The organism is Nocardia sp. NPDC003999, from assembly GCF_053604885.1.
The window spans coordinates 1-57,205 of record NZ_JBSGIB010000009.1 but is presented as its reverse complement, the minus strand read 5'-3'; the positions used below and the strand labels follow the sequence as shown (position 1 = coordinate 57,205).

At 68.0% G+C, this 57,205-nt stretch carries 54 protein-coding genes and 1 tRNA gene (1 of these 55 cut by a window edge); 17 read left to right on the top strand and 38 right to left on the bottom strand.

The annotated features are described in order from the left end of the window. Positions 1–714, bottom strand: partial view of an alpha/beta fold hydrolase gene (locus tag ACWESM_RS19230; protein WP_452492920.1) — the 5' portion only. 183 nt of this gene lie to the left of the window's left edge; 714 of the gene's 897 nt are visible here — the first part of the coding sequence; it begins with the start codon at positions 712–714; its stop codon lies beyond the left edge, outside the window. 212 nt (positions 715–926) lie between these two features. Here ACWESM_RS19230 and ACWESM_RS19225 point away from each other — a divergent pair, with 212 nt between their 5' ends. Next, the gene (locus tag ACWESM_RS19225) at positions 927–1,667 is read left to right on the top strand and encodes a glucose 1-dehydrogenase (protein ID WP_364427488.1); all 741 of its coding nucleotides are present in this window, start codon (positions 927–929) and stop codon (positions 1,665–1,667) included. Between the two features lies 1 nt (position 1,668). Here ACWESM_RS19225 and ACWESM_RS19220 read toward each other — a convergent pair whose 3' ends face one another. After that, positions 1,669–2,670: a YdcF family protein gene (locus tag ACWESM_RS19220; protein WP_452492918.1), complete on the bottom strand. Its 1,002-nt coding sequence runs from the start codon at positions 2,668–2,670 to the stop codon at positions 1,669–1,671. A gap of 198 nt (positions 2,671–2,868) precedes the next feature. Between ACWESM_RS19220 and ACWESM_RS19215 the strand changes: the two genes are divergently transcribed. Beyond that, the gene (locus ACWESM_RS19215) at positions 2,869–4,059 is read left to right on the top strand and encodes a lipase family protein (protein WP_355072558.1); all 1,191 of its coding nucleotides are present in this window, start codon (positions 2,869–2,871) and stop codon (positions 4,057–4,059) included. Positions 4,060–4,136: 77 nt separating this feature from the next. Here the strand turns inward: ACWESM_RS19215 and mbp1 are convergent, their stop codons facing one another. The 5 genes from mbp1 to ACWESM_RS19190 form a co-directional block, all read right to left on the bottom strand. Next, positions 4,137–4,388: a microaggregate-binding protein 1 gene (mbp1, locus tag ACWESM_RS19210; RefSeq protein WP_039804891.1), complete on the bottom strand. Its 252-nt coding sequence runs from the start codon at positions 4,386–4,388 to the stop codon at positions 4,137–4,139. A 181-nt stretch (positions 4,389–4,569) separates the two neighbouring features. Further along, positions 4,570–5,871, bottom strand: coding sequence for a hypothetical protein (locus ACWESM_RS19205; RefSeq protein WP_452492916.1), 1,302 nt, complete (start codon positions 5,869–5,871; stop codon positions 4,570–4,572). A 29-nt stretch (positions 5,872–5,900) separates the two neighbouring features. Next, complete coding sequence (locus ACWESM_RS19200) at positions 5,901–7,850, bottom strand: vWA domain-containing protein (RefSeq protein ID WP_452492914.1); 1,950 nt, start codon at positions 7,848–7,850, stop codon at positions 5,901–5,903. Next, on the bottom strand, positions 7,847–9,100 hold the full coding sequence (locus ACWESM_RS19195) for a KH domain-containing protein (RefSeq protein ID WP_452492912.1): 1,254 nt from the start codon (positions 9,098–9,100) through the stop codon (positions 7,847–7,849). The genes ACWESM_RS19200 and ACWESM_RS19195 overlap by 4 nt, the downstream gene beginning before the upstream one ends. Further along, positions 9,097–10,674 carry a hypothetical protein gene (locus tag ACWESM_RS19190; RefSeq protein WP_452492910.1) on the bottom strand — a complete coding sequence of 526 codons (1,578 nt, stop codon included), beginning with the start codon at positions 10,672–10,674 and terminating at the stop codon, positions 9,097–9,099. Before ACWESM_RS19190 ends, ACWESM_RS19195 begins: the two co-directional genes overlap by 4 nt. Before the next feature lie 916 nt (positions 10,675–11,590). Between ACWESM_RS19190 and ACWESM_RS19185 the strand changes: the two genes are divergently transcribed. Both ACWESM_RS19185 and ACWESM_RS19180 read left to right on the top strand, forming a co-directional pair. Beyond that, positions 11,591–12,499, top strand: a complete 909-nt coding sequence (locus ACWESM_RS19185; RefSeq protein WP_364427477.1) for an SGNH/GDSL hydrolase family protein — start codon at positions 11,591–11,593, stop codon at positions 12,497–12,499. Between the two features lie 20 nt (positions 12,500–12,519). Then, a complete protein-coding gene (locus tag ACWESM_RS19180; protein WP_452492908.1) occupies positions 12,520–13,773 on the top strand; it encodes an acyltransferase family protein in 1,254 nt (417 codons plus the stop codon). Here ACWESM_RS19180 and ACWESM_RS19175 read toward each other — a convergent pair. The 8 genes from ACWESM_RS19175 to ACWESM_RS19140 all read right to left on the bottom strand — a co-directional run bounded on the left by ACWESM_RS19175 (position 13,740) and on the right by ACWESM_RS19140 (position 21,979). Further along, the gene (locus tag ACWESM_RS19175) at positions 13,740–14,930 is read right to left on the bottom strand and encodes a serine hydrolase domain-containing protein (protein ID WP_452492906.1); all 1,191 of its coding nucleotides are present in this window, start codon (positions 14,928–14,930) and stop codon (positions 13,740–13,742) included. The two genes, ACWESM_RS19180 and ACWESM_RS19175, sit on opposite strands and share 34 nt — an antisense overlap. Positions 14,931–14,980: 50 nt before the next feature. Then, positions 14,981–17,026: a YVTN family beta-propeller repeat protein gene (locus ACWESM_RS19170; protein ID WP_397277451.1), complete on the bottom strand. Its 2,046-nt coding sequence runs from the start codon at positions 17,024–17,026 to the stop codon at positions 14,981–14,983. 11 nt (positions 17,027–17,037) lie between these two features. Next, complete coding sequence (locus ACWESM_RS19165) at positions 17,038–18,036, bottom strand: protein phosphatase 2C domain-containing protein (protein WP_356965220.1); 999 nt, start codon at positions 18,034–18,036, stop codon at positions 17,038–17,040. Continuing rightward, positions 18,036–18,707, bottom strand: coding sequence for a vWA domain-containing protein (locus ACWESM_RS19160; RefSeq protein WP_355072540.1), 672 nt, complete (start codon positions 18,705–18,707; stop codon positions 18,036–18,038). The genes ACWESM_RS19165 and ACWESM_RS19160 overlap by 1 nt, the downstream gene beginning before the upstream one ends. 208 nt (positions 18,708–18,915) lie before the next feature. Beyond that, positions 18,916–19,200 (bottom strand): helix-turn-helix transcriptional regulator, encoded by a 285-nt coding sequence (locus ACWESM_RS19155; RefSeq protein WP_364427463.1) that lies wholly within the window; start codon positions 19,198–19,200, stop codon positions 18,916–18,918. Between the two features lie 35 nt (positions 19,201–19,235). After that, a complete protein-coding gene (locus ACWESM_RS19150; protein WP_355072537.1) occupies positions 19,236–19,562 on the bottom strand; it encodes a hypothetical protein in 327 nt (108 codons plus the stop codon). 2 nt (positions 19,563–19,564) lie between these two features. After that, entirely contained in the window at positions 19,565–20,398 is an 834-nt protein-coding gene (locus tag ACWESM_RS19145) for a toll/interleukin-1 receptor domain-containing protein (protein WP_397277449.1), read from the bottom strand. A gap of 333 nt (positions 20,399–20,731) precedes the next feature. Next, the gene (locus tag ACWESM_RS19140) at positions 20,732–21,979 is read right to left on the bottom strand and encodes a helix-turn-helix transcriptional regulator (RefSeq protein ID WP_355072533.1); all 1,248 of its coding nucleotides are present in this window, start codon (positions 21,977–21,979) and stop codon (positions 20,732–20,734) included. Positions 21,980–22,235: 256 nt separating this feature from the next. Between ACWESM_RS19140 and ACWESM_RS19135 the strand changes: the two genes are divergently transcribed. Then, positions 22,236–22,667 (top strand): hypothetical protein, encoded by a 432-nt coding sequence (locus tag ACWESM_RS19135; protein ID WP_355072531.1) that lies wholly within the window; start codon positions 22,236–22,238, stop codon positions 22,665–22,667. Positions 22,668–22,767: 100 nt separating this feature from the next. On the opposite strand, the gene ACWESM_RS19130 is transcribed toward ACWESM_RS19135, so the two are convergent. The 3 genes from ACWESM_RS19130 to ACWESM_RS19120 all read right to left on the bottom strand — a co-directional run bounded on the left by ACWESM_RS19130 (position 22,768) and on the right by ACWESM_RS19120 (position 25,747). Then, positions 22,768–24,249: an MDR family MFS transporter gene (locus ACWESM_RS19130; protein ID WP_452492902.1), complete on the bottom strand. Its 1,482-nt coding sequence runs from the start codon at positions 24,247–24,249 to the stop codon at positions 22,768–22,770. A gap of 387 nt (positions 24,250–24,636) precedes the next feature. Beyond that, entirely contained in the window at positions 24,637–25,059 is a 423-nt protein-coding gene (locus tag ACWESM_RS19125) for a YybH family protein (protein ID WP_397277445.1), read from the bottom strand. 109 nt (positions 25,060–25,168) lie between these two features. Continuing rightward, entirely contained in the window at positions 25,169–25,747 is a 579-nt protein-coding gene (locus ACWESM_RS19120; RefSeq protein WP_364427448.1) for an NADPH-dependent FMN reductase, read from the bottom strand. A gap of 138 nt (positions 25,748–25,885) precedes the next feature. Here ACWESM_RS19120 and sigJ point away from each other — a divergent pair, with 138 nt between their 5' ends. Continuing rightward, the gene (gene sigJ, locus ACWESM_RS19115; protein ID WP_364427445.1) at positions 25,886–26,776 is read left to right on the top strand and encodes an RNA polymerase sigma factor SigJ; all 891 of its coding nucleotides are present in this window, start codon (positions 25,886–25,888) and stop codon (positions 26,774–26,776) included. A 244-nt stretch (positions 26,777–27,020) separates the two neighbouring features. Here the strand turns inward: sigJ and ACWESM_RS19110 are convergent, their stop codons facing one another. The 3 genes from ACWESM_RS19110 to ACWESM_RS19100 all read right to left on the bottom strand — a co-directional run bounded on the left by ACWESM_RS19110 (position 27,021) and on the right by ACWESM_RS19100 (position 28,633). Further along, complete coding sequence (locus tag ACWESM_RS19110; protein WP_452492899.1) at positions 27,021–27,368, bottom strand: hypothetical protein; 348 nt, start codon at positions 27,366–27,368, stop codon at positions 27,021–27,023. A 510-nt stretch (positions 27,369–27,878) separates the two neighbouring features. After that, positions 27,879–28,196: a DUF222 domain-containing protein gene (locus tag ACWESM_RS19105; RefSeq protein ID WP_364427436.1), complete on the bottom strand. Its 318-nt coding sequence runs from the start codon at positions 28,194–28,196 to the stop codon at positions 27,879–27,881. A gap of 364 nt (positions 28,197–28,560) precedes the next feature. Next, positions 28,561–28,633: transfer RNA gene (locus ACWESM_RS19100), tRNA-Asn, on the bottom strand. A gap of 203 nt (positions 28,634–28,836) precedes the next feature. On the opposite strand from ACWESM_RS19100, the gene ACWESM_RS19095 reads away from it, so the two are divergent. After that, a complete protein-coding gene (locus ACWESM_RS19095) occupies positions 28,837–29,082 on the top strand; it encodes a hypothetical protein (protein WP_039796811.1) in 246 nt (81 codons plus the stop codon). Positions 29,083–29,152: 70 nt separating this feature from the next. On the opposite strand, the gene dnaG is transcribed toward ACWESM_RS19095, so the two are convergent. The 4 genes from dnaG to ACWESM_RS19075 form a co-directional block, all read right to left on the bottom strand. Next, complete coding sequence (dnaG, locus tag ACWESM_RS19090) at positions 29,153–31,072, bottom strand: DNA primase (RefSeq protein ID WP_356964918.1); 1,920 nt, start codon at positions 31,070–31,072, stop codon at positions 29,153–29,155. Between the two features lie 87 nt (positions 31,073–31,159). Further along, positions 31,160–31,909, bottom strand: coding sequence for a Mut7-C RNAse domain-containing protein (locus ACWESM_RS19085; protein ID WP_364427429.1), 750 nt, complete (start codon positions 31,907–31,909; stop codon positions 31,160–31,162). Further along, positions 31,906–33,060, bottom strand: a complete 1,155-nt coding sequence (locus ACWESM_RS19080; protein WP_355072512.1) for an FIST signal transduction protein — start codon at positions 33,058–33,060, stop codon at positions 31,906–31,908. The genes ACWESM_RS19085 and ACWESM_RS19080 overlap by 4 nt, the downstream gene beginning before the upstream one ends. Positions 33,061–33,548: 488 nt before the next feature. Continuing rightward, positions 33,549–33,719: a hypothetical protein gene (locus ACWESM_RS19075; RefSeq protein WP_355072511.1), complete on the bottom strand. Its 171-nt coding sequence runs from the start codon at positions 33,717–33,719 to the stop codon at positions 33,549–33,551. Between the two features lie 2,680 nt (positions 33,720–36,399). Here ACWESM_RS19075 and ACWESM_RS19070 point away from each other — a divergent pair. After that, positions 36,400–36,972 carry a hypothetical protein gene (locus ACWESM_RS19070; RefSeq protein WP_355072509.1) on the top strand — a complete coding sequence of 191 codons (573 nt, stop codon included), beginning with the start codon at positions 36,400–36,402 and terminating at the stop codon, positions 36,970–36,972. Between the two features lie 150 nt (positions 36,973–37,122). On the opposite strand, the gene ACWESM_RS19065 is transcribed toward ACWESM_RS19070, so the two are convergent. The 3 genes from ACWESM_RS19065 to ACWESM_RS19055 form a co-directional block, all read right to left on the bottom strand. Beyond that, a complete protein-coding gene (locus ACWESM_RS19065) occupies positions 37,123–38,382 on the bottom strand; it encodes a deoxyguanosinetriphosphate triphosphohydrolase (protein ID WP_355072507.1) in 1,260 nt (419 codons plus the stop codon). Positions 38,383–38,388: 6 nt separating this feature from the next. After that, positions 38,389–39,069, bottom strand: a complete 681-nt coding sequence (locus ACWESM_RS19060; RefSeq protein WP_355072969.1) for a YdcF family protein — start codon at positions 39,067–39,069, stop codon at positions 38,389–38,391. Between the two features lie 70 nt (positions 39,070–39,139). Next, complete coding sequence (locus ACWESM_RS19055) at positions 39,140–39,817, bottom strand: MBL fold metallo-hydrolase (RefSeq protein ID WP_364427421.1); 678 nt, start codon at positions 39,815–39,817, stop codon at positions 39,140–39,142. A gap of 30 nt (positions 39,818–39,847) precedes the next feature. Here ACWESM_RS19055 and ACWESM_RS19050 point away from each other — a divergent pair, with 30 nt between their 5' ends. Beyond that, complete coding sequence (locus tag ACWESM_RS19050) at positions 39,848–41,821, top strand: TPM domain-containing protein (protein ID WP_452492895.1); 1,974 nt, start codon at positions 39,848–39,850, stop codon at positions 41,819–41,821. Between the two features lie 79 nt (positions 41,822–41,900). Here the strand turns inward: ACWESM_RS19050 and ACWESM_RS19045 are convergent, their stop codons facing one another. Continuing rightward, the gene (locus ACWESM_RS19045; protein WP_452492893.1) at positions 41,901–43,163 is read right to left on the bottom strand and encodes a phthiocerol/phthiodiolone dimycocerosyl transferase family protein; all 1,263 of its coding nucleotides are present in this window, start codon (positions 43,161–43,163) and stop codon (positions 41,901–41,903) included. A 66-nt stretch (positions 43,164–43,229) separates the two neighbouring features. On the opposite strand from ACWESM_RS19045, the gene ACWESM_RS19040 reads away from it, so the two are divergent. The 3 genes from ACWESM_RS19040 (at position 43,230) to ACWESM_RS19030 (ending at position 45,092) form a co-directional block, all read left to right on the top strand. Beyond that, positions 43,230–43,844 (top strand): TenA family protein, encoded by a 615-nt coding sequence (locus ACWESM_RS19040; protein WP_364427412.1) that lies wholly within the window; start codon positions 43,230–43,232, stop codon positions 43,842–43,844. 92 nt (positions 43,845–43,936) lie between these two features. After that, on the top strand, positions 43,937–44,662 hold the full coding sequence (locus ACWESM_RS19035; protein WP_364427409.1) for a DUF899 domain-containing protein: 726 nt from the start codon (positions 43,937–43,939) through the stop codon (positions 44,660–44,662). 43 nt (positions 44,663–44,705) lie between these two features. Next, positions 44,706–45,092 carry a DUF1707 domain-containing protein gene (locus tag ACWESM_RS19030; protein ID WP_355072496.1) on the top strand — a complete coding sequence of 129 codons (387 nt, stop codon included), beginning with the start codon at positions 44,706–44,708 and terminating at the stop codon, positions 45,090–45,092. 48 nt (positions 45,093–45,140) lie between these two features. Here the strand turns inward: ACWESM_RS19030 and ACWESM_RS19025 are convergent, their stop codons facing one another. Further along, positions 45,141–46,532, bottom strand: a complete 1,392-nt coding sequence (locus ACWESM_RS19025) for a glycine--tRNA ligase (protein WP_355072494.1) — start codon at positions 46,530–46,532, stop codon at positions 45,141–45,143. Positions 46,533–46,726: 194 nt separating this feature from the next. Here ACWESM_RS19025 and ACWESM_RS19020 point away from each other — a divergent pair, with 194 nt between their 5' ends. The 3 genes from ACWESM_RS19020 (at position 46,727) to ACWESM_RS19010 (ending at position 48,608) form a co-directional block, all read left to right on the top strand. Next, positions 46,727–47,077, top strand: coding sequence for an ArsR/SmtB family transcription factor (locus ACWESM_RS19020; RefSeq protein WP_039796803.1), 351 nt, complete (start codon positions 46,727–46,729; stop codon positions 47,075–47,077). A 3-nt stretch (positions 47,078–47,080) separates the two neighbouring features. Then, positions 47,081–47,515: a Fur family transcriptional regulator gene (locus ACWESM_RS19015; protein ID WP_355072492.1), complete on the top strand. Its 435-nt coding sequence runs from the start codon at positions 47,081–47,083 to the stop codon at positions 47,513–47,515. A 127-nt stretch (positions 47,516–47,642) separates the two neighbouring features. Then, positions 47,643–48,608: a hypothetical protein gene (locus ACWESM_RS19010; protein WP_452492890.1), complete on the top strand. Its 966-nt coding sequence runs from the start codon at positions 47,643–47,645 to the stop codon at positions 48,606–48,608. A 113-nt stretch (positions 48,609–48,721) separates the two neighbouring features. On the opposite strand, the gene ACWESM_RS19005 is transcribed toward ACWESM_RS19010, so the two are convergent. Then, on the bottom strand, positions 48,722–49,693 hold the full coding sequence (locus ACWESM_RS19005; protein WP_452492888.1) for a hypothetical protein: 972 nt from the start codon (positions 49,691–49,693) through the stop codon (positions 48,722–48,724). Between the two features lie 102 nt (positions 49,694–49,795). Here ACWESM_RS19005 and ACWESM_RS19000 point away from each other — a divergent pair, with 102 nt between their 5' ends. Then, on the top strand, positions 49,796–50,413 hold the full coding sequence (locus ACWESM_RS19000) for a TetR/AcrR family transcriptional regulator (RefSeq protein ID WP_355072488.1): 618 nt from the start codon (positions 49,796–49,798) through the stop codon (positions 50,411–50,413). 8 nt (positions 50,414–50,421) lie between these two features. Here ACWESM_RS19000 and ACWESM_RS18995 read toward each other — a convergent pair whose 3' ends face one another. The 6 genes from ACWESM_RS18995 to ACWESM_RS18970 form a co-directional block, all read right to left on the bottom strand. Further along, on the bottom strand, positions 50,422–51,027 hold the full coding sequence (locus tag ACWESM_RS18995) for a response regulator transcription factor (RefSeq protein WP_355072486.1): 606 nt from the start codon (positions 51,025–51,027) through the stop codon (positions 50,422–50,424). Between the two features lie 12 nt (positions 51,028–51,039). After that, positions 51,040–52,224 (bottom strand): sensor histidine kinase, encoded by a 1,185-nt coding sequence (locus ACWESM_RS18990; RefSeq protein ID WP_452492886.1) that lies wholly within the window; start codon positions 52,222–52,224, stop codon positions 51,040–51,042. A 231-nt stretch (positions 52,225–52,455) separates the two neighbouring features. Then, positions 52,456–53,229, bottom strand: coding sequence for an ABC transporter permease (locus ACWESM_RS18985; RefSeq protein WP_355072482.1), 774 nt, complete (start codon positions 53,227–53,229; stop codon positions 52,456–52,458). A gap of 1 nt (position 53,230) precedes the next feature. After that, the gene (locus tag ACWESM_RS18980; RefSeq protein ID WP_452492884.1) at positions 53,231–54,172 is read right to left on the bottom strand and encodes an ABC transporter ATP-binding protein; all 942 of its coding nucleotides are present in this window, start codon (positions 54,170–54,172) and stop codon (positions 53,231–53,233) included. A 76-nt stretch (positions 54,173–54,248) separates the two neighbouring features. Further along, on the bottom strand, positions 54,249–54,659 hold the full coding sequence (locus ACWESM_RS18975; protein WP_355072967.1) for a YbjN domain-containing protein: 411 nt from the start codon (positions 54,657–54,659) through the stop codon (positions 54,249–54,251). A 14-nt stretch (positions 54,660–54,673) separates the two neighbouring features. Beyond that, positions 54,674–55,483: an isoprenyl transferase gene (locus tag ACWESM_RS18970; protein ID WP_356964902.1), complete on the bottom strand. Its 810-nt coding sequence runs from the start codon at positions 55,481–55,483 to the stop codon at positions 54,674–54,676. Positions 55,484–55,614: 131 nt separating this feature from the next. On the opposite strand from ACWESM_RS18970, the gene ACWESM_RS18965 reads away from it, so the two are divergent. Continuing rightward, on the top strand, positions 55,615–55,995 hold the full coding sequence (locus ACWESM_RS18965) for an Aca2/YdiL-like domain-containing protein (RefSeq protein WP_355072476.1): 381 nt from the start codon (positions 55,615–55,617) through the stop codon (positions 55,993–55,995). Between the two features lie 285 nt (positions 55,996–56,280). On the opposite strand, the gene recO is transcribed toward ACWESM_RS18965, so the two are convergent. Next, positions 56,281–57,054 (bottom strand): DNA repair protein RecO, encoded by a 774-nt coding sequence (gene recO / locus ACWESM_RS18960; RefSeq protein ID WP_452492883.1) that lies wholly within the window; start codon positions 57,052–57,054, stop codon positions 56,281–56,283. Between the last annotated feature and the right edge of the window lie 151 nt (positions 57,055–57,205).

Sequence of the window (57,205 nt, the reverse complement as noted above, 5' to 3'; positions counted from 1 at the left end):
CGTCGGCATCGTCAGCTCCGGCAACCACGCGGTCGCGTCGAAGCGCCCCACCGCGGCGAGCACCTGGGTGAGCGCCCACCCGCTGGTGCTGCGGAACTCGCCGAGCGCCCAGCGATCCAAGCGTCCCGGCGCCCACGTGATCTCGGGAAGCTCGGGCAGACGGCCCGCGAGCTTCTCGGCACGGCGGTAGGAGTATTGCTCCACAGCGGCGGCGACAGCGCCGAACGTCCGGTGAAAAGCGTGCTCGCGCCATTTCTCGCGGAACCGATAGGGCGTCGCGCACAGCACCAGGCCGCTCACTCGGTCCGGATGGCGATGTCCCGCCAGCAGGCTGACGATTCCGCCCAGCGAAAACCCGGCGCAGATGGCTCGGTCGATCTCCAACGCGTCGAGCACGGCCGCCACGTCGTCGGCGCAATCCTCCAGGGTGAACCGCTCGGAGCGGATGCCGCGCCCGTGCCACCGTTGGTCGAACAGGATGACCCGGTACCGCCGGGCCAGCTCCGCCAGCGACGGGAACCAGGTGAGGTACGCGGTGCAGGCGGTGGCGTGCAGCAGCACCAGCGCGGGCGCGTGCTCGGGCCCCGGGATGTCGGCCACGTAGGTCCGGCCTCGACCCGCCAGCTCGACCAGGCGGCCACCGGGCACCTCGGCGATATCCGGCACCCGCAAACGTCCGCCGAACCGCGTCACGCTTCGGCCGGGGTTCGTCATAGCGCACCTCCCGAGTGGTCACACCTCCGCAATTCTAGAACACGTTCCATATCTGCGGCGCACAGGAATGGCATCGACGGCCCGCTCACCGGGACGCGCGGTCGATCACGCTGTCACCGGCGACCGCCTGGGCTACTGTCGCGAGACGTGTCGACACCAGGCGCATTTTCTGTAACGTGTTACAGGCAGATCGAGAGACGGAGGTACCCCGGATGGGGCGGTTGACCGGCAAGGTGGCGTTGATCAGCGGCGGAGCGCGTGGCATGGGCGCGGCGCACGCCAAGGCCCTGGTCGCCGAGGACGCGCGCGTGGTGCTGGGCGACGTGCTCGACGACGAGGGCGCCGCGGTCGCCGCGGAACTCGGCGACAACGCCGCCTACGTCCACCTCGACGTGCGCGAGCCGGAAGACTGGCGCAAAGCCGTCGGCGCGGCGGTGGAGCGCTTCGGTTCGCTGAGTGTCCTGGTGAACAACGCGGGCATCGTGAACGGCAACCTGCTCGTCGCGTTCGAATTGGCCGAGTGGCAACGGATCATCGACATCAACCTCACCGGCACATTCCTCGGGATGCAGGCCGCTACGCCCGCGATGATCGATGCAGGCGGCGGCTCGATCATCAACATCTCCTCCGTCGAAGGCATGCGCGGCAGCCCGGGCCTGCACGGCTACACGGCCACCAAGTTCGCCGTGCGCGGGCTCACCAAATCCACCGCGCTCGAGCTGGCGCAGTACAAGATCCGAGTGAATTCCGTGCACCCCGGCTTGATCCGTACACCGATGACCGAGAACATCCCGGAGGACTTCCTCCAGATCCCGCTCGGCCGCGGCGCCGACCCGTCCGAGGTCTCCGCGCTGGTGACGTTCCTGGCCAGCGACGAATCGTCGTACTCGACCGGCGCCGAGTTCGTGGTGGACGGCGGTCTCACCGTAGGCGTTCCGCACAAGAGCTTCTGAGTCACCCGCGGGTGGCCAGCAGGGCGAGCGGCGGAAGCGACACCAGCGCCGCGGCCACGATCGCGTTGCTCCACTTGTAGGCCACCAGCAGCGCGGCGAACTCGCGCAGGAAGGCGCTCGGCAAGTAGTAGAAGGCGGTCTTGGCGCCCGTCACCTCGGCGTCGAGGTCGAGGCGGCGGGCCAGGATCGCCGTGCGCAACATGTGAAAGTTGCTCGTCACCAGCACCATGCGCGTAGTGGGACCGCGCTCGCCGAGCAGCCGTTTGGTGAAGAGCAGATTCTCCTCGGTCGTTCCCGACCGGTCTTCCAGCACGACGCGGTCTTCCGGCACGCCCCGGTCGATCAAGTAATCACCCATGGCCGACGCCTCGGAGACCTCCTCGTCGTCTCCTCTACCGCCACTGGCGATCAGCAGTGGGGCGCGCCCAGCACCGGCTTCGTCACGGTAGACCTCGATCGCCCGATCCAGGCGCGCGGCCAGCAGCGGCGGCACCTCACCGTCGACCAGTCCGGCGCCGTGCACGACGATCGCGTCCATCCCGGGACGGTAGGGCAACAGTCCGTAGCACAGGGAATACAACAGGAACGCCGCGAACAGAAATCCGACGTAGCTGATCGTCATCGTGAGCGACGCCAGAAGCACTACCAGCCAGATGTTCTCGGTCAGCAGTGCCAGGACGAGCACCACGTACGGCGTCAACAGGGCGATACCGAGTCCGAGCGGCAACAGATTCGGAAGACGCCAACCCTCACGGCGCACCAACTGCGCGCCGTTGGCGATCGACAACCCGGCCAGCACCAGCACCAGCAGCGGTGACAGCAGCACCACCAGCGGCGCGAGCACCACCGTGCGATCGCCCTCGATGATCCGGCCGACCACCCACGCGCCGACGAACCCCAGCCCGAGGAGCAGGAACACCCCGTGGCCCAGACGCCTGCGGTCCCTGCCGAATCGCACCGCGAACACACCGAGCAGGACCACGCCGACGACCAGCAAAAGCACCGGGTCACGGTAGCCGACGGGCGCGCGGCGCGCCCCTCCGTCGACGGGCGGCGCGGCGACCTCGGCTTTTCCCGATCGTCCCCTACAGTGTGCAGGTCCGGGCATCGGTCGCGAGCGACCGGTGTCCGGCTGCATTCGGCTTCAGCACACCAGCGTTACTGAACAGCACGTTGTGATGAAGGGGAGTCGACGAAAACCATGCTTCGATTATTCATCGCCACCGCAGCGGCCGCCCTCTGTGTGATCACACCGCAGGCCGCGGCGCAACCGATCTACCCCGCACCGGATCCGGATCCGTTCTACGCCGCTTCGGCGGGATTGGACCACGCCGGGCCGGGCGACGTCCTCGCCGTCCGCCCGATGCCCGCGCTACCGATGTTTCCCGGCTCGACGGTCACGATGATCAAATTCCGCTCCACCAACTCCGCGGGCGAGCCGATCGCGGCCACCACCACCGTGCTGACGCCGCAGAATCCCACCCCCGGCAGGCCACTGCTGTCCTATCAGCACATCATCAACGCACTCGGCACCCAGTGCACGGTGTCGCGCGTGCTCTACACCAGCGACCCCAACCTGTCGATCCGCGAAGCGCCCGCGCTCAATGCCCTCCTGCTGCGCGGCTGGTCGGTCGCTCTCCCCGACCACCTCGGACCCACCAGTGCCTACGGCGCCGCCAAACTCGGCGGCATGATCACGCTGGACGGCATCCGCGCCGCACGGCGGGTCGCCGAACTCGGATTGGCGGACAGCCCGGTCGGCCTGCTCGGCTATTCCGGCGGAGGCATGGCGAGCGCGTGGGCGGCCGCGCTGGCGCCGACCTACGCGCCGGAACTGTCGCTCGTCGGGGTCGCCTCGGGCGGGGTACCCATGAATCTGGTCAAGATGATCGAGGGCCTCGGCTACGCGCCGCACGCGGTGTTCGGTCTCGCTTTCGCCGCCGCCCTCGGGCTGGAGCGTGAGTACCCGACGCGGCTGCCGGTGAGCGACCAACTGAATTCGCTCGGCTTGTCGGTCCGCAATCGGATCGCCAACAGTTGCACCAACGACATCCTGCTGGTCGGCGCAGGCCGCGGCATCGTGGACGTCGCGGCCTCGAACTCACTGGCCGACGACAAGCGCGCACGCGAGGTGCTCGAGGAGAACAGCCTCGAACTCTACGAGGACATCCCGGCCACGCCGAGCTACCAATGGCGGGCGGAGCAGGACACTCTCATCCCGGTTGAGTCGGTCGACGCTACGGTTCGGCGGTACTGCGCCGCGGGTGCGCGAGTGCAATACGAGAAATTCCCGAGCCCGGACCATCTGTCCGCCGCGGTGCTCGGCGTACCGTCCGCGCTCAGTTGGCTGGAAGCGCGCTTCAAAGGTGTTCCCGCGCCGAGTAATTGCTGAGAACGGCCCGGCGGTGGTTCACCGCCGGGCCGGTGACGGGCCGTTCCGCCAAACGGCCACATCGAATCTCGCGGGAGCTAGGCGTCCTTGCCGCTCTCGTACGCGCTCTGACGGGCCTCGTCGAGATCTGCTTCCGCACGGGCCTTTTCGGCCTCGGCTTCCTTCTGCGCCGCCTCGCGCTGCGATTCGGCCTTGTCCTGCTGTGCGCGACCCTCTTTCTTCAGGTCCTCGTCACCGGTGACGACGCCGGCGGCTTCCTTCGCCTTCCCCTTGGCGTCCTCGACGACACCTTCGACAGCTTCCAGGGGTCCGCTCCGATGCTCGGGCATCACATACCTCCCAATTCCTTGTCGGCTGACATGGGTCGCATACCCGGGTCCGGCAGAGCCAATCACCTTGTGAGCGCTGCCACGGGTCGTCTTCACTCGTTCCCGCGCGACCGCGACGCGAACAGCCGTACGAACCGCTGCCCGGAGCCCGCCAATTCCCGTAGGGGTCCGGCCGCTCGGGTCACCGATCACGCAGAAAGGAAGCGACCGCGAGGGCAAGTGACAACACGAGGGCCGCGACGATACTCCACGCGAAGGCGGACACACTCGGATCGGCGAGCACAGCAGCGCCGCTGAAGGTGACGGCGAACGGCAACAGCACGAATGAGATCATGGCGATGGTGGTCTGATTACGGCGATCGCGATCCTCGGACACGCGATGGCGCTCCTCGGCGCGGCGCTGTCGTGCCTGCGCGTCGGCGAGCGCCTCGTCCTCCAGCCGCGCGCGGCGCGCTTGCAGATAACGGGAGATATCGTCGAGGTCGGCGACGACCTGGGCGTAGAGATCGGCCATCTGGTGCTGATTCTGGAAGGCGCGCAGCACCTCCGCAACCTGCACTCCACGCTCGGATACGTTGTTCCACCACAACCGCGCGCGGATATCGAGGATCTCCGCCTCCAGCGACTCGACCGCCCCCGCGCCGGTGCGGTCGACCCGGATGCCCGCGATCCGATCCGCGATGCGGTGCAAGGCGTTCAATTGCAGTAAGCCGAGCAGAACGGCGTCCAGATGAATCGACCGCACGTAGGCGCGCGCGACGGCGTGGAAATCGGTGGCCTCGGTGGAGGTCAGCGCGGTGTAGGTCACGCCGTCCCGCAGAATCGCCGCGCGCCAATCACTCGAGAGGTGAACGGTGCCTGCGAAGATCCGCGGATCGGCGGGGTCGGGCAAACCGTCCGCCGCCGACGTGCCGGAGGCCAGAAACCACTGCCATCGCTGCATCGTGGACCACGAAGCCAGGGCGGCCGGATCGGGAACCGGCTCCGGTATCCGATCACCCGCCCAGCAGAAGTGAGTGACGACGCGCGGTCGCACCGGCTCGAAAGTCACGTCGTCGACGAGCGCGGACAGCCATCGGCGGCCCTCTCCGCGCACCTTGGTGAGTTCGGACAGCACCTCTACAGCCTGCTGAGGCAGCCGCACGTGCGCGACGGCGTAGCCGCCTTCTTCGTCCAACAGCAATTCCCAGTCGTGGACTACCGCACCTCTCCATTCCGGCGGCTCGCCGCTCGACCGTCTGTGCCAACGGCCGGTGGCCCCGCTGTCCTGCGCGCTGTACAGCGCGTCGTGCACGCGGGCGGAGAAGTACCCGGTCCGAGCGCTGCGGTCGGCAACCACCGATTCACCTGCACGACCCGCCGCCGCTTCGACGGCCGGGATCGGCACCGGGAGGGGACCCGGCGACCAGCCACGAGACGACGGTGTTCGCTCGGCCTTCCAGCGCGCCCGGAATATCAGGCACGCGAATACGTCAGCGGCCACGGCTTCTCCTGCGTCCGGTGATCACAGGACTAATAGCCCTCGACGGAGAACACCTCGGCATACTGCTCCGCCCTCGCCGACAGCGGGGCGTTCTCCAGCACGGTCTTGACGTTGCGCAGCACCTCGATGACGCCTGCCAGCAAGCCGACCTGCAACCTCGTCCACGACTCGGCGTCGTCGTCCGCGAGGACCTTCCGGCCCGTCAACTTGAGGCAGACGGCGCCGAGCAATTCGGCGTCCCGTCCCTCGACGAACGCGTGCCCGTCGGCGTTCCTGAACCGCCGCACCGCGTCCATCCGCCAATCCCGGATCTTGTCGTAGACGCCGTCGATTCCGTACCGGTCCTTCGGTTCCTTGGGTTGCTGGCCTTTGAGCCGCCGGTCCAACGTCTCGCCGAACGCGTGATGGCAATCCATGATCCAGGACGTGAAATCACGCGCACCGTGTAGCGGACGCCCGAGGTGCAGCAGTTTGTTGTGGTGCACATGCCCGAAGAGATCGCTCTCACCGCATCGGCGCGAGAGATCGTTCAACTGGGTCCGCAGATCCAGCGATTCCTCCGAGAGGCTCGCGAGCTTTCCGCTCATTTCGCCGTCGATCCGGCGACCCGCGGGATGGAGTGTGTCGATCGTCGACTGCAGCCTGGCGCCGCCGGGGTCGGACGGTTTGCCGACATGATGCGCGACACCGGTGCCCAGATCCGCGAAGTAGCCGTGGAGTACGTCCACCCCGCCGGTGCGGCTCGGGTCGCCACCACCCACCTGCACCAGTTCCCGCAGCAGCGTGTGGTTCGGAATCACACTGATGTGCGGATCCTGGTGTCCGGCCGGCCGGTTCGTCTGCCACCAGCGCATGAACGTGTCGCGATCGCCGATTCCGACGGCATGAAGGTTGATGTTGAGGAACTCGTGCAATTCCTCCATCAACGAGACCGGATCGGCGATCGCGACCACGGCCTCTCCGGCGGTTTCCTCGCCCTGCTGCTTCCAATCGGCTCCGTCGCTGACCAGAACGATCAACCGGTCGTTGCCCGGCACGCCGTGGCGGTGCAGCAGATCGGACGCGAAGTGCAAGGCCTGCCCGATGTCGGTCGCCGCGTTCTCCGGTCGCAGCAAACCAATGGCGCCCTGGAATTCTCGTAACGTCCGCTCGTCGTCGGGGCCCTGGATCTCCGCCATGGAGCCCGATCTCGGGAAGACGCACATCGACGTAGTGGTGAATTTCACCAGGGCGATGCGGGCCACCCGCCCGGTCACGTGCCGACGGATCTCGACCATGTCCATGAGCGAACGTTTCAGGGCATCCATCCGCGAGATGTAGTTGGATCTCCTGCGCAGCCCGAGCCGGACGACGTCGGCGCGGTCCTCGATATCGTCCCAGCTCATCGAACCGCTGCAATCGGCGAGAATCACGATGTCGACCCCGTTGCGATTGCCGGCGAGGAATACCTCCAGTTCGGTCTCGTGGTCGATATAGCAGAGGTCCGTTCGCTCCCGCCCGGAGCGGTCGAAGACCTGCCGCACCCGGAACGACTCGCCGTCGGCGAAGACCCACGGGTCACCGCTGCCGAGATGGATCTGCTGGCCGACGATGTCCTTCGCGTTGCGCAACTGCCTGCTCACGTCGTCGAGACGGTTCTCGGTGAGCGGTTCGAGGACGATCCGAGCGGCGGGCTCGCAGGCCGTCGCGCTCAGGCGCCATCCGTGCTCGTCGAGCACTTCCAGTCGCAGCTCGTCGACCAATTCCGTGCTGACGACGACACAACCCTCGTCGACGGAAGCCGAGGCGACGATCCGCACCGCAGCCTGCCGTGACGCGTCGGCGCCCACCTCGAGCAAGCCCACCCGAGCGTTTTCTCCCCGGCCGCCCACACCGTCCCGATCCCCGGCGCCGACGGCGACGATGTTGCCGGTGATGAGGCCGTCTCCCCGGGCGACCTGCAATGTGTGCCGCCGACTGTCCCACACGGTCGATGTCATTTCCGCTCCACTTCGACCCTGACACCCAGGTCGTTCGACACCGCTCGCTTCTCCGCGCCGCCGCGACCGATGAACCGGCCCATGTATTCCGGCTCGACATTGACGAACAGCAAGTTGGACCGCGGCCGGTAGTCCGCGAAACTGATGTGGTTCGCCACCTCGGCGCGGCCACGTGCCCGCAACCATGCGGTGAGCTTGTCGAACAGCTCGCGACCGCGTGCCCCATCTCGCTCGGCAGCCCCCAGATCCTCTTTGCGTATCTTCTCGTGCTCCTGCAACAGACGCCGCATGACGCCGTCGGTGCGGTTGTCGTGCTGGAGTTCGCCGAACATTCGATCGATGGAATGGATTTCCAGTTTGCGGGAACGAGAATTGATGAAGATATGCCGGACGATCGTCAACCGCGGTAGCCGCAGGTATGTGCGCCGGTTATCGGTGCGCGGGCCCCGCCGCCGGTTCGCGGTTCCCGCCACGATCTGGAAGACGATCTGACGGTCTTCCAGCGACTTCAACCGCAGCGCGTGATCCGGGCACAGCCCGAGCCCCCGCTTGTGCGGCCCGAATATCTGCCAGCGATACGCGTGCCTGGCGCATGCCGCGTTTCCGCAAGTCGCGCGTCTGCCGTCGATGACGAACTCACAGGCGATGCTTCCGGTCGAATTGCATCCCCGCGCCGCACAATCCGGAAATTTCTGCCGGAAGCAATCCCGGCAATACGACATGTCCACGCCGCCGGGGTGCCCCACCCGATGCCGGTCACAGAACGCGTTGCGTCCGCGACACAGTTCCCCGTTGCACCAGAACGTGGCCGCCGCTCCGCACGAGCAGGCGGGCCGGTGGCGCGCGCAGGTCGCGGTCATGCGACCTTCGATCACGACGGCATGCTCGTCGCACACCCGGCCCGGCTGATCGCCCTGGTCACAGCCGCTGCACAGGAAGGGTCCGTAGGTGACCACGCCGGCGGCCGAGCAGGTCGTGCACCTGTGCCGAACCGTCGCGGGCTCCAGGACACCTCGTATGGAGAAGACCGTGGTGTCGTCGACCCGGTCGGGAGCGCGCAGTCGATCCTGTATCCACAGCACGCAGGTCTGGTCGTCCCGGAGCGGGACGACGACCTTCTCCGTGGCGCGCAGACTGGTGCCGGCCAGATAGTTTTCGACCCGCGTCCACAACTCGCGCAATTCGGCCGCGTCGGTAGGCGGATCGCTGGTCTGGCGGATGTCCAGCACGACGTTGACCGGCCGATTCACGACCGCTCCGCGGCGGTGGAGTTCAAGACGACCATCTCGATGCTGACGCGGCGATCGGTCTTGCGCACGTAGACCTGGTTGGTGATCAATCCGGCGCACACTCCCTTCGGCAGTCTGCGGGCCAGACCCAGCATCGCGTCCACGGCGGCTTTCCGTTCGGCCTCGGCCACGTCGAGCCGCACGCAGACGCGGCCGTGCCGCGACAGCCGACCGCTCAGCTCGTCCGGTATGCCGTCGCCGAGTTCCTCGCGCCCGCCCAGTTCGAGCACGGAGGCGTTCGGTTGCCGAAGCACCCGGCGAACCTCCTTGCCACGACCGAGCCGCGACAGCGCGGGAGCCAGATTTCGCGGCGGGCGACCGGACAGCAGAGCCCGCAGCCGTTCATCCATGTCGCGCTGCTCGGTCAACTCGTCCAACTCGCGGATGATCTCGTCGTCCGACCGACGCGGACGAGCGGGCCTGGCGGGCCCTTTACGTCCGTTCGGCGCCGAGCGTCGTGGGGGCCGGGCGGTAAGTCTGGTGCGCCATGCCGCCTCCAAGGTGCCCAGGCTGCCCGGAGCAACCTGCCTGTTGTGCTTGGTCAGCTGGTCGTCGACCAACGCCGCGCGGTCTCTCAGCAGTGCCGCGATCTCATCGCTTCCGATTCGGCGACGGCGGCTCCAGACAGCCAGCAAGTCGTTCTCGGTCTGCGCGTACTCCGGGTGCAGTTTCGCGAGTTCCGGTGCGGAGAGCAAAGGCAGGATCTCGCGCGGCTCGATCTGCATCGCGCGCAGTTCGGCGTCCAGGTCGTCCAGCAGATCGGACACCGAAACGGCCGCCGAGCGGCGAACGGTCGCCTGCTCGCGCGACTTGCGCTGCTCGTCCACCTCGTGCTCGAATTCCCCGCTCATCCCCCTCGCGATGGCGTTCGATCGGTTCCGGTCCAGCATGCGCTGCGGGACGGCGGGCATACGCCGTCCGTCCCGCTGCATCATCCGCGCGCGTACCGCGAGTGCTTGCAGCAATACCGCCTGCGCGACAGCCGAACTCGGAAAGACCTGAGCATCGAGGCACCGAACGCTGACATTCGGGATTCCCAACTCACCATCACCCACCGGATTCACGTCCATCACAGCGAATCCCGAGACGCGGTCATCACGGCGCAGCGCCTGCTCGACCCGCCGCAAATGCCGAGCGGAAGCGGATGCGATATATCTCGTCGAGACCTGGTCCTTCGATTCCGCCAGGCGAAGCGAGCCACGTCCGGCGATACGACCTCCGACGAACAGGGCACGCCCGCTGAGCGCGATGAGTTCGGGAACGTAGCGCCGGATGAGGTTGCTGAGAATTTCGCGTTGCAGATCGTCGGCGATCTCGATGGAATGCCTGTCCGCGCACACTCGGCGATGCGGCGGTACGCCCCAAGAGATGCCCGACGGCAACAGCGACCCACCGGCCTTCCGCGCTCCTTCCGCGACAGCGGAGACCGCCTCCGCCAGGGCGCCGACGACCTCGGCGCGCTGCGTGGGATCACTGACCCAGACCGGCCCCGTGTCGATCCACAGACAACCCGGCCGCTTCGCATCGAAACACACTCGTGGGTACTCCCCGCCGGACGACGCGGGAGACGATCGTCGCAACTTTCGATGCATTTCATCGATATCGTCCGCGACGATAACGTAGCCCTTCAATATTCGATGCCGCAGCGGTGCATTTCTGTAGGCGCTCACGAGCACAGTAATAGACCTCATCACCCCGGCGGCGGTGCGGATATGCACGCCCGCACCACCGATCATACTTCCGAACATGTTGCCGCTGAGTTACTTTGGCGAAGCATGCTCGAAAGAGTGAAATTTTGCCGAGCTCGACGGATATCGAGCAATATCTTGCCGAGTCTTCGCGTTCCCCGGCAATGGCGTGCTCCGCGCGTGCGCCGCCGAATCGAATCGCGCACGCTCGCCACCATTCTTCCGGCATGTGTCAGCGCGGAGGTCAGTACCCGGAACGCGGCTCGAAACCGGGGTCTGGAAGGGAGGGCGGCTCCGCGGGCTGCTGCGGCGCGGGTCTGGGCTGCGGCGCGGCGGGCTGCGGCTGTGGCTGTGGCTGCGGCTGCGGCTGCGGCTGCGGGACGCGAACGCCGACAGGGGGCTCGGCCAAGGGTTCCGGCGCGTCGGGTTCCGGCAGAGCCGCCTCCGAAACAGAAGCCTCCGGAGGCGCCGAAGCGATCGGCGACACCGGCGCGGGCGCCGCGGCGGACGTCGGACTCGTGGCCGACGTCGACGCTGCCGGTGCGGCGGGCTCCGACTCCGACGGCTGCGCGCATCCGCCGATCGCGAGCGCGACGATGCCCAACGCGAGCGGCAACCGACGGGATTCGGATCGGAGAGCAGGCACGAGGCAACGCTAGTGCCGGCACGGTACCCACGGCAGTCGGCCGTTCGACCGACAGCGGCGGGCGGCGGCCCGACGCGATACTGGAACCTCCTGTGCTGTCGAAAGATTGGGTGTGCGATGAGATCCGTCCGAGGTAGGTCGACGGCTACCGCGGCGCTCGTAGCGATCTCGTTGCTCGCCCTGCCCTCCGGCACGACCGCCACGGCCGATCCGGCCGGCGCCGCGACGCTGGTCGTCCTCGGCGACTCGTTCACCGCCACCGCGCCCGTCCTCGGCCATGCCGACGACGGGTGCGCTCGGTCACCGAACTCTTGGCCGAACAAACTCGCCACATCGACAAGGCTCTCCGGCACCGCCGGATTCGTAGACGTGTCCTGCAACGGCGGCACGATCGACACCGGGAACGGCTGGACGCTCGTGCATCAGACACGAAAGGCCCACGCGCAGGGCGCGTTCGGGTCCGATACACGTGCCGTCCTGATCCAAGCGGGCCTGAACGACATCTGGGGTGCGTCGAGCGGGACCGCGTTTCCCTCGACCGACTGTCTCCTCGACATCGTCGAGGGGTGCGGGCTCGACGCGGCTGAGCAGAACCGGCTGCCCGACTACCACGCGGTGACCGGCGCGACCTACGCGGACCGCGTACGCGAGGTCGTCACGTTCGTGCGTTACTACGCCCCGAACGCGCGGGTGGCGCTCGTCGGATACCCGGAGATCTTTCCTCCGGGGCAGCCCGCGGCATGCATGGATCTCGCCGTGGTCGGTCGGGTCGTCCAGCCGCGCGCGGAAGGCTACATCGCTTATCTCGATCGCCTGCAGGACGCGCAACGTGCCGCCGCGCAACTGCTCGGCATCGAGTTCGTCGACGTGCGCGCGATCACCGCGGGGCACGCCAGTTGCTCGGAGGAGCCGTGGATCAGCGGGCTCGCAGGCGCGGACTCGCCGTTCGACGGCGCCCCGGTGCACCCCAACGCGCAGGGCAACGGCGCCGTCGCCGTGCAGGTGCGCCAGCGGTTCGGGCTCTGAGCGCGACGCACGGCCCGCCCATGCCGTCCGACTATCGTCCGGCCGTTGAGCTGCCCGCGCTCACCGGCGCGAGGTGGTGGGCGGCTTTCGCCGTATTCGTCCTGCACGCGTTGGTCTTCATCCCGGCCTATCCGTTCCAGAAGTCGGAGCTGTTCCGCACCATTCACACTTTTGCTCCGATGCAGCAGGGCGCTGCGGGGGTGACCTTCTTCTTCGTGCTCTCCGGCTTCGTCATCTACTGGTCGTTTCGCGAAGGTATGCCGGTGCGGTTGTTCTATCGCCGCCGAATTCTGAAGATCTACCCGACCCATCTGGTCGCCGCGCTGGTGTTCGTGGTCGCGGCAGGCGTCCCGCTCGGCCGTGCGGTGGTGTGGGCGCCGAATGTCCTGCTCGTGCACACCTGGGTGCCGAAGTGGACCACGGTGGGCGGGCTCAACGTCCCGTCCTGGTCGCTGTGCGCGGAGTTGCTGTTCTACTTCAGCTTTCCCCTGGCCTACCCGATGGTCGCGCGTATTCCGCGACGCGGGCTGTGGTGGGCGGTGGCGGCGCTGCTGGTCGCGATCCTGGCGTTGCACACCGGTTTCTACCTGTGGGCTGACGGCCCCAAGGGCATCGCCAACACCTTCGCGCCGAGGCTGCTGCGCGGCGATGTCTCGCCCGAGTTCGAAATTCACGCCTCACCACAATGGTTCGCGCAGCCCGATATTCCGATCCCGACGTCATATTGGCTCAGTTACCCTTTCCCGGCATCACGACTGCCGGAGTTCTACCTCGGAGTCATCGCCGCCCGTCTCGTCGCCGAAGGTCTCTGGCGCAATACGCGGCTGACCACACCGTTGACAGCGCTGGTCCTCGCCTACGGCGCCACCTGGTTCGTCCCGGTGAACTACAAGATGTCCGCACTTCTGGTGGCGCCGATGACGGCGGTGATAGCCACCTTGGCCGCCCGGGACCTGGCGGGAATCTCCGGCCTCAATGCCAGACGGCCGCTGGTCTGGCTCGGTGACATCTCGTACGCGTTCTACATGATCCAGTTTCCGGTCATGGTGATCGTCACCCGGCTGTTCATCGGCGGGCACCGCTACTCGATCGGCGGCTGGGCGTTGTGGGCGACAGTCGTACTGGTCGTATCGATCCTCGCCGCGGCGGCCATCTACCACGGTATGGACCGGCCCATCATGCGACGCTTCGCCGGACGCCCACCTGGTGACCGGCCACGTCGTGCGGCCACCGCTGCGGATCAGCCGCCGATCAGCGTGCGCGCGAAACCGTAGGCGATCTCGTTCGCGGGCCGCCCGCCCGCGGGCCCGTCGCGCAGTGTGCACAACACGATGACGGTGATATCGGTGACCGGGTCATAGCCCATGAACGTCTGGAACCCGGGGATCGCCCCGTCGTGGCCGAGCAGCGGTCCGAACGACTCGAGTCCCAGACCGTAGTGGATGTCCGCCGGATCGCTCCGGCTCAACGGAGCCGCGCTGTCGAGGCGCTGCGCCTGGAGCGGGGGCCCGAGCAGGCGGTCGCCACCGACCAGCTCGCGCACGTAGGCAGCCAGATCCGCCGCGGTCGAGATCGCCGCGCCCGCGGCCCCGATCCACGAGGGATCCAGGTTCGTCACGTCGGTCGGCAGTAGTGATCCCGCGCGAGCCGCGGCGAGCTGGTCGTCGGGCAACCGCGGTGACGTGAGCGCGGACTCGTTGGTGCCGTAGAGGTATCCGTGCGGGGACGGCATGGGTAGGGACGCGTCGCCGAGGGCTGGGAACGCCGTGTTCGTCAGGCCGAGCGGAACGAAGATGCGATTCGTCAGCAGCGAGCGGATGTCCTCACCGGTTATCTGCTCGAGCACCGAGGCCAACAGAATCGTATTGGTATTCGAATAGCGGAACTCGGCATCGGGGGCGAAATACGGCGGCGACGAGAACCCCAGCCGCAGCAGCTCTTCCGGCTCCCACGTGCGCCCCGGGTCGTCGTCCATCGCTCGTGCGAGCTGAGGTGCTTCGTTATAGCTGAACAACCCGCTGCGCATGTTCAGCAGCTCGGCGATCGTGATGCCGGCGCCGTTCGGAACGCCGCGCCGGTACTTCGACACCGGATCATCGAGGGCCAGTCTGCCCTCCCCGACCAGCTGCAGCGCGACCGTGCCGACCATAGTCTTGGTGGTGGAACCGACGCGAAAGAAGTCGTCGACGGTCACCGGATCGCTCCGCCCGACCGTTCGCGTGCCGAAAGCCTGTCGCCACACGGTGTCCCGCGTCCGCACGTAGACCACCGCGCCCGGAACGAGGTGCGCGTCGAGCACTCCGCGCACGATGGGCTCCAGCGTGCGACCGAGAGCGGTGGAGTCCCCGGCGCTCACCGGGTTGTCACGCGCCCCGGGCTCGGACCCGCCGCCCACGACCACGACGGTGGCGTATGCGACGACGACTGCCACAATGAGCCGCGGCCATCGGCTTCTTCCATGGCGGAAGCTGTGCGTCGCCATCAGTCACCGATCACGGACACTGTGCCGTCGCTGAAGTTAGTGACGTAGACGGTCCGGTTGCCCGGATCGACGACGACACCGTGCGGGCGGCTCCCCACTCGAATCGAGCTGTCGGGCTTTCCGGTCCGAGTATCGATCAGAGAAACAGCGCTGGCAGTACGCACATCGTCGAGGCCGTGGTTGGTGACGTACACCGTCTTCCGCGGCCCGTCCACCGCCACGCCGACCGGTCCGAGCCCGACGCGCAATGTCGCGGTGACCGCGCGGGTTCGAATGTCGATCACCGATACGGTGCCGTCGGCATGATTGGTGACGTACGCGGTGCGCGTGTCGGAGTCGACCGCCACGCCCCAAGGTTGATTCCCGACATTGATCGTGGCCGCTACGACCGGTAGGGCGGGGTCGATCACCGACACCGTGTGGTCGACGGCGCCGGGCGGACCGGCGTTGGCGACGAAGACGCTGTGCGAACTCGGGTCGACGGCCACGCCGTACGGATGGCTACCGACCCGGATCGTCGCGGTGACCACCCTGGATCGGGTGTCGATCACCGACACCGTGTCGGCCTCGAAATTCGTGACGAAAGCGGTGTGAGAGGCGGAGTCGACGGCGATGCCGTACGGCCCCGCGCCCACGGGGATACTTCCCGCAAAAGACCCATTGCGCGTGTTGATCAGTAACACGGAGGCGCTTCCGGCATTCGTGACATAGGCGAGCCCCGCCGCCGAATCTATGGCGACCGCGGTCGGCTTCACCATTCCCGGTGCCGTAACCACTCCGGTGACATTCGTCTTCGTGTCGATCACCGAGACCGAATTGCCTGCGCTGTTGGTAACGAACAAGTTCGCGCTGGTCGGATCGATCGCGACGCCCCAGGGTTGCGCGCCCACGGCGATCGTGGCGGTCACCGAGGTCGGTCCGGTCGCCACGGCCGCCGCGCGGTTGCCCGCGGCGCTCGGACCGCTGTCGCCGGACATCTTGCCGGCCAGAAAGCCGACGACGACAACAAGGAGAGCGAGCGCGGAGATCACCTTTACCCGAGTCGGAATCCGAGGCGCCCACGGGCGGCGGCCAGCGGGCGGCGGCATGATCACCGGTGGTGCCGGTGTGACGATGGCGGGCGCCACCGCTCCGCGCGGCGGTGTGGTCCGTGGCGGAGGCGACGGCGCGCGGGTGGCGGCGCGCGCCGCGGCCTGGGACAACGCGGGCAACCAGTCCCCCGGCCGGGGCCGCTGCGCCGGTACGGGCGACAGGGCCGCGCCGACGAGTCCCCGCACCGGAGCGGGCACGGCGGCGGGCAGCCGGTTCGGATCGCGGGTGCTCTGGTCTCCGGCCAGCAGCCGCAGCGCGAGCAACCCGAACTTGTAGGCATCCGATCGCGCGGTCGCCAGTTCCTCTCCGGGATTGACCACCTCGACCTCCCAGTCCGGAGTCTCGACTTGCGCCGAGACCGACCGGGACCGCAGCCGCATGGCATCGCAGTCGATGAAGTACACCTTCCGATCCGGCTGTAACGAGAACAGCAGGTTCTTCGGTGACAGGTCGCCGACCGCGATGTCGTGGCGGTGCAGAATCGTCAGCGCTTCGGCGGCTTCGGCCAGCAACTCGTAGCGGTGCCGGTCGGTCAGCGGAATGCCGCGCCGCGCCAGGAAACTGTCACCGTTGAGCAGATGCTGGAACTCCGCGGTCTTCGACTGCACTGCCGAGGACATGGTCATCTTGATGAAGAACTCGTCCGGAATCGCGGGCATCACGAACCCGGTCACCTGGGCGGAGTTGTCCGCCTCGACCAGCCTGCACGGCCACGCGACCCGGGAGAGCAGGTCCATGCCCTCCGCGAAGGGCAGCGATTCGAGGTAGGCGGGCATCTCCTCCAACACGTCGACCGCCACATTCGCCAGCACGACGGGTTTGTATTCCTTGTACACCACCGCTTTCGCGTACCGCATGCGCGCGCTCGGCGCGCTGAAGACCACCCCTTGACCACCGGCCGCCAGCTTGGTCAACGGGCCGAGCTGACCCACCTTCACTCGCTGCTGCGTCACTGCCGATCCCGTCAGTTCACCCTCGGCCAGATGGCCACCAATGTCCGGTCGTCGTCGAATGTCTCCCGCGAGAAATCCAGGGTGTGCGCGAATTCCAGGTGCGACGGCACCCGCCCGGCGAGCACCGAGGCGAACAATGCCCCGACCTCGCCGTCGCCGCCGCCGAGCGGATCGCCGAATCCGTCGGTGCCGACCAGCAACACCTGGCCAGGCTCGACGGTCACCGAGATGGGCTCGACTTCGTTCGGAACTCTGGGCAGCCCGCTCACCGCGGAGGAGGTCAACCCGGAGTCCGACGACTGCTTGCCGCCGAGTACCGGGACGAAACGCTCGTCCGACAGCAACCAGGCACCGGAGTCGCCGACACCGGCCAGCACCGCGGACAACGCACCGTCGGCGTCGCTCTCACACACCACACACGTCAGCGTCGTCGCCAGCACCTGCTCGGCCTGCTCGGCATCGGCCTGCGCCAGCGACAGCACAGCGGCGGCGCGCTCGGTCAGCATCCACGCGGTGTTCTGGAACAGCGATTGCCATCCGATGTCGCCGAGCGCCTCCACTGGCTGCTCTTCCAGCCACTGGGTGGCGTAGCGCACGGCGGTGGTCGAGCCGATGTGCGAATACCGCGCCGCGGACACTCCGTCGGCCACCGCGACGATCAGTCGATCACGATCCGGCGCCGCGGTGACCGCGAAATCGTCCTGACGGGGTACGCCGTTGTATCGGTGCAGGTAACCACGCACCGATGCCGCGCGAACGGTGAACGGTCCGCGTGACCATCCGTCGATCATGGTGTCCGCGCGGTACGGATTCCTGCCGTACTCGGTGCCGATGGCCTTCGCCTCGAACGCCGGTGTGGGGGCGCCGACGACGATCGGCTCGCTCGCCGGGCGGCTCGGAAGGGTGGGTCCGATCGCCTCGTCCGCCGGTGCCGGGTTCACGATGACAGCCGGATCCGCGGGCACCGGATCATCCGGCAAGCGCTTGCCCCGCTTGCTCAGGAAGCCCATCACACCGTGTCCACGGCGAGCGAGACGAAATTATCGGGTTTCTCCACTTGCAGCGTCGCCTGTCCCGTCGCCAACGCCTGGCCCGAATTGATCACCGACTGCGTCAGCGCCGTGATGAATTTCGAGATCGCGACGCCGGTGTCGGTGCCGGCCGCGGTGATGAACGCGTACTGCGGGTTGGTCGCCACCCGCCGGATCACATCGGCGTCGGCCTGGCCGATGCCGAACGCCAGAATGTTCGGCCGGGCCGCGAAACTCGTCAGCCGCGCGTGCTCGGTCTCCCAGCCCTCGCCAGGATTCGGCGCACCGTCGGTGAGGAAGAACACGGCGGGTCGATTGACCAGGTAGCCGGCGGACTTCAGCGCGGCGATGTCGCGCGGTATCCGGTTGGTCAATTCGGCGAACGCCGCCGCGAACGACGTCGAACCGCGCGCCCGCAGTTCCGGCATGGCTTCCAGATTTCGCAGATCGGTCGGTTCCAAATGACAGACCGCGGTATCGGAGAACCCGAGCACACAGAAACGCACCTTCGCCGCGGCCATGGATTCGCCCTGCAAGGTGTCGAGCAAGCTGGACAGGCCCGCGTTCAGATCCGCCACATCGTCGACCATCGAATACGATTCGTCCGCGACGAAATATACCGGAAGAATTGTCGCCTTCGGTTCACTCATCAGGTGCCACTCCCTTTCACCCCGCCACCCGGGCGTGCCAATGCTACCGGGGCAAACGGTAATTCACTGTCGACCGTTCGACCGACAAATCCCTGCGCCCCAAAGGTTTTCCTCCGCGCCACCCGAATCGCCGGCGTCAGCGCATTTCCACTCCGCGATATCCACGTCGCCACGCCGCCGTTTGCCCGACTGCCCGCCGAGGCCGTGGTCACAGGTCATCGATGCCGATCAGCGCGTCCTGCAATGCGCGGGCCACGAGAGCGGCTTTCGTCGGCGCGGGCCGGCCGACCGCTGCGTACTTGTCCCTGATCCGGGCCAGGTGGGTGTTCACCGTTCCCAGCGAGATATACAGCCGCCGAGCGACTTCCACCTTCGAGTCCGACGCTATCCACGCCAGCAGTACCTCGATCTCCCTGCTGCTCAGCGCCGGACGCTTCCGCGGCACCAATGTCGGGGGCAGCGCATCGTCTCTGTGATCGAACGTGACACTCATGAACCATTTCCTTTACAAGAATTCATCGCACGCGCCTACCGCCGACCGAACAGATCACGCACACATACCCGCACGAGGGCAACGGTGGCGACGAAGAGCGCGAAAAATATCAACGCACGCGAGAGATCGCCGGAGTTCCCGGATTCGGCCGTGTACGCGGACTGGCCGTAGACGAAGAAGCCCACGTCGAGTAACAGCAATCCCGCGAGCACGTACCACGTCCAGACGCGTCGGCGGGGGCCTTGGTGAATATTGATGTTCTGCCGACCGCCGTTGTTGGCGTAGATGCTGCTGCCGTTGTTGGCCTGATTGATCTGATTGTTCGTGTTGGGATTGTTGTTCGGTCCCGGCGACGGGTGCATCGTCATCTCCTGTGATGGCCGCCCAGCCAGATGTTCTGGGTTCCGTTCTGATTGGCGTGTACGACACTGCCGTCCTTCGCCACGTTGATCTGATTGTTCTGCGGGCCCTGCTGCGCCGCGCGGTCCGGCCCGTCCGGCCGGATGTCGGCCCCCGGAGCAAGGTGCCGGAGCAGACCGCGGACGTCTTCCTCGACCGTTCGGTACCGAATATGCCAGTATTGCGATTGCGATAGCGCGCGGATATCCGCCGGAAGCTGGTCCGGGCTCGGCAACGACGTGTCGTCCAGCAGAACGGGGACGACCGGTATCCCGCGCGCGAACGCGGTAACGAGTTCCATACGCACCCAGTCCCGATCGTCATCGATGCGACGGAGTCCGCGTTCGTCACGTGCGTCGAGCCAATACGAGCCGATCACCGACACCATCGTGTCGCATTCCTCGAGCGCACGACGGATCCTGCGCGCGTACAACCTACCCAGGGCCAACGAATCCACGTCCCGGAAGACACGCGCCCTGCCGAGGTGTCGTGCCATCTGCTTCGATATCTCGTTGACCGCGTAGACGCTGTCAACGATGCGGTAGTTCAGGAATATTTCCATCAGTTGACCCGATTCTCGAGGACGATTTATCGAGCGCAGTGCTGCGCGATTGCGAATAGATGCCGCGGATGACGGAGCGATTTGGATGAACCGACCAGTTCGTTGCACCCCCGAGTAACATCCTTCGGATGCCTCACGGTCGCGAATCTCGTCCTCGAGCGAAACACCACGGTTTTCAGAGAACAGTCTGCACCCGGACCGAACTCTGAGCGACTCGAACAGCAAACGTTCGGTCATATATCCGACCGCGTGTCTCCCCTGACCGCCGGATCGAAAGGTTCTGGTTGGTTTATTTCCCCATTATGGGTCGACTCGCCCTCCCGGCCGGCGCCGAATGTGCTCGGTTTTCGCATAAGTCGAGCGCCGTGCCGATTCACCGTAGGTCGGCACAGTCCTACCACCGTGGCCGCAACGCATCGAAGCGGCGTTCTCGTCCTCATCATTTGCCCCCGCGGCGTTTTCCTACCTCCGGGCCGCGAACTGCGGCTCGCTCTTCAGCATTCAGCGAGCAGACGGCCGGCGACAGTGGTTGTCCGTTGCCGTTCGCAGCGGCAACGGACAACCGATCACTCAACGCTTGGCGAGGACCGACATCAGCGCCGGTTGGATGTCGAGCAGCGCGGCATGTCGGCGGTAACGGCCCACCGTACGGGCGAAATCGAGGAGATCCGCGCGGATTGTCACCGAGTCCACCGCGCTGATGACGTCGAGCAACGGCGCGATCAACGCGCACGCTCGATCCAGGTCGCCGAGCGCGGCGTACACCAACGCCCGCCGGGTGCCGAACCGCGCCCGGTCACGGTCGGACTGCTGCGGATTCCGCGACATCGCTCGGTCGAACAGTACGGCGGCGTCCTCGAGGTTGCCCAAATCGTAGTGACACCAGGCCTCGATGAGGACAGAGCGCTCGTGCAGGGCCGAGGGCCCCAGCTCGTTCTCCCCAGTGCGATGTGCGACGTCGTAAAGGTTCGCGGCTTCGTCCAGCGCTCGCATGGAATTCGAGTGGTCCAAGCCGATGGCATAGCCCTGTGCCGCCCCCAGCGCGGCCAGCCAGCGGATCCGGGGATGGACGGCGTGGTCGGCGAGCACTTGCTCGGTGAGATCGGTCGTCTCGGCGGAATCGCCGCGATACAGACTCAGCACCGCCCTGCGGACCAGCGCGTAGCTGACCATGTGCTCGTCGCTGACGGCGGAAGCGTGGTCGACCGCCCGCGTCGTCCACCACAGCGCGCCGCGCTCGTCGCCGCATTCCTGGGCCATCCAGCCGGCGAATTCCGCGGTACGGGCGGCGTGCAGCAGAAGTTGCCTGCGCAGCTCACCGGCACTGCGCAGAGCGGACGCGGCCGCGGCATGTTCGTGTATCACCGCCATGGGGAAAACGAGGCTGGGACTGCTGGTCCGGCCGAGGCGTTTGATCTCCTCGAACAGCGCGCTCAAGCCGGGTAGCGAGGCGGCGGAGCTGGTGGCTGTCGCGGGGAACGCGGTCACCGGCGGCACGCCGAAGTCCCCGATCCGGAACACACCGGACCCGTCCGCGTGCAATCGAACGTTCCACTCGGCATCCGAGTAGCCGCCGACGTCGATATCGAGATCCAGGTCCGGCTGTGCCGCCGAGGGCGCCAGCACCAGCAGGTCGCCTCCCGCGGACAGGACCGCGTCGCAGGCGCGCGCCAGCGCCGAGGACGGCGACTTCTGCCCGTTCTCGACCCTGCTCAGATGACTCCTGCTGTAGTGCACGAGTTCGGCGAGTTTGCCCAGGGCCAGCCCCTGTTCGAGTCGACGCTTGCGCAGTTCTCGACCGAATTCAGCACTTGCCATAAGTATTACCTCGGAATCCGTTGCCAGCCGGAAATTCTCGCGCGCGACGAATTTTCGGCGAACCTGCAACCGCCCCTATGATCCAGGGCCGACCGAACACCACACCCCTTGTCGCTGCGAGTGTACCCCCGCGACTCCGCGCCGTCAGCGAATCCAACCGCTGGGCGGGCGGCTGCGCCACCGCCGTGCCGTACTCTGGCGATTCGGCGCCGAGACACGCCGAATCAGCCTATGCCAGCCGGGAATTGGGGACAGGATGGATACGGATCATCGCATCAAGCACCTCGAGATGTTGCAGTCGATCATCGCGCGATTGAGCCAGCAGTCGTTCACGGTGCGCGGATGGTCGGTGACCCTCGTCTCCGTGATATTCGCGCTTCTCACCACACAGGCCCGGCAAGGATCGGGCCTGATATTGCTGGCGCTGGCGCCGGCCTGGATCTTCTGGGGTCTCGACGGTTACTACCTGAGCCTGGAACGCCGTTACCGGGAACTGTTCGCATCCGCCGCGCGGCAACTACGTGAGCCGCTGGCATCCGGGCCGCTCCCGTTCGACATGATTCCCGATTCCGACCGGCCCGCACGCGATTTCGCGCGCGCGATCGTCACTCCGAGCGTGGCCGCGATTCCCGTGGTCTTGACCGCGCTGATCATCGGCTACCGGGTAGTCGCGGTCGTCGGCGGGTGAGCGGCGCCGTCCGGACATTCCCGCCACCAGTGCCGATATAGGAGCGTACGACGAAGCCCCTGGCGCTGGATGCGTCCAGGGGCTTCCGTATCGAAGCGGTTCAGCGCTTGGTCAGTTCGGGAGCCGTGGTCTCCGATCCCTCGACGGACTCCACCGGGGCTGCCTCTTCGTGCGCGGCGGCCCGGTTCGGCAGCAGCACCGCCATGACGATCACGATCAGCGCCAACGCCGCCGAGACGAGGAAGGCCAGCCGCATGCCGTCGAGATGCGCGGCGACGAGGTCGCTTCCCTCGGCGGCGAGCGACGTGGCGCGCGCCGACATCACCGTCACCACGAGAGCGGTGCCGAACGCCGCGGCGACCTGCTGCAAGGTGCCGAGCATGGAGCTGCCGTGCGAGTACAGATGCTGCGGCAGCGCACCGAGACCCAGGGTGAACACCGGGGTGAACGCCGCCGCCAGCGACACCATCAGCAGGATGTGCAGGGCCAGCAGCTGCCAGTAAGGCATGGTCATCGAGATCTGAGTGAACCCGGCCAGCGCTATGGCGATTCCGATCGACCCCGGGATCACCAGCAAGCGACCGCCGAACCGGTCGAACAGGCGGCCGACGGTCGGCCCGAGCAGACCCATCGCCAATCCGCCCGGCATGACCAGCAAGCCGGTGGCCAACGGGCTGAGGCCACGCAGGTTCTGCAGGTACAGCGGCAGCAGAATCATCGACCCGAGCATGGCCATGAACGCCACCGACATCAGGATCAGCGCCTTGGTGTAGGTGGCCGACAGCAGCACGCGCAGATCGAGCAGCGGGGTACCGGTGCGCTGCAAGCGCAACTGCCGCCACACGAACAGGGCGATCAGCGCCGAGCCCACGGCGACGATGCCGAGCGGGCCCGCGAAGTCGTCGCTTTCGAACCGGCTGAGCCCGAACACCAGTCCGCCGAACCCGAGCGCCGCCAGCGCCACGCTGGCCACATCGATCTGCCCGGCTTGCGGTTCACCGACGTTCTCCAGCTGCCGCAGCCCCAGCCAAGTGATGACACCCGCGATCGGCAGCACCAGCACGAAAAGCCAACGCCACGAGGCGATTTGCAGAACACCACCGGAGATCACCGGCCCCATCGCGGGCGCAACCGAAATCGCCAGGGTGACATTGCCCATCACCCTGCCGCGGTCGTGCTCGGCCACCACCGTCATCAGAGTGGTCATCAGCAGCGGCATCATCACAGCGGTGCCGAAGGCCTGCACGATCCGGCCGAGTAGCAGCATCGCGAACGACGGCGCGACCGCCGACAACGCGGTACCGGCCAGGAAGACGCCCATCGCCGCGGCATACGCCTGCCGGGTCGACACGCGCTGCAGGAACCAGCCGGTGGTCGGGATGACCGCCGCCATCGTCAGCATGAACGCCGTCGACACCCACTGCGCCGCCCGGTCGGTGATCGCCAGATCCGCCATCAGGCGCGGAATCGCGTTGATCATGATGGTCTCGTTCAGGATCACCACGAAGGTAGCGAGTACCAGCACCCGAATGACGGTCGGTGTCCGCCCTCCCGAGGCTGGAACGGATGGTGCGGCGGACATCGGATACCTCCGGAGGCATGGGTCGTTGACAGAACATGTGGCCCTTCGCCGAGTCACCGGATCGCGTCCCGGCGCCACAGCTGTAGAGACGGTGTCGACTGCTCGAACTCATCGGGCGCGGGTCAGTATTCCGCCCGGCACCGACACAAATCACCCGGTTTTCTTGCCGATACACCCAGCACCCCTACTGGAAACCGCTGGTCAGGACCCTCTACAGCCCTACGCGAATCCCAATCGTGAGCCTGGTCACTCTAGGCGATCCGCGCTCGCGGACTGTCCCGACACGGAGTCCGAGTGAAAACCTGCCCGCCGCAACCCCGAACGCGACGCTCGCGCCGGGGCCTCGGCGTGTCGGCGGCATTGCCCGGCTACCGCGGCAGGCAGCAGCTAGGGCTCGAGGTCGGCCACTCCCTTGCCGGTCGAAATATCGAACGGCACAGAAGCCTGGTCGTGCGTGATCAGCCAATCGCCGTCGATCTTCCGGAAGCAGAGAGTGACCCGGACCCACATACCGTTCGTCGGCACCCCGTTCTGCAGCGTGCCACTGAGCCGACCGAAGGCGTGGCCGAATGCCACATCGTCGCTCACGGTGAGGGCCAGGTCGCGAACCTCATAGTTCACGTCCTGGAAGAACGTGAACGCGTTCGCCCAGTTCTTCGCTTTCGCGTCGATACCGACATGCTGCAGCGGAGGCTCGACGTCGAAGGAGACGACGTCCGTTGCGTAGAGCTTCTTCACGCCCTCGAGATCCTTGGCCCCGATTCCTTCGGCCAACTTGTCGATCCGCCGCCTGATCTCGGCTTCGTCCACTGCGCGTTGCGCGGGCGCCGATACCACCGGACCAACTCCGTGATCGTTGGCAGTCATTGCATCCTCCATTCGATGAATTTCCGGCCGCCAGGCGGTCTCTTCTGCGGGATCACCCGACGGCGGCCGCGGCAGCGGCGCGCAAAGGTGCGAGGGCGACGCTCCACGCGACGACCTGATCCAGCGTTTTGCCGAGGGCGGCGGCATGGTGCTCGCCCGGTACGAAGGTGGTGTGGTTCTCGAAATCGGTGAGCACCGAGATCGCGACCTGATAGCCCACGTCGGCCATGCCCAGCGTGCTGCAGACCGTCCGCAACTGCACCACCGCGCGGGCGCCGCCGTTCACGCCGTAGGAGACGAATCCGACCGCCTTGTCGGTCCACTCCGCGAACAGGTGGTCCAAGGCGTTCTTCAGCACTCCCGGGACGCCGCCGTTGTACTCCGGGGTCACCACCACGAAACCGTCGAACGGTGCGATGCGCTCCGCCCAAGCGCGGGTATGCGTGTTGACGGACGGGCCGAACATCGGCGGCACCGCTTCGTCCAGATGCGGCAGCGGGTGGTCACGCAGATCGATCAGTTCGAACTCGGCGTCGCCGCGCTGCGATGCTACGTCCAGGACCCACTGGGCGACCTGCGAGCCGTTACGGTTGGGTCGGGTACTGCCGAGAATGATGCCGATTCTGGTCATTTCCGGAACTCCTGCTTCGCTGAAAGTGTCACGACCTTCCGACGACACAGCCGTCCGGAATGTCAGGCTGTCTCACAAATCGGGTCGCTGTCTCGTCGATTCGGTAAGGGCCCGCGTCGACCGAAGGAGCCGATACCCATGACCGACCCGCACCTGCGCTCGGTGATCAGTGAACGCCGTCAACTGATCAATCTCGCCTACCGGCTGCTCGGCTCGTTGGCCGAAGCCGAGGATGTGGTGCAGGAGACCTACCTGCGCTGGTACGCGTTGCCCGAGCGGCAGCGGCAGGAGGTGGCGGCGCCCGGCGCCTGGTTGACGACGGTCGCCAGCCGCATCTGCCTCGACCTCCTCGGCTCGGCGCGTGCCAGACGGGAACGTTATGTAGGCGAATGGATTCCCGAGCCGTTGCCCGACCGTTCCGAATGGCTCGGTGGTCCCTCCCCTGCTGATCCCGCCGACCGGGTCACCCTCGACGAGTCGATCAGTATGGCGTTCCTCGTCGTCCTCGATTCCATGACACCGGCCGAACGGGTCGCGTTCGTCCTGCACGATGTCTTCCGCTACTCCTTCGCCGAGGTCGCCGAGATCGTCGGACGCACCCCTGCGGCTTGCCGCCAGCTCGCCTCTTCCGCCCGCCGCCGCATCCGCACCGCGCAGGGGCCGTCGGGAACCCGGCACGCCGAGGTGATCAGGGACTTCAAACGTGCCTGGGAGACACAGGACATCGAAGCTCTGATCGGGCTGCTCGATCCGAACGCGACCGCGACCGCCGACAGCGGCGGCCTGGCCCCGGCCTTCCTGCACCCGATCAACGGCGGCGAGCGGATCGCCCGCGCTTGGATCGAAATCGCCGCCCGATCTCCCGAGGTGAGGTTGCTCGAGCGTACGGTGAACGGCCAACCGGGCCTGGTGGCGCAGCTCGCCGACACCATCGTGTCGGTCTACGCCTTCGACATCGCCGACAACCGGATCACCCGCATCTGGGCGATCCGGAATCCGGAGAAACTCAGCCTCTGGGCAGCGGACTGAACGACTGCTCCGGGTCGAGAGTCGGCGGATCGCCGCAGGCCTCTTGACGCTGAAGGGACGCGCGAGCACGGTACGGGCCTATTTACAGAGCAAGGCGGTGCTGCCGACGGTCGAGTCCATCACGATGTACCCAGCAGGTTCGCACACGGCCCCCCAGAACCGACTCGGATCAGCATCGACCCGCGGCGCGGTCGTCTGCGCTACGAGTCGATGGGCGAGGTGTTGAACCGCAACGGTATGGGTTTCAGCTGCCCGCGCTGCCGGTGGAAGGTCGCGCCCTGCGCAGTTCGCAGGCGAGCCGGTCGGCGTCCGGCCGGTCCTCGCCGGAACGGGCGCAGCCCTGCGAGGTGTAGCCCCGTTCGTTGTAGCCTTGCCGGTCGTAGCCCCACCTGTCGTAACCCCACCTGTCGTAACCCCAGCGGTCGTAGCCCCAGACATCGAAGCCGTCGGGTCCGTAGGGGTCTTCCGGCTCAACAGTTTTCGGAAATGACGGAGTCGTCACGGGCGGTTCGGTCGTGACCGGCGGCACGGTGGTGACCGGCGGCACGGTCGTCACCGGCGGCGCGGTCGTCACCGGCGGCACCGTCGTCACGGGCGCGATGGTGACAGGTGCGGTAGTAGCCGGGGGTTGATCAGGGGTTGCGAATGCCGGTAAGACCAGCGCGGCCGGAGCAAGCACCACCGTCCCGGCGACTGCGGCCAGCAGGACCGACTGTCGAACCGTGCGCGGACTTCTCCTCCACTGAGACATCGTTGACCTCCAACTCGACATAAGCGCGCTCGCCGCACCCGAGTCCCCTATCGGTCGAATGTCCAAATTTGCTACACAGCAGGGCGTTTTGCTTCCCCACCCGTGACGGGGAAACCTGCTCAACGCGCGGAGATGGCCGAGCCCCTCCCAAGGTGTGGTCTGATCAGCACCACAGAGTTCGACGCACACGATCATCGGCATGTGCGCGCGTTCGCGAGATCAACTGCTGGCCAACGTTGCGCCGTTTCGAAACGAGCCACAGTGGACGCGGCCCGTGCTCGCGCATACACGGTGAACGGGCAGTCGGTCCTCGCGGCCCTCCGAACAGAGGTCGAGGCAGCGGGCTCGGCCTCAGCTTGCTGCCGCCAGCACCCTCCATACCTTTCTGGAACGCGAGCGGGCCTGCGGAGCCGCGTATTCGATTCGCTGGCGCGCTTCGTGGGCACTGATCCGCAGCAGATCAGTCAATAGCTCCACGGTGTCCCGATAGCCGGTGTCCGCGGCGAGGCCACGACGTTCGGCTTCGGCGACGGCTGCGCGCATGGCAGCATCCAGTCGCCTCCGACGGCGTTCGGTTTCGACGAGGGTGCGCAGCAAATCGACATCGGCCAGTTCCGGCCATCCCGGTGCTGGAGCATCCGGCGCCGCCGCGATCGAATGTTTGTTCACCCGAACCAGCCTACCTCAGTGTCGAACATATGTTCGACAATTCGATACGCCGAGCCTGGCGTCACTGTCGGTGCGCTATTGGCGGCCTGGCGGCGCGGCGCATTCGCACGGATTCGGCATGAGCGTTGATTTTCGTACCGGAACCTCGGCCCATCACACTCGGCGTAGACAGCATCGATCTCACACCGAGGCTCACTGTTCGGAATCATCATGGTGACGCCGTTGGACGACTCGGTCAGGTTTCGACACGACGGGTCGACGAAACGTTCGGTGGCGAATCTTGGCGTTTTCTTGGTGAGGTCCGATCAGTGGACCAAACGAATGAAGCCCCTGACCATATTTCCTGGTCAGAGGCCTATTCTTGCTCCCCCATCTGGACTCGAACCAGAAACCTGCCGATTAACAGTCGGCTGCTCTGCCAATTGAGCTATAGGGGATTGCCCTTGGCTCGTCCGGTTGGTATCGGGCGGGCCGAGGAGAAACTCTAGCGTATCGCTGGGCGGAGGCCCAAATCGCGGCGCTACCTGCTGAGTTGTCACTGAGAGCGGGGGTGTCGCTACCGAGTGTCCGGATCGACAGGCGTGTGGGGTGTCGGGCAGGATGGGGGCGGCGAACTGGCAACTGGGAGGAGCACATCGAGATGCTGCGGTTGATCATCGGCGTGGCGGCCGGCTACGTACTCGGCAGTAAGGCCGGGCGGGCTCGCTACGAACAGATCAGCGCCGCTACCCGCGCGCTGACCGAGAGCCCGGTGACCCGCAAGCTCGTGCTCGTCGGCAGGCAGAAACTGGCGGACAAGCTCAGCACCCGCCCCCGCCTCGAACCGATGGAGCCGATCGATGAGCGGACCACCGTCCTGGTACCGCACGACCAGCTGCGCCGCTGACCCCGCACATGCTGTGACCGATCCTCGCACCAGTCGGACTGTGTGCGAGGAATCACGGATCTGATCGACCCTAGGCCCCGGTGGCGAAGTCCCCGTGGTTGCCCATCGCCTGGGTGAGCAGGCTCTTGCGGTACTGCTCGAGAGCGACGAGGTCGCCGAAGAGGGCGAAGTAGGCCTCCGGCTGTTCGGTCGAGGAGACCCGCTGGAGCTTGGACTTGAGTTCGGCGATCTGCCTGCCTACCCAGGCCTCCTGGGTGCGCGCAAGGACACCGGCGACGAAGCGCGGGATGTCGGACTCCGATTTCACCGGCAGCGGCTCGTTGGCGAGCTCCGACAGCAGGGCGCGCACGGTCAGATCCTCGGTGCGGTCGGCGACGGCGTTGACCCATTCGGCGCCGCCGAGCCCGGCGGCCGTGCCGCCCGCCTCGGCGATCAGGCCGCGAAGGACCGAGTAGGCGGGGTGGGTGAAGGCTTCGGCCTCGAGCGCGTCGAAACCCGCTCCGGCCATCGCCGGGTACTGGAGTGCGGCGGCGAGTACCTGCCGTTGCGGCAGCAGGGTGGGATCGTTCGGATTCGGCCGTGCCGCAGGATGTTCCGCGACCACCTGGCGCGGCGCGGGCGCACGCCCCGCGCCCGCCTGCCCGCCGCCGTTGCGGTTCCGCTTGGCTTCCTCGCCGACGCGGCGCACCACGGTCTGGATGTCGTCCCAGCCGACCCACCCGGCCAGTTTGGTGGCGTAGGCCTTGCGCAGGGCGTTGTCCTTGATCTGCGCGACCACCGGCACCGCCCGGCGCAGCGCCTCCACCTGGCCCTCCGCGGTGTCCAGGTTGTGGTCGGCCAGTAGACCGCGAATCACGAACTCGTACAGCGGGGTTCGGCGGGCGACCAGATCGCGCACGGCGGCGTCACCGGAGTGCTGCCGCAGTTCGCACGGGTCCTGCCCGTCCGGCGCGATCGCGATGTAGGTCTGACCGGCCAGCTTCTGATCACCAGAGAAGGCTTTCAGGGCCGCCGCCTGGCCCGCGGCATCGCCGTCGAAGGTGTAGATGATCTCGCCGCGCCAGAAATTGTCGTCCATCATCAGGCGGCGCAACAGGGCGAGGTGGTCGTCGCCGAATGCGGTGCCGCACGAGGCCACGGCGGTCTTTATCCCGGCCAGGTGCATCGCCATGACGTCGGTGTAGCCCTCGACCACGACCGCCTGGTGCCCCTTGGCGATCTCGCGCTTGGCGTGATCCAGGCCGAAGAGCACCTGGGATTTCTTGTACAGCAACGTTTCCGGGGTGTTGATGTACTTACCGGGCATGGTGTCGTCGTCGAAGAGCTTGCGGGCGCCGAAGCCGATGACATCACCGGACAGGTTGCGGATCGGCCACAGCAGCCGTCGGTGGAAACGGTCGATCGGGCCGCGCTGACCCTGCCGGGACAGCCCGGCCGCCTCCAGCTCCTTGAAGTCGAACCCCTTGCGAAGCAGGTGTTTGGTGAGCGTGTCCCACCCCGCCGGGGCGTAGCCGCAGCCGAAGTGGTGCGCGGCCGCGGCGTCGAAGTTGCGATCGGTGAGATATTTGCGCGCGGTCTCGGCTTCCGGCTCGCGCAGCTGGGCGACGTAGAACTCGTGCGCGGCCGCGTTCGCCGCGACGAGCCGGGACCGGGTGCCGCGATCGCGCTGCACCGAGGTGCCGCCGCCCTCGTAGTTGATCTGGTAGCCGATCCGGTCGGCCAACTGCTCGACCGACTCGACGAACCCGACGTGCTCGATCTTCTGCAGGAAGGCGAACACGTCGCCGCCCTCGCCGCAGCCGAAGCAATGGAACAGGCCGTGATTGGGTCGCACATGGAACGACGGCGACTTCTCGTCGTGGAACGGGCACAGGCCCTTCATGGAGTCCGCTCCGGCGCGCTTGAGCGCGACGTACTCGCCCACCACGTCTTCGATCCGGACGCGCTCGCGTATTGCCGCGATATCGCGATCAGGAAGTCGTCCGGCCACGGCAGAGAGTCTAGGCGAAGCCGGGGCCGACGCGCCCGTGCGGCTCGGCACCGCGAGTTCCGGGCGAAGGCGCCCTCGAGCGGGGAATCACGAGCGATCCAGTTCCGCGCGGATCGCCGCGACCGTTTCGGCCAGACGTGACTGGTGGGAACCCTGCCAGTAGATCCGGCCGCAATCGCGGCACTGCCGGAAAATGTCGTAGTAGCGGCGGGTGAGCGGTTCGAGGCGATCCTCGACCTCGGCTTTGTCGACCTCGGCGACGACGCCGCCGCAGCGCAGGCAGCGGGTGAACGGATCCAGGCACGCGACGAGGTCGAGCCGCCGGATCACCTCCACGACCTGCTCGATCGGCTGCTCCGACCAGATGTAGACGCCGTGTGTGACGTTGCGGCGCTTCAACAGGCCTCGGTCACGGGTGAGCAGGATCCGGTGCTCGGCCGCGGACGCCTCGGCGAGTTCGGCGTCCTCGGCCTCCCACCGGCAGTGCACGTCGAGACCCAGCAGCCGCATCAGCTTGGCGAGACCGCCCAGATTCACGTCGGCGAGAAAGCGCGGCTCACGCAGCGGATGCGGGCGGACCAGCGTCACCCGGCCGATGTCGAGTGTCTCGAACACGGGATACGCGGTGATCCGCCCGCCGAGGCGCGGGTGATGATCGAAGTCGACCGGTTCTCCGTCGACGAGGACCAGGTCCACTTCGGTGTGCGGAATGCCCGCTGCCTCGATGACGTCCTTGACGGTCTGGTGCGGGCGGCACGGCCGACGCAGCACGGTGTATCGCTCGCCGGGCCGCAGGAAATCGTTCAGCTCGGCGTAGACCCGGAGATCGACGCTCATTCGACGAACAGCGCCATCGATGCGGTGAATCCGTGCAGCGCGTTGCGGCCCGCGATGGGCCCGATCTCACCGGCGGCGAAGAAACCCGCGAGCGGGATGCCGTCGAGCAAGTCCTCGATGGTCGTGGCGTCGTGGTCCGCAACACCGAACATCCGGCGGCCGCGTCCGTTGCACGTGAACAGCAACGCACCGGCCGGACGGACGGAAAGGTCGGTGCGCGCACGCGCCAGCGCGTTCCGCAGGTCGTGGTCGGCTCCGATCGCGTCGCGGACCTGGAATTGGACGGTGGTGCCGACTTCCACGACCTCACCCACCTCGATCGCGCCGCTGGACGGATCGGCGCCGAGCAGACCGCGGATCAGGAAGTCGCCCTGCCCGGGCTCGGCCAGGTGCTCGTCGACGACGAACCCGATCTGCAGGCCGCGCGCGAGCTCTTCCTGCTGGTCGGGTGGCAGCACGGCGACGATCTGACGCAACCGCTCGATCGGGGACAGACCGCCGAGTCCGGTGATCACCGTGCCGTCCGCGCCGGTGACCGTGTAGGGGTTGCCGATCGGACGGCAGCCCTGGGACACGATCGGCACGTTGTGCAGTCCGGGAAGACGCACGCCGACCGCACCCGAGGTCACCACGGCGTGGTCGCGGAACAGGCGGCTGCCTTCCGGGCCGTGGCCGCCGCTGACCAACCCGCCCATCACGACGGTGCCGGGCAGATCCGTGTTCACGTACTCCAGCAGCAGATCGGCCGGAAAGGAGTAAGGGTCGGGCAGCAGCAGGTGGAAGTCACGTGCGGCCTTGTCGAAGCGATAGCCGGCGAGGAGCCCGCCGCTGGCCGTGCGAAGGAAGTCCAATTGGAAGGTTTCGGCTGCGGGCAGTCCGGAGGCCAGCCACACCGCCACCGCGGGTTCGTCCTCGATTTCACGGCGACCCGCCACCACCGCCTGCGCCACGCATCCGATCAGGGCGGGCACCCGGACCGTCCGGTGGACGCCGGAGAGCACCTCGACGGCGTCGTCGGTGTGCACGCGGGACGCGAGCAGCACAGCGAGCGACGGCGCTTCGCCCGCGATCTGGTCGCGGGCGCGCGCTGCGGCCTCCATGCCCGCTCGCCGCGCTTCGGGCGCGGTGGAGAGCCCTACTCCGATCCGCACCCTTCCATGGTAGCCAACCTGCGGCTTCAGTGAATTCACCTGTCGCGCAGTGCTTTTCATCGACATTGCCGAGCCGGTACCGCCAAGTGGCCCGATGCGCGGGGCGGGCCGGAGATTCCTCAGCTCCACGAGCGAAGCGACAAGGGCGACGAACAGGTTGCGAATCGATAGCTGTTCGGCGGCAGCGACGCATACTCGATCTTCCCAGCCCGGGGAGGTCCGGCGGATTTGAGCGACAATAGCCGCGACCACAGTCTGTTTTCGGTCACCCGGGATCAGAGTGTCGGCGCGGGCCGGGCGCACCGCGGCAAGACCTGATGAGGACAGGCGGGAGACATTGTGAGTCAGCCGTCGCGGATCGACACGGGCGAGCTGCGCGCGATGGTATCCACCTTGGAGCGGCTCATTGCCGACGCTTCCCGGACGGTCGGCGAACTGAAGGCGGCCATCGCCTCCGCGGAAGGGCTCGTCGACGGCGACCGGCTCGATCATGCCGAAGCATTGCCTGTCCTGGCGCCCGCACCGGAGAGCCGGGTGCTTCCGCCGGAGTCATCGGCCGAGCCCGCGCCGAAGGCGATGCCGACGCCATGGTCTCGGAAGACCCAGGAGACGCCCTGGTCCAAGCGGGTGGTCCGGCCATACCCGGCGGTGCCGGGCACACCGGTTCGCGTATCCGCGGGCCGCGAGATCGGCGTCTCGGCAGAGTTGTCCGCACCCGTACGCCGACCGGCCGCAGGGCATCACCCGCAATTCGAACCGGCAAGTCACCGGACCGACGCCCTCGACGAGCCGGCATCCGTCCGGCGCTCGGTTGTCGCCGAGGGCCCTGCACCCGCAGTCACCGTTGCTCCGGCGTCGATCCGGCGGACGGACCGGGGCGAGCACGCCACACCCCGTCCTCGGATCGATACCGCATCCGGCCGCCGGTCCCCTGACGGCCGCCCACCGAATCAGCCGACCGTCGCCGCACCCAGCCCACCGGTCGAAAGAGCGCACCGCACCGAGGACATCCCGCAGATCGGGGACCCGCGCCACGAGGTAGCCGCTCCGCGGGCCGACAGAGCCGGCGGTCTTCCGCCGCGTCTGGACATCGAGATCGCCGAAGACTCGATACCGCGACCGGATAACGAACAGCCGACCCTCGCACCGGGCCCCAGGGGCGGGTCTGCACCGGCCCGGCCAACCGATTCCACCGGCGCCTCCGCACCGACCGACTCCACGAGCACCACCGCTGAGGAGCACCGAACCTCAGCGTGCCGGATTGATGCCGAGGACAACCACGAACCCGTCCGCGCGACGAACGGCACGCAACATCCAAAACCGATCCGCCGAACGGATTCGCCGGAAGCCATCGCACCACCGCGACGTATCGGTACGGCTGACGACACCCCGTCCGCTCCGGAGACGGGCCCCGCATCCCGTCCAAAGCCCGTCCCGAAGACGACAGAACCTGCGCTCCCTGAACGCACCGATGACCCCGGGCACCTGGCCCCGATCCACGCCACCGGCGGTGTCGCACCCATTGAAGAAGCCGACAACCCGCATCTTCCGGCGGTCACCCCGCGAGACGACACGACCCTCGACACCGCAACCACCCCGACGTCCGGTATCGCGGACGACTCGCCGCTTCCGTTCCAGTTCGATACCCCACCCCTTCCGGCACGGATCGAGCCCACCCATCAGTCCGGCAGCGCAGGCGAGCTCGCACGTCGCCGAAGAACCGGCCAACCCACGCCCACTCCGAAGACCGACGCCGCGTCCTCCCCTCAGAGCGATCGCCCCACCGACTCCGCATCCCTCCAGGTTCCCGACGCCGCACCTACACCGTCGATCGACTACACAAACCTCTCCGGCCAACAACCGCCAATCAGCACCGACGCCCTGGAGCCCTACCCACCGACGGACACCGCCGAGGAGACGGCACCCGCACCCGCAGCTACCACGCCCCACCCCGAACCGAACCCCCAGAACGACGCCACAGAGCACCCCGCCGCCAAACGGCAGACAACCTCAGCGCCCGACCAGCCGATCGACAGCGCGCGCCTTTCCGGCCGACAACCGGCAACCAGCACCCACGCCCCGGAGCCCCACCCACCGACGGACACCGCCGAGGAGACGGCACCCGCACCCGCAGCTACCACGCCCCACCCCGAACCGAACCCCCAGAACGACGCCACAGAGCACCCCGCCGCCAAACGGCAGACAACCTCAACGCCCGACCAGCCGATCGACAGCGCGCGCCTTTCCGGCCGACAACCGGCAATCAGCACCCACGCCCCGGAGCCCCACCCACCGACGGACACCGCCGACCAGGTGGCACCGGCCCCGCAGGCAGCTACCACGCTCCACCCCGAACCGAATCCTCAGAACGACGCTACGGACCACCTTGCAGCCGAGCAGCAGGCAAGTTCAACGCCCGGCCGGTTGATCCGCAACGCGAACCTCCCCCAACCCACGATCGGCGCCGACGAATCGGTACCTCACCGATCGACAGACTGCACCGACCAGGCGGCACCCGCCCCGGCAGCTACCGCACTACCCCCGATCGACGCCACGGCCGATTCCGCGGCCGAGCAGCGGGCAGGCTCCGCGCCCATCCGGCAGGCGGATGCCACCGACGAACCCATATCGCGGCGGCAAACCGATAACTCTCCTGGCTCGCCCGGCCTTCCGTGGATCGATGCCCTGCGCTTTTCCTGGCTCGACGCCTCGCCCGGCGGCCCGCAATCCCCTCCGCCGAGCGCTGCTACGACCGACCCCATCTCGGTCCACCACACCGGATCTCACCCACGGACCCACAAGGCAGGCAGCCCCACCCAGCAGCCGGGCAGCACAGACAACTTCGGACCCAGTCGCAACACCGGTCACACCGCAGACCCCACGAGCCGGGGCGATTCCGCGCTCGTCCCTCCGCCCGACCGCGCCGAGGCTGCCCCGCTCGACCGGCAGACCGACGCACCTGACCAGCCCCCGCCGATCGAGGACAGCGGTGCCGCGCCCCGACCCGGACATACTCGGCAGACGGACACCGTTGACGGGTCCGATCTTGTCGACACTGCTCATAACTCGACACGATCGCCACGATCAGACGTCGCGCGCCCTCGCCAGGCCGTCGCCCGCACCGCCAGCCCGGAGAACCACATCTCGGTTCGCCGGAGCGATTCGGCCTCATCGCCGCAGACCGCCGGCGCAGGCGTACCCGTCCGACGACCCGACCCCGCATCCGCCCGGAAATCCGGTCGCGCACCCATCGAACGCAGCGCCACCGCACACCGTCCCGCAGTCGCCGAGCAGGCCGATACCCACGATCCGGCCGAAGCACTCCGAATCGCGCGGGAGATGTCGGCGCGGCATGGATTGGAAGTCGTCGGGTTCGATACCGCGAATGTCGGTGTCCAGGTGGTCCGTGAGATCGCGTCCACTATCGATGAGCTGCTCACGAAATACCCGATGCCGCTGCGGGGCGTCGAGCTCACCGACGACGCGGAATCGCGCCCGAGACCGGAGCGCGAGCCGACCGCGGAACAGTCGGCCGATGCCGCGATCTGGATGCTCTTGGACCGCGCCGCCTTGTATCCGCCGCGGTCGGCTCCGGTGGAAACACGCCGGATCTTCCGTCGCCGCGGGCCTGCCGAGCGGCCGGTGTACACGGCGGTGGTGCGCGAATTCGCGGGGGCTCTGGACGTCGCCGGTGGGTTCCGGGCTCGGCAAGAAGCTTTGCGAACTCTGATCAACGAGTCGCTGCGCGGCGGCGGCGGTGGTCTCGGCCTGCTGGATCCGGGCCGGGCCTTGATCGACGGCTTCACCGAGGTGATTCTGCGGGGCGAACGAGCGAGCGCCTCGGCCAAGGAATTGCACGGCGCGCTGGTGAAAATGGCCCGAGCCGAGTCCTCCGACGATCTGTCGGCGTGACGCCACCGATACGGGTCCAAAAGGCGCACCTGGACAATCGCCCTTGACCCCGCGCACGGCCGGAGCGAAAACGGAGGTACGCAGAAAAAACACAGCCGGACAACGTCCGCCATTAACCCGCGCATGGCCGGAGCGAAGGCGGAGGTACGCCTAAATCTTCAACTCGCTCGCGACTCGCTCCAGGCGGCTTTCGGTGTAGGAAGCGATCTGGTCCACCACGACGCGCACGCGGGCGGTGTCATCGGTGGCGGCGTTCCAGAACGGCAGCAGCAGCGGATCGAGTCTGCCGGGAGCGGTGGCCAGCAAGCGTTCGGCCACGGCGAGGATGCGTTCGCGTTGGGCGGCCTGCCGCAGCCGGTGTGCCGGGTCGGACATCACATAGCGCAGCGCGACGGTCTTCAACAGCGCCACCTCGGCGGCGACGATGCGCGGCACTTCCAGATCCGCGTTGTACCGGGACAGCGGTTGCGGACCGGACACCTCTTGGGTCGCCATGATCGCGGCGGTGGCGAAGCGGCCGACGAGCTCGCTGGTGAGGCGCTTCAGCGCGACCGAAGCGGTGAACGTGCCGTCGTATCCGGACGCGGCCGCGACCACGGGCAGTTCCGAGAGCCGTTGCGCGGCGGCGATCAGCTCGTCGGCGGCCAGCGAGTGCTGGAACTGGCCGAGCGCGGCCAGCGCGTCCTGTTCGGCGGGGTCGGCCAGCGCGCGCAGATCGATCCGGCCCGCGAGGACACCGTCCTCGACGTCGTGCACCGAGTAGGCGACGTCGTCGGACCAGTCCATGATCTGGCATTCGAGGCTGCGGCGCCGATCCGGCGCACCCTTGCGGATCCACTCCAGGCGCTCGGTGTCGACCTCGTAGGCGCCGAATTTGGTGCCGGGACCGGTTCGCCCCCAGGGGTATTTGAGGGCGGCGTCGAGGGCGGCGCGAGTGAGGTTGAGGCCCGCGCTGGCGCCGTCGGCCTCGAGCACCTTCGGTTCGAGGCGAGTGAGGATGCGCAGGTTCTGCGCGTTGCCTTCGAACCCGCCGAAGGCGTCGGCGAAAGTGTCGAGGGCTTTCTCGCCGTTGTGGCCGTAGGGCGGATGGCCGATGTCATGGGCCAGACCGGCCAGGTCCACCAGGTCCGGATCACAGCCGAGTCCGTCGGCGATGCTGCGGCCGATCTGGGCGACCTCCAGCGAATGGGTAAGCCGAGTGCGCGGGGTGTCCGCCTCTCGCGGTCCCATGACCTGCGTTTTGTCGGCCAGTCTGCGCAGCGCCGCGGAGTGCAGCACGCGGGCCCGGTCGCGGGCGAATTCGGTCCGGTGGCCGGTCTCGAACTCACTGCGCGGCGGTCCGAGCCCCGCGGTCTTGGCGCCCTCGACGACGAGGCGTTCGGTGTCGTGATCGGTGTACCGGGCGCTCATCGAGCCTCACTGTCCCGCCGTGTAGGTGAAATCCGCCGAGAAGTGGGTGAGCTGGTACCACAGCAGGGCGCCGGTCTCTCTGGCGATACCGTGTGCCTGGGATTCCCGCGTGTAGACGGCGGGACCGGTTCTGGTGGGGGCGGTCCACGCCGCCAGCCCCTCGTCGCGGGCCATGGTGCGGGTGCGCAGCGAATGCCAGGGATCGCTGACCAGCACCGCCGACGACATGTCCCGCGCCCGCATCGCCGTGACCACCGCTTCGATGCTGCGCAGGGTGTCCGATCCGGTTTCCACGGCGAGGATCTTGTCGGCGGGCACGCCGCGCGCCTGCAAATAGTTCTTGCCCGAGGCGGCTTCGGTGAACAGATCGCCCTCCTGCTTGCCGCCCACGGTGATGACGCGCGGAGCGACACCCGCCCGGAACAGCTTGTACGCCTGATCGAGTCGCGCCTCGAACACCGAGGACGGCGTTCCGGAGTACTGCGCCGCGCCGAGCACGACGATCGCGTCGGCCTTCGTGTAGTCGTCGATGCGCGCGACCTGCCACACGCGGAAGGCGGTCCCGCCGACCAGCACCGCGCCCATCACGACGGAGCCGACGACGAGCCGCCGGGTCCAGCGCAGCAACCCGGCGCCGAAGCCCTGTGGGCGGGCAGGTTCGGGCGCCGGGACGGCTCGGGTGCGCATCGTTGGCAAATCCACTCCCCAAGTCTGCCAAAAGCCGCGCAGGCCCCGGACCGGTTACCGTCAGGGGCGGTTACCAGCCGCGGTCTCGCCAAGCCGGAAGGCTGGGACGCTCGGCGCCGAGGGTGGTGTCGTCGCCGTGGCCGGGGTAGACGACGGTGTCGTCGGGGTAGCGGTCGAAGAGCTTGGCCGAGACGTCGGTGAACAGCGAGCCGAAGTCCTCCGGGGAGGTGGTGCGCCCGACGCCGCCGGGAAACAGCGAGTCCCCGGTGAACAGGTGAGTGCGTCCCGCCCCGTCGGTGAGTGCGAGGGTGATCGACCCCGGCGTGTGGCCGCGCAGGTGGATGACCTCGAAGACCAGATCGCCGATGGTGACGGTGTCGCCCTCGGCGAGCAGCCGATCGGGGCGGACCGGCAGCGGGTCGGCGTCGAGCGGGTGCGCCGCGGTGGGAGCGCCGGTGGCCGCGGTGGTCTCCCGCAGCGCCAGCCAGTGGTCGCGGTGCTGATGGGTGGTGACGATCAGCTGGACCTGCCCGGGCGCCTCCTGCTCGACGAGGGCCGCGATGCGGGGCGCCTCGTTGGCGGCGTCGATGAGCAGGGCCGCGCCGGTGCCGGTGCACTGCACCAGGTAACAGTTGTTGTCCATGCCGCCGACGGACATCTTGACGATGCGGGCGCCGGGGACGTCGCGCTGCTGCGGATTCGAATCCGGTGACACGTGGCCGCTGTACGGGCGATCGATGGTGATCACGAAATGATGCTAGCGAGCTAGATTCGTGCCATGTCACTGCCGTCGCGGATCCGCTTCGTCCGCTTGCTCGCGATCAGCGTCCTACTGGCCGCGATCGCCTTGCTGGGCGCTCCGACGATCGCGGCGGAACCGCCGCTACGGATGAACACCTATGTGGAGGATCCGGCCGGTGTGCTCGACCAAGGTCAGCGCGATCGGGTGCGCGGTGCGGTGGACCAGCTCTACGCCGACGAGCAGCTGCGGCTGTGGGTGGTGTACGTGCGCGGCTTCGACGGGATGCAGCCGCGGGACTGGGCCAGGCGCACCGCCTCGATATCCGGGTTCGGCCAACGGGACCTGCTGCTCGCGGTCGCCACCGAGGATCGCGCGTATTGGCTGGAGGGCGAAGTGCCCGGCGAGATCAGCGATTCCGAACTCGACGACATCCTGATCGGCCACGTCGAGCCGGCCCTGCGCGACGGGCGCTGGGCCGACGCGGGGGTCGCGACCGCCGCCGGACTGGACGCGGCCATGCGCGGCGGCGGGGTGAACGTCGGCGCCCTGCTCGTCATCGGCCTGCTGGTGATTCTGGTGGCGGGCGGCCTCGTCTGGTACGCGCGCAGACGGCGTCGTGAACGGTTCGAGGCCGAAGTGGCGGCGGCACGGCAATTGGATCCGGAGAACGCGACGGCGCTGTCCGAACTGCCGTTGGAAGCGCTGCAGACCCGCTCTCGGGAGACGCTGGTGGAGATCGATAACGCGATTCGCACCAGCGGCGAGGAACTCGAGCTCGCCATCGGCGAGTTCGGCGCCACCGCCACCACGCCTTTCCGCACCGCCCTCGACAACGCGAAAACCGCTGCCGCCGCGGCGTTCGCGATCCGGCAGCGCCTGGACGACGCGATCCCGGAGACAGCCGACGAACAGCGCTCGCTGCTGGTCGAGCTGATCGGCACAGTGGGGCGCGCCGACCGGGAACTCGACGCGCAGGTGGCGGAATTCGACGCGATGCGCGATCTGCTGCTCAACGCCTCGGCTCGGCTGGACGCCCTCACCAGAGATGTCGTCGACGTGACCGCCCGGATTCCCGGCTCGGAAACCGAGCTGAGCCGGCTCGCCGCCACCCATCCGGCCAGTGTGCTCGCGCCGATCGAGGACAACGTGCGGATGGCACGCGAGCGCCTGACGTTCGCGGAGCAGAACGTCGACGGGGGACGTGCCGCGCTCACCGAGCCGGTCGGCGAGCAAGGCGGCGCGGTCGCCGCCATTCGTTCCGCCGAGGCCGCGATCGGTCAGGCGCGTTCCCTGCTCGACGCGGTCGACAACGCGTCGAGCGCCATCCAGCAGGCCCGCGACGGCCTGCCGGGTGTGCTGGACGAGTTGCGCCGCGACCTCGCCTCCGCCGCCGAGCTCGCCGACTACGGCGGGCCGGAACTGGCCGACGCCCGCACCGCGGCGCAGTCCGCTCTGGAGCAGGCGACGGCCACGGGCGACATCGATCCGCTGAGCGCCTTCCACGACGCGGTCACCGCCGACGCGGATCTGGACCGCGCCGTCGCGGGGGCCACCGACCGCAAACTCGCCGCCGAAGACCTGCGGCGCAGGCTCGATCGAGCGCTCACGGACGCTCGCGCCCGGATCGGTGCCGCCGCCGATTACATCAGCACCCGGCGCGGCGGCATCGACGCCGAAGCGCGCACCCGCCTGTCGGAAGCACAGCGCAACCTCGACGAGGCGCAGCAATCGAGCGCGAACGATCCCGCCGACGCACTGCGGCGCGCGCAGGCGGCGGCGGATCTGGCCGGGCGCGCGCTCCAAGCGGCGCAGGCCAGCGTGCGGGCATGGGAGGCGGACCGGGCGCCCTCCGGCAGCGCCCAGACCGGGGCGGTGCTCGGCGGCATCCTGCTCGAAGGACTGCTGCGCGGGGCGGCGAGCGGCGCTCGGCACTCCGGGGGCGGCTGGAGCCCCGGCTCGTACGGTGGTTCCTCCGGTTCCCGGCGCATCGGCCGTGGCGGCAGATTCTGAACGGCTCGATCCTGCCACCGGGTGCGGCCGTAGACCGGGACCGGTCGATGGCTCAGCAGGGAACCGGTCCTCGCACCGGTCAGCGAGCGCCGGCCGCGGACAGGGCGGTCAACTCCGCCCGCACCGCCTCGGGCAGGCCGTCGGCATGCGCGCCACCACCGAGCACGCCCACGATCAGCTCCTGCGCGAACGTGTAGACCAGATAGGTGACCGCGGCCGACGCGCCCGCGGACGGGCGGGGATGCGCCGAGACGTAGACGATCTCGTAGTCGGTGAGCTCGAGCGTGGCCGGTGTGCGGAACACCGGGACGACGCCGGTATTGGTCACCGCGATATGTCCGGCCAGCGAATGAATCCTGTTGGCACCGTAGTAATCCGGGAAGTGCAGCACGGACTGCTGCACGATGCCTTCGGACAGGTCGCGCGTCAGCCGACTCGAAATGCGCTGTGCCAGTTCGACCGGGCTGGCGGCTGGATCCACCTCGCCCGCGAAGGAAGCCAGCCCGGCCATGTTGGTACCCGCCGAGGCGGCGACCGGCGGCTCCAGCCTGTTGCGCAGGTCGACCGGATACAGGCAGCCCAGAGCTGTTGTGCCGCCGCCTGTCTCACGAGCGTACGCGCGCAGCAGTGCGGCGGTGAGCAAACCGTTCACCGTCACACCGGTCTTGCGTGCGAGATCGGCGATCTGCGCGGTAGCCGCCCGGTTGAGCCGCACGCGTACAGGACGGGCGAGTGTACTCGGCGCGGGTTTCGCGTTATCGGACGGCACGTTCCTCGCCTCCAGCGCAAGCGGCTTGGTCACCTCCTCGAATCCGGACTTCGCGGCCGCGGTGATGCCCCGTTCCGCCGCATACCACTCCAAAGACTGCGGGAGCGCTTGTGGCGCAACGTTTATCGGCCGACCTTCGAGAACGCCGGTATAGAAATCCCATAGTCGGGACAGCAGTTCCACACAGTAGCCCGCGTCGGCGACGCTGTGGTGAGCGAACAGCGTGACACGCCACTCGTTCGCGCCCGAGCCCACGACGTCCAGATAGGCCAGCTGGACCGCCGGATCCATCGCGGGAACTCCGATCGCCGCCAGGTCGCCCGCACGCACGGAAACCGGGATCCATGCCCTCTCGTCAGCGCCGAACAGATATCCCAGTCCCGCAGCGTCTTCCACGATTCTGCAGCCGATCACCGGATACGCGCGCCGCAAGGTCGCGAATGCCTCCCGCAGCGCCGTCACATCGAGCGCTCCCCGTACCGACACCGACCGGCCCGTGTAGGTGCCATGCCGAACGAACCGCTGCTCCGACGGCGCCAGCACGCGAATCGGAGCTTCCTCATCCCACAACACACGGCAAGGGTGCGGCACTACCGGCACGGGCGCAAACCGACCGGGCGGATGCGGAAGACTGCCGGTATGAGTCTCGCGGCGCATCTGGAGCAAATCGGCCTTCCCACGGTGGAGGAACAACTCGCCCATCCCACCGTGCTCGGTATCGCCGAGGGCACTCTGCCCGAACCGGTCTTCCGGTCCTGGCTGGAGCAGGACTACCTGTTCCTGCTCGACTACGTCCGCGTGTTCGCCCGCCTCGCGTGGCAGGCTCCGGCCGCCCATCTCGGTGATCTGGTCGACCTCGCGCACGCCACCTACCACGAGGAGCTGTCGCTGCACCGCTCGCTGGCCGCCGAGTTCGGCGCGGACCTCGACGGCGCGGTCAAAGGCGCTCCGTGCACCGCGTACACGGCGTTTCTGCTGGACTCCGCCGCGTCCTACGGCGAGGGTCTCGCCGCGCTCTACCCGTGCATGTGGGGATACTCCACGCTCGGCGCCCGGCTCGCCCAGCACCCGCCCGCCGAACCGCGCTACCGCCGCTGGGTGGACACCTACGCCGATCCCGGATTCGCCGCCCTCACCCGCCGCTGCGCGCAGATGATCGACGAGTCCGGGGCCGATCCGGGTCGGGCGGAAGACCTGTTCCGCGAAGGGCTCCGGCACGAGCTGGCGTTCTGGGACGTTCCGCTCCGACCCTGATCCCCGGACGAATTCCTCGGTCCACCGATGACTCCTGCCGGGCGGCTCCGTCTACCTGTACAGAGCACTGTCCCGGCATCGAGGAGACCCTTATGAACCGCCCCACTGTGGCATCGCGCGAGGAATGGCTGGCCGCGCGTATCAGCTTGCTGGCCGAGGAGAAGGCGATCACCCATCGCTTGGACGAGCTGGCGGCGAAACGCCGTGCCCTGCCGATGGTCGCGATCGACAAGGAATACGTCTTCGAAGGTCCCACGGGCCGCACGACCCTGCCCGAACTGTTCGACGGGCGCCGCCAGCTCATCGTCTACCACATGATGTGGCGCTGGGATCTGGACGCGGGCTGTCCGAGCTGCGCGATGCTGCTCGACAACGTCGGCCACCTGGCCCACCTGAACGCGCAGGACACCACCTTCGCGGCCGTGTCACGCGGTCCGTGGGAGACGCTCGACCGGTACCGCGAGCGCATGGGCTGGACCTTCCCGATGTATTCGTCGTTCGACAGCGACTTCAACTACGACTTCCATGTCACCCAGGACGAATCCCGCGCGCCGGTGGAATACAACTACCGTACGAAGGCGGAGTTGGAGGCACGCGGCCACAGCTATCACGGAGCGGGCGAACAGCCCGGCACCAGCGTGTTCTGGCGTGACGACGACGGCGCGGTGTTCCACACCTACTCGTCCTACGGCCGCGGCGGCGACATCCTCATCGGCACCCACCAGTACCTCGATCTCACGCCGTTGGGCAGGCAGAAGCACGTCGGCGAAGCGCTGCACCACGACAGTTACGGCAAGGTGGAATCCCATTGCCACTGACGACCACTCCGCCCCACCGGCCGAGTGGACCTAGGCTGACACGGTGAGTCAGGAGCACATGCGGGCGTCCGACGCCGATCGCGAGAAGATCATCGACCGGCTGCGCCTCGCTATGAACGAGGGCAGGCTGTCGCTCGCCGAATTCGATGATCGGCTGCAACAGGTATACGCCGCCAAGACCTACGGCGAGCTGACGCCGCTGCTGTCCGACCTTCCCGCACAACGGGAAGCACGGCCCGTGCGCGCCAAAGGCATCCCGCAGTGGATCACGATCATGTGGACGCCGTGGGTGTTCGTGAACGCGCTGTGCGTGGCGATCTACCTGGCCACCGGCGCGGGCTACTTCTGGCCGTTCTGGGTCGCGGTGCCGTGGGGTCTCGCGCTGCTCATCCCGACCACGATCGGCATCGTCACCCGCAAGAACAGCTGAAACGACAGCGCCCCGTGGCCCATCGGCCACGGGGCGCGGCGTCGTAGCTCAGGCGCCGATCAGGTGCTGGGCCAGGTAGCCCTCGACCTTGTCCAGCGCGATGCGCTCCTGGGTCATCGTGTCGCGTTCGCGGATGGTCACCGCCTGGTCGTCGAGCGTCTCGAAGTCGACCGTGATGCAGAACGGCGTGCCGATCTCGTCCTGGCGGCGGTAGCGGCGGCCGATGGCGCCCGCGTCGTCGAACTCGACGTTCCAGTGCTTGCGCAGCTGCGCGGCCAGGTCTTTCGCCTTCGGCGTGAGATCGGCGTTGCGCGACAGCGGCAGCACCGCCGCCTTCACCGGCGCGAGGCGGCGGTCCAGGCGCAGCACCGTGCGGGTGTCCACGCCGCCCTTGGCGTTGGGCGCCTCGTCCTCGGCGTAGGCGTCGACCAGGAAGGCCATCAGCGAGCGGGTGAGGCCCGCCGCCGGCTCGATGACGTACGGGATGTAGCGCTCGTTGGTGGTCTGGTCGAAGAAGCTCAGCTCGGTGCCGGAGTGCTCGGAGTGCGTCTTCAGGTCGAAGTCGGTGCGGTTGGCGATGCCCTCCAGCTCACCCCACTCGTTGCCCTGGAAGCCGAAGCGGTACTCGATGTCGGTGGTGCCCGCCGAGTAGTGCGAGAGCTTGTCCTTCGGGTGCACGAACAGCCGCAGGTTCTCCGCGTCGATGCCGAGGTCGGTGTACCACGAGAACCGCGTCTCGATCCAGTACTTGTACCACTCCTCGTCCTCGCCCGGCTTGACGAAGTACTCCATCTCCATCTGCTCGAACTCGCGGGTGCGGAAGATGAAATTGCCAGGGGTGATCTCGTTGCGGAAGCTCTTGCCGATCTGCGCGATGCCGAACGGCGGCTTCTTGCGCGCGGTCGTCATCACGTTGGCGAAGTTCACGAAGATGCCCTGCGCGGTCTCCGGGCGCAGGTAGTGCAGGCCCTCCTCGGACTCGATCGGGCCGAGGTAGGTCTTGAGCATCATGTTGAAGTCGCGCGGCTCGGTCCAGCGGCCGACGGTGCCGCAGTTCGGGCAGGCGATGAGCTCCATCGAGACCGTGTCGGGGTCGTCGATCTTGTTCTTCAGCGCGTACGCCTCCTGCAGGTGGTCCTGCCGGAAGCGGTGGTGGCAGTTGAGGCACTCGACCAGCGGGTCGTTGAACACGCCCACGTGACCGGAGGCGACCCAGACCTGACGGGGCAGGATCACCGAGGAGTCGAGACCGACGACGTCCTCGCGGGCGGTGACCATGGCGCGCCACCACTGCTTCTTGATGTTCTCCTTGAGCTCGACGCCCAGCGGCCCGTAATCCCACGCCGACTTGGTGCCTCCGTAGATCTCACCGCACGGGTACACCAGACCCCGGCGCTTGGCGAGGTTGGCAACGGTGTCCACCTTCGACTTGGGTGCCACGCGAGAATTCTCCATCCACTGCGAGTCGGAATTTGCCTTGCATGAACACAATAGTTTTGTGTCATAGCCGCGATTGCGCCCAGCCTATCGGCAGCGTCCGCGGCGGTTTCAACCGCACGGTTCGGCGCGCCCGTTTGACATGCGCACCTGTGCATACGCAAACTGGTAATGCTTTCCATTAAGGAGTTGGTGACATGACCGCCGAGACCGCCGCGGCACCGCCGCACAACCCGTATCGGTCGCCGGGACCGGCGCCGGTACCCCCGCGAACCGTGCTGGAGGACGCGGGTGAGCTGTTGCGGGCGCTGGCCGCGCCGGTTCGGATTGCTATCGTGCTGCAGTTGCGCGAATCACCGCGGTGTGTGCACGAACTGGTCGACGCGCTCGGTGTCACGCAACCACTGGTCAGTCAGCATCTGCGTATCCTCAAGGCCGCCGGTGTCGTGCACGGTGAGCGTTCGGGTCGCGAGGTGCTCTACGAACTCGTCGACGACCATCTGGCGCACATCGTCGTCGACGCCGTCGCGCACGCCGAGGAAGGGTGATTCGTGCCAGACAACACGGCCGTTCCGCAGAAACCGGTCGGCATCCGCAGCACCAGGCAGCGCAGCGCCATCGCCGCGCTGCTCGGTGACATCGACGAGTTCCGCTCCGCCCAGGACCTACACGACGAGCTGCGCAGACGCGGCGAGGGCATCGGGCTGACCACGGTCTACCGGACGCTGCAGTCGCTGGCCGACGCGGGCATGGTCGATGTGCTGCGCACCGACTCCGGCGAGTCGGTCTATCGCCAGTGCTCCACCGGCCATCATCACCACCTGGTCTGCAGGCATTGCGGTCGCACCGTGGAGGTGGAGGGCCCGACGGTGGAGGCGTGGGCCGAGGCGATCGCGGGCGAGCACGGCTTCACCGAGATCAGCCACACCCTCGAGGTGTTCGGCACCTGCACGGCATGCGGGACGGCGCGCCGACGCGACCGGTGATCGCACCGATTCCCGGCGTGTCGGGTTAACGCGGCTGCGACCAGCGGAGATTCACCGGCGAGATCCTCGGAAACCCGGGCCGATCCGGGCTCGATACGAAGGATCCGCCATCTGCTGGGGAGGCAGCGTGTCAACGATCACCGACTCATCCGTACGCCCGGTGCGCCGCCGGGCCGTGACCGTCGCCGGGGCCGCGCTCGTCGTGGCCTCGGCGTTATTGCTTTCGGCGTGCCAGGACGAGGACGGCACTCCGGTGACGGTCTCGTCGACCACCGCGACCGGAGTGGCCGCGGAGCCGGGCGGGGCGAACGGGCAGTCGACCGTCCGCACAGTCGGCAAGACCGGCTGGTACGACGGATTCGACATCACCGTGGACAAGGCGACCGTGGTGCCGGACGAATACGGCGGAGCGAAGGTGCGCGTCGACATCACCTACAAGAACACCACTCTCGACAACCACACGCTGAGCATCACGCCGTCGCTGCTGGTCGGCAAAGAGGTGGACGGCGGCGCGATCTTCGACAGCCCGACGGTGCCCGGCAACGGCTCCGCCACCGGCACCGCGACCACGTCCTTCAAGTCGGCCAAGGACGCCGAGCACCTCATCGACACGATGACCGTCGTGTACGGGTCGGCCGCCGACAACCAGACCAAGATTCCGCTCGCCGCGGCGGGCAAGGTGGACAGCGTCCAACCGAAGGCGCTGGCCGTCACCGGCACCCTCGTGCAGGACCAGACGACCATTCAGGTCACCGGCGGACGGATCAGCCCGAGCTACACCAAGGACGAGAACGGCAAATCCGATCTCGCACTGCGCATCAAGCTCGTCGGCGGCCCCGGCATCGCCGCGGGCGGCACGAACATCTTCTACGACTACTTCACCGTCCGGACCCCTGACGGCCAGACCGTGGCCGCCGACATCCGCGGCCCGATCAACGAGTTGCTCAACGCGAACGAGACCATCGACAACCCGAAGAACTACGTGGTCTTCGTGGTGCCCTCCCCTGGCACCGGCCCTTACACGGTGACGTACAACGCCCAGAAGCAAGAGGGCGCCGCCACCGCACCCACCCTGTCGTTCACGGTGGGCTGAGCCGACCACCCGGACTCGTGGCGCCACACGAGGACGAGAACAGCTGCGGCCGATCGTCACCGCGCTGACGGCGGGCCGCCCTCCCGCGAGGGCGACCCGCCGCGGTGACGGATTCAGCCGACCGGGATCGCGTCTCGGTCCGCGGCCTGCGCCTCGGCCGGACGACCGCGCACCGCCGCCCCACCGAGCAGCGCGAGCGCGACCGCGCTCCAGATCAGCAGTACCAGTAGCGGTCCGCTCGCGCCGGTGCCGTCGAAGAACGCGACCGAGCGCAGCAGCGACGCGGCTGCGCCGGGGGGCAGCCACTGGCCGACGGCGCCCCATGGTTGCGGCAACAGCTCCGGCGCCGACGTGGCCGCGGAGAACGGGTTGCCGACCAGCAGCATGGTGAGCGCGGCAATCCCGATGCCTGCTCGCCCGAGTACGGCGGCGAGCCCGACCACCGCGCCCGCGACCGCGAACGACACCAGCCCGCCGACCGCCGCGAGCACCGGATACGGCCCGGGCACCACCGACAGCCAGCCCTGGATGATCGCCATGCCGAGCAGTCCGCCCGCGACGCCGAAGGTGGCCAGTCCGAGCACTTTGCCGCCGATCGACGGGACCAGCAGTGCCAGGAGCACACCCGCCGCGATGCCGGACATCACCAGCGGCAACACCATCGCGCCGAAGGCCGCGCCCCGTGGATCGTCGGAGTCGGCCGCCACCACGTCCTCGACAGCTACGGCGGGCGCGCCGGAGAGCTGCTGCCCGATCTGGGTGAGTTGCTGTGCGACAGCGGGACTCGCGCCGGAGGCGACCAGCATGCGCGGCGGCCCGTCGCCGGTGACGATCGCCCCGTAGACCTCCCGGTTCCGAATGGCGGCGCGGGCGGCGGCCTCGTCCGCGGGCGTGCTGATCTCGAAGGCGCCCGGACTGTGCTCGGCGAGCTTGCCGGTGACCATCGCCGCCTGCGGACCGGTGACGGCCAGCGGCAGGTCACGGGGCGCGATGTGCGCGGCGGGCCAGGCGAACGCGATCAGCATCAGCGCTTGGAGCAGGGTGGCGCCGAGGCCCAGAGCGAACGCCCGCTGCGTGGTGTTCATGCCTTCTCCCTAAAAATCGAATGCTCGTTCTTTTTAGTTGCGCCTACCGTCGCACGGGGTCGTCCGGTTGTCAAGAACGGATATTCGTTTTATTTTGGGCTCATGCCCCGAGTCAGCGAAGAACACCTGGAGCGCCGCAGGCAGCAGATCATGGACGCCGCGCGGCGCTGCTTCGCCCGCAAGGGGTTCTACGAGACCTCCATGCAGGACGTGTTCACGGAATCAGGGCTCTCGGCCGGTGCGGTCTACCGCTACTTCAAGAGCAAGGACGAACTGATCACCGCGCTCGCCACGGAGACGACGGTGGCCTTGCGCATCGCCATGGACGAGGCGATCCGCCGCGATCCACTGCCCACGCCCGCCGAACTGATCACCATGATCGCCGAGGAGGTGGTGCGGCGCAGCGGGCCCGACGGGCCGGTGCGACTGGCGCCGCAAGCCTGGGCCCTGGCCCTGGTGCATCCCGGGGCGGCGGTGATGGTCCGCGAGACGATGCTCGCGATGCGCGCGCTGTGGGTGACCTACGCCGAACGGATGCGCGACAAAGGCTGGCTACCCGCAGACGCCGATGTCGACGCCGTGGCCAAGGCGATCATCGGACTGCTGCCGGGATTCATCCTCCAGCACCTCATCCTCGGCGATCTCGACCCGCAAACGCTGGCGCTCGGTGTGCGCACCCTGCTCCCCTACGGCGAGCCCGCGCGTCCGGCAGTCGGCTGACCCGCCCGTCACAGCCAGCCGAGACGTTCGGCCGCGCGCACCGCTTCCGCGCGCGTGCTCGTGCCGGTCTTGCCGATCGCCGACGAAAGGTGGTTGCGCACCGTGCCTTCCGACAGGTGCAACCGCTTCGCGATGGCGCTCGCGGGCGCACCGTCGGCCGCCGCGACGAGCACCTCGCGTTCTCGCGCGGTCAGCGGGGAGGTGCCCGCCGTCAACGTTTCCGCGGCCAGGCCCGGGTCGATCACCCGCAACCCCATCTGTACGCGCCGCACGGCGTCGGCCAATTCCCTGGCCGGAGTGTCCTTGACGACGAAACCGCTCGCGCCCGCGTCGATCGCGCGGCGCAGATAACCGGGCCTGCCGAAGGTGGTGACCATCAGAATCCGCACGTCCGGGTGGGCGGCGTGCAGTTTCTCGGCCACCGTGATGCCGTCCATCCCGGGCATCTCGACGTCCAGCAGCACCACGTCGGGACCGGTCCGCTCGACCGCGTCGAGCACCTCGTCGCCACGCCCGACCTCGCCGACCACCTCCAGGTCGTGCTCCAGCCCGAGCAGCGCGGCCAACGCGCCGCGCACCAAAGCCTGGTCGTCCGCCAGCAACAGCCGGATCATGGCACCCGCTTCCTATTCCGGGATCGTGGCGCGAATGCGCACGCCCCCGCCCTCCGGCGTCGACAGCGTCAGTGTTCCACCCGCGGCGCGCACGCGCTCCCGCAGCCCGGCCAGCCCCGAGCCGGACGCGCTGTCGGCGGGGAGGCCGCGACCGTCGTCGACCACCTCGATGGACGTCGCGGTGACGGTCACGGCGCAGCGGCGAGCGGCGCTGTGCCGGATCACGTTGGTGACCGCTTCGCGCAGCACCCAACCCAGCAGTTCGCCCGACGGTGCGTCCGGCAGGCTCGCCGGTTCCGGCAGTTCCGCGTCGATGCTCGCGGCGGCCAGGGCGGTCCGCGCGTTGGCCAGCTCGCCGCGCAACGACACCTCCCGCAGGCCTCCGACGGTCTCCCGCACCCCGGCCAGCGCTTCGCGCGCGAGCCGTTCGATATCGGCCAGTTCGGTCCGCGCACGGTTCGCGTCGACGTCGAGCAGTCGTTGGGCGAGTTCGGTTTTCACGGTGATGACGGTGAGCGAATGGCCGAGGATGTCGTGCACGTCACGGGCGACGCGATTGCGTTCCTCGATGATCTCCAGTTCCGCGCGCTGCCTGCGAGCCAGCTCGGCGAGCCGGTCGCCGCGGAACCCGAGCTGTCTGGCCACCCACACGACCACGGGAATGAACGCGAGGTAGAACGGCGTCCCGCCCAGATGCCACGACGGCACCGCGAACGGGGCCACCAGCATGATCGTCATGATGACGACCACGACGACGGCGGAAGTGCGCAGCGGAAGCACGAACACGGCGACCACCGCGACATAGAGCGCCGTGGGCAGACCGTCCCCGCCGAGCAGCGCCCCCATCGTCACGGACAACGCCACCGTCGCGGCCAGCAGCAGCCAGGCCCTGCGGTCGACCGGTAAGTCGTCGGGCGCGCCGTCCTTGGCGTACCTGCGGAACGCGACGAACGCGACGATGATCAGCGCCGCGAACGCGAGCACGCACGCGATGGCCGCCACCGCCTGCGCGGGCTCGCCCTCGGCCCAGCGCCGCCTGATCGGTCCGATCAGATAGGCCAGCCAGACCAGCGACATGACAGCGCCGAACCAGCCCCTGCGCCGTCCATCGGGACCGAACGACTGCCAGTCGAGCATGCCGTCCACCAGACCGGCGGACCTTCTCGGCCGCGCGCCGCCCGCCGTCTTCACGTCCATGCGCCACCTCGCTGCGGCCGGGCGGGACGGAGGCGGCGGTACACGGCTCGCCGGTCGTGGTCGATCATGGGAGGCGACGCTACCGGCACCGGTTCCCCCGGGATCGCGCATACGTGAGCACATCCAGACCGCACGCGCTGCCCTCCGACGCCACGGAACGCCGTCCCACCGCACCGGCCGCGCACGGCGGAACCGGCCGTCCAGGTAGCCGACCGGTTGCGCGGCCGGCGTTCAGCGCGCGGTGTCACGCCGGAACAACGCGGCTCCACCGAACACGAAGACCGCCGACCAGACCGCGACGTCGACCACCGCCCCGAGGACCGACCCGCCGCCGGTGTCGCCGAACGGCAGCCGGGCCAGCGTGGCTACGCCGTTGGTCGGCATCACCTTCGACACGGTCGCGAACCAGCCGTGCAGCGGCATGAACAGTCCGCCCGCGAACGACAGCGCCGCCAGCACCGGACCGAGCAGTTGCATCACGTTCTCCGACGGCAGCAGATAGCCCACGAACAGGCCGAAGGCCGCGAACACGAGCGAGCCGACCCAGGCGAGCAGAAAGCACTCCACCCACGCCGCGGGTGCGAGGTGGGCGCCGAGCGTCGCGCCGACCGCGAACACCGCGGCCACCGAGACGAGCCCGAGCGCCATCGCGACCACGACCTTGACCGCGATGTACGCCACCGGCCGCAGCGGTGTGAGCCGCAGCTGGCGGCTCCATCCCTGCGCACGCTCGACGGCGACCATCGCGCCGCCGCTGGTGGTGGCCAGCATCGCGCCGTACACCGCGATCGACACCATGACGTAGCCGGTCACGTTGCCCGAGCCGTAGGACTGGGTCCGGTAATCGGATTGCAGTCCGAAGATGACGAAGAACAACGGCGGCATGATCAGCGTGAAGATCAGGGTCCGCCGGTTGCGCAGCATGCGGCGCAGTTCCAGGCGCAGGAAGCCGAGGTTGAAGCCGCCTAGCGTGGTGGCGACGGGCCGGGAGACGAGTGTGGTCATGTCAGTGATCTCCTGCCGTGGTCAGCGCGAGGAAGGCGGTTTCCAGGTTGTGCGCGGTGATCTCCAGATCGACCGCGGCGGTGTGGTTCAGCAGGAATCGAGCGACGGTGTCGGAGTCCTTGGCACGCACCAGGATTCGGTCACCACGCAACTCGACGTCATCGACGCCGGGGATCACGAGCAGCCGGGCGGGGTCCGCGCCGGGCAGGGTCGCGGCGACGGTACGGCCCGCGGCCAGGTTCTTGATCTCGGCCGCGCTGCCGTCGGCGATGACCCGACCCGCGCGCACCAGCACGATGCGGTCGGCGTAGGCGTCGGCCTCGTCCAGATAGTGCGTGGCGAACAGGACGGTGCGGCCGCGCCGCGAATCCTCCCGCATCGCGTTCCAGAACTCCCGGCGCCCTTCGACGTCCATACCGGTGGTGGGTTCGTCGAGCACGATCAGCTCCGGGTCCGGCAACAGCGCCAGCGCGAACCTGAGTCGCTGGCGCTGGCCGCCGGAGCACTTGCCCACCATGCGATCGGCGATCCCCGCGATGCCCGCGCGGGCGAGCACCTCCTCGACAGGGCGCGGACTCGCGTGCAGCGTGGCCACCAGCCGCACCGTCTCCGCGACGGTGAGGTCAGGCAGCAGGCCACCGGATTGCAGCACCGCGGCGACGCGGCCTGCGGAGACGGCTCGCTCCGGCGCCGTTCCGAAGACCGCGACGGTGCCCGAATCCGGACGCGCCAGGCCGAGCAGCAGGTCGATAGTGGTGGATTTGCCCGCGCCGTTCGGACCGAGGAAGGCGACGATCTCCCCCGGCTCGATCACCAGGTCGAGCCCGTCGACAGCGTGCACCACGCCGGCCGGGGTGCGGAAACTCTTGCGCAGGTCGCGCAGCGCGACGGCGGGCGCGGGCCGCGTCGGACTCTGGACCGCGGTGGTCGTTGCTGAAGTCATGCCTCTACGGTCGCGGGAAACCCGCCCCGGAACCTCGCACGGCTGTCACGACTTCGACATGACAGATGTCATGCCCTCAGGGCAGCAGACCCTGCCTGGCCCGGCTCGCGTTGGACAGCACGAGCAGCAGCATGGTGGTGAGCGCCTTGTCGTCCAGCCCCGCGGCGGGGAAGGTGTAGCGCAAGATGACGTCCGCGAGCTTGCCGTGGCCGATCACGGTGAGTGAACCGAACTGCAGCGCGTTGTTGCGTTCGGCGACCCGCTTGTGCAGCTGCGGTTTCAGCTGACGATCCCAGGCCAGCACGCAGGTGAGGCTCAGCACGTCCAAGCCCGGCGCCAGATTCACCGCGCGCAGCGACGACAAGGCGCCCTCGTACTCGAAGCCGAGCGACCCTTCGGCATCGACGCGCACGTCGATGCCGTAACTCGACAGGCAGGCCCCGGCCCGTGCCTGCAGTTCCCGGTCCGGGGTCACCGCCGCGTCCATGTCCGCGCCCCCGCTCACTTCGTGCCGCCGAAACGGCGGTCCCGCGCGGCGTACTGAAGGCACGCCTCCCACAGGTTGCGGCGATCGAAATCGGGGAAAAGCGTGTCCTGGTAGACGAATTCGGCGTAGGCGGACTGCCAGATGAGGAAATTCGAGCTGCGGAACTCGCCCGAAGGGCGCAAGAACAGGTCCACGTCCGGCATGTCGGGTTCGTCCAGGTATTTCGCCACCGTCGCCTCGGTGACCTTCTCCGGGTCGATCTCGCCCGCCGCCACCCGGCGCGCGATCTCCCTTGCCGCGTCGGCGATCTCGGCGCGGCCGCCGTAGTTGACGCACATGGTCAACGTCATCACCGTGTTGTCCTTGGTGAGTTCCTGGGCGACCTCCAGTTCCTTGATCACGCTGCGCCACAGGCGCGGTCGCCGCCCCGCCCAGCGCACCCGGACGCCCATCTCGTTCATCTCGTCGCGGCGCCTGCGGATCACGTCACGGTTGAAGCCCATGAGGAAGCGCACCTCCTCGGGGCTGCGCCGCCAGTTCTCGGTGGAGAACGCGTACGCCGACAACCATTTGACGCCGATCTCGATGCAGCCCTCCACGGTGTCCATCAGCACCGCCTCGCCACGCTCGTGCCCGGCGGTGCGCGGCAATCCGCGCTCCTGGGCCCAGCGCCCGTTGCCGTCCATGACGAGCGCGACATGGTTGGGCACCAGTTCCGGCGGCAGCTGCGGCGGCCGAGCTCCCGACGGATGCGGCGCGGGCGGACGCACGGCGCCCGCGGGCTCGGGGTCGGTCGCGGTGGCGGAGTCTCGGCGGAGGATCACGGCCTCTATCCTGCCTGATCGCCCGCGCCGCCCCCACTGCCCCGTTGCTTCCTCACGAATTCCACGGTTCCGACCGGCACCGGTGACTTATTCTTTTCCATATCGTGATACTGGGGAGGGGTTTCTCGAACGTGACCGATTTACCAGGGACCGGAACCGCGGCAGGTTTCCGCGCCACTCGTGAGTTGCTCGGCCTCCCGGTCCCGTGGTGCGCGCGGTTCTTCGCGGTCGCGGAACGCACCGTCGAGCGGTGGGAGAAGGGGGCCTTCCAGATCCCCGACATCGTGGCCCGCGAGCTCGCCGCCATCGCGGACGAGACCGAACAGGTGGTCGAGGCCATGGTCGATGCCATCGACGCCGGGGAGATCTCTCCTCGCCTGCACACCTACCGGACCAACGACGACTACTCCAAGCACGAGCCGGACACCCGCTACCCGGCAACCTGGCATCGTGCCGTGTGCGCCCGCGTCATGAACGAGTTGCCGCAGGTAGAGCTCCAATTCGTGGAGTAGGCGGCTGCCTCGCCTTCGCTCGGCCCGGCGCGGGCTGAAGACGGGCCCCGCGCGACAGCACCCTCCCCTGCGGCTGCCTCGCCTTCGCTCGGCCCGGCGCGGGCTGAACAACGGACTCCGCCCGACAGCACCCTCCCCTGCGGCTACCTCGCCTTCGCTCGGCCCGGCGCGGGCTGAAGACGGGCCCCGCCCGACAGCGCCCTCCCCTGCGGCTGCCTCGTTTCAGCTCGGCCCGAGGACGAGCCCCGCCCGGCAGCGCCTCCCCCGCGACTGCCTAGCCTCCACTCAACCTCGCGCGACTACATGCGGGGTTCGCGCGGCTGTGTCCTTGGATCGCTCGATCAACGGCAGGGTGCGCAGCTGACGTTCCAGGTGCCACTGCAAGTGCGCCGCGACCAGCCCGCTGGCCTGCCTGCGCACCGCCTCAGGCGTCGCCTCGACCTGCTCCCACTCCCCGCGCAGCAACGCCACCAGCAGATCGAGCACCCCGGGGGCAGGCGTCGCCGCACCCGGTGGACGGCAATGCACGCACACCGCGCCTCCGGCCGCGACATGGAAGGCCCGATGCGGGCCCGGTGTCGCGCACTTGGCGCATTCGTCCAATGCGGGCGCCCAGCCCGCGAAACCCATGGCGCGCAACAAGAATGCGTCCAGGATCAGTTCGTGCGGGCGCTGTTTGGCCGCGATGGCACGCAGGGCGCTCGCGGTGAGCGCGTGCAGCCGGGGCGCGGGCGCACGCTCCTCGCCCGCCAAGCGTTCAGCGGTCTCCAGGATGGCGCACGCGGTGGTGTAGCGCCCGTAGTCATCGATGATGTCGGCGGCGAACGCCTCCATCGTGTGCACCTGGGTAACGGTGTCCAGCGTGCGTCCGGGGTGCAGTTGCACGTCGATATAGGAGAACGGCTCCAACCGGGCCCCGAACCTCGATTTGGTCCGCCGCACCCCCTTGGCGACCGCGCGAACCAGTCCGTGCTGTCGGGTGAGCAGCGTGACGATGCGATCCGCCTCGCCCAGCTTGTGCTGGCGAACCACTACCGCCTCGTCCCGATACAGCCGCACCAGTGGAGTCTAATGCTGTGTTGTTTGGCCGCGCCTTCGCGCGGCGTGTTCGCGGCCCTCTTATGGCTCGCGTGTGCGCGACCGCCGCTTGCTCCTTCGTCGCGTACGCGGCGGCCGCGCACACCCCATCCCATCCGCGAACCGCGCATGC

What these genes read in the sequence shown, in the direction of transcription:
- ACWESM_RS19200 (WP_452492914.1), bottom strand. Translation starts at nt 7,850, where the DNA reads ATGACATCGACCGTGTGGGACAGTCGGCGGCACACATTGCAGGTCGCC.
- ACWESM_RS19070 (WP_355072509.1), top strand. Translation starts at nt 36,400, where the DNA reads ATGTCGGCGCGGCATGGATTGGAAGTCGTCGGGTTCGATACCGCGAAT.
- ACWESM_RS19085 (WP_364427429.1), bottom strand. Translation starts at nt 31,909, where the DNA reads ATGAGCGTCGATCTCCGGGTCTACGCCGAGCTGAACGATTTCCTGCGG.
- ACWESM_RS19145 (WP_397277449.1), bottom strand. Translation starts at nt 20,398, where the DNA reads ATGACCGAACGTTTGCTGTTCGAGTCGCTCAGAGTTCGGTCCGGGTGC.
- ACWESM_RS18975 (WP_355072967.1), bottom strand. Translation starts at nt 54,659, where the DNA reads ATGGACGCGGCGGTGACCCCGGACCGGGAACTGCAGGCACGGGCCGGG.
- ACWESM_RS19185 (WP_364427477.1), top strand. Translation starts at nt 11,591, where the DNA reads ATGAGATCCGTCCGAGGTAGGTCGACGGCTACCGCGGCGCTCGTAGCG.
- ACWESM_RS19065 (WP_355072507.1), bottom strand. Translation starts at nt 38,382, where the DNA reads ATGAGCGCCCGGTACACCGATCACGACACCGAACGCCTCGTCGTCGAG.
- ACWESM_RS18990 (WP_452492886.1), bottom strand. Translation starts at nt 52,224, where the DNA reads ATGGACGTGAAGACGGCGGGCGGCGCGCGGCCGAGAAGGTCCGCCGGT.
- ACWESM_RS19095 (WP_039796811.1), top strand. Translation starts at nt 28,837, where the DNA reads ATGCTGCGGTTGATCATCGGCGTGGCGGCCGGCTACGTACTCGGCAGT.
- ACWESM_RS19215 (WP_355072558.1), top strand. Translation starts at nt 2,869, where the DNA reads ATGCTTCGATTATTCATCGCCACCGCAGCGGCCGCCCTCTGTGTGATC.
- ACWESM_RS18980 (WP_452492884.1), bottom strand. Translation starts at nt 54,172, where the DNA reads ATGACTTCAGCAACGACCACCGCGGTCCAGAGTCCGACGCGGCCCGCG.
- ACWESM_RS19020 (WP_039796803.1), top strand. Translation starts at nt 46,727, where the DNA reads ATGACCGCCGAGACCGCCGCGGCACCGCCGCACAACCCGTATCGGTCG.
- ACWESM_RS19005 (WP_452492888.1), bottom strand. Translation starts at nt 49,693, where the DNA reads ATGAACACCACGCAGCGGGCGTTCGCTCTGGGCCTCGGCGCCACCCTG.
- ACWESM_RS19040 (WP_364427412.1), top strand. Translation starts at nt 43,230, where the DNA reads ATGAGTCTCGCGGCGCATCTGGAGCAAATCGGCCTTCCCACGGTGGAG.
- sigJ (WP_364427445.1), top strand. Translation starts at nt 25,886, where the DNA reads ATGACCGACCCGCACCTGCGCTCGGTGATCAGTGAACGCCGTCAACTG.
- ACWESM_RS18995 (WP_355072486.1), bottom strand. Translation starts at nt 51,027, where the DNA reads ATGATCCGGCTGTTGCTGGCGGACGACCAGGCTTTGGTGCGCGGCGCG.
- ACWESM_RS19155 (WP_364427463.1), bottom strand. Translation starts at nt 19,200, where the DNA reads ATGAGTGTCACGTTCGATCACAGAGACGATGCGCTGCCCCCGACATTG.
- ACWESM_RS19150 (WP_355072537.1), bottom strand. Translation starts at nt 19,562, where the DNA reads ATGCACCCGTCGCCGGGACCGAACAACAATCCCAACACGAACAATCAG.
- ACWESM_RS19050 (WP_452492895.1), top strand. Translation starts at nt 39,848, where the DNA reads ATGTCACTGCCGTCGCGGATCCGCTTCGTCCGCTTGCTCGCGATCAGC.
- ACWESM_RS19165 (WP_356965220.1), bottom strand. Translation starts at nt 18,036, where the DNA reads ATGGGCTTCCTGAGCAAGCGGGGCAAGCGCTTGCCGGATGATCCGGTG.
- ACWESM_RS19180 (WP_452492908.1), top strand. Translation starts at nt 12,520, where the DNA reads ATGCCGTCCGACTATCGTCCGGCCGTTGAGCTGCCCGCGCTCACCGGC.
- mbp1 (WP_039804891.1), bottom strand. Translation starts at nt 4,388, where the DNA reads ATGCCCGAGCATCGGAGCGGACCCCTGGAAGCTGTCGAAGGTGTCGTC.
- ACWESM_RS19000 (WP_355072488.1), top strand. Translation starts at nt 49,796, where the DNA reads ATGCCCCGAGTCAGCGAAGAACACCTGGAGCGCCGCAGGCAGCAGATC.
- ACWESM_RS19120 (WP_364427448.1), bottom strand. Translation starts at nt 25,747, where the DNA reads ATGACCAGAATCGGCATCATTCTCGGCAGTACCCGACCCAACCGTAAC.
- ACWESM_RS19225 (WP_364427488.1), top strand. Translation starts at nt 927, where the DNA reads ATGGGGCGGTTGACCGGCAAGGTGGCGTTGATCAGCGGCGGAGCGCGT.
- ACWESM_RS19135 (WP_355072531.1), top strand. Translation starts at nt 22,236, where the DNA reads ATGGATACGGATCATCGCATCAAGCACCTCGAGATGTTGCAGTCGATC.
- ACWESM_RS19140 (WP_355072533.1), bottom strand. Translation starts at nt 21,979, where the DNA reads ATGGCAAGTGCTGAATTCGGTCGAGAACTGCGCAAGCGTCGACTCGAA.
- ACWESM_RS19060 (WP_355072969.1), bottom strand. Translation starts at nt 39,069, where the DNA reads ATGCGCACCCGAGCCGTCCCGGCGCCCGAACCTGCCCGCCCACAGGGC.
- ACWESM_RS19130 (WP_452492902.1), bottom strand. Translation starts at nt 24,249, where the DNA reads ATGTCCGCCGCACCATCCGTTCCAGCCTCGGGAGGGCGGACACCGACC.
- ACWESM_RS19160 (WP_355072540.1), bottom strand. Translation starts at nt 18,707, where the DNA reads ATGAGTGAACCGAAGGCGACAATTCTTCCGGTATATTTCGTCGCGGAC.
- ACWESM_RS19035 (WP_364427409.1), top strand. Translation starts at nt 43,937, where the DNA reads ATGAACCGCCCCACTGTGGCATCGCGCGAGGAATGGCTGGCCGCGCGT.
- ACWESM_RS18985 (WP_355072482.1), bottom strand. Translation starts at nt 53,229, where the DNA reads ATGACCACACTCGTCTCCCGGCCCGTCGCCACCACGCTAGGCGGCTTC.